This window comes from Bacillus sp. 17RED48, from assembly GCF_019837545.1.
Classification (GTDB): Bacteria; Bacillota; Bacilli; order Bacillales; family Bacillaceae_G; genus Bacillus_A; species Bacillus_A wiedmannii.
In genome coordinates this window covers 1-57,671 of record NZ_JADAXG010000007.1, presented here as the reverse complement: position 1 = coordinate 57,671, position 57,671 = coordinate 1, and the positions used below count along the sequence as shown (strand labels likewise).

General features: G+C 32.3%; 54 protein-coding genes and 6 pseudogenes (1 of these 60 running past the window's edge). 15 read left to right on the top strand and 45 right to left on the bottom strand.

Features of this window, described 5'->3' with window-relative positions:
* Positions 1-57 carry the 3' portion of an SDR family oxidoreductase gene (locus tag ILT06_RS23375; protein ID WP_222655585.1) on the top strand. The gene continues 660 nt to the left of window position 1, outside the view, so the window shows 57 of its 717 coding nt (coding positions 661-717); the start codon falls outside the window, past its left edge; the stop codon is at positions 55-57.
* Positions 58-99: 42 nt separating this feature from the next.
* On the opposite strand, the gene ILT06_RS23370 is transcribed toward ILT06_RS23375, so the two are convergent.
* Both ILT06_RS23370 and ILT06_RS23365 read right to left on the bottom strand, forming a co-directional pair.
* A complete protein-coding gene (locus ILT06_RS23370) occupies positions 100-675 on the bottom strand; it encodes an NUDIX hydrolase (protein WP_103655353.1) in 576 nt (191 codons plus the stop codon).
* 49 nt (positions 676-724) lie between these two features.
* Complete coding sequence (locus ILT06_RS23365) at positions 725-853, bottom strand: hypothetical protein (protein ID WP_255449769.1); 129 nt, start codon at positions 851-853, stop codon at positions 725-727.
* Positions 854-1,017: 164 nt separating this feature from the next.
* Here ILT06_RS23365 and ILT06_RS23360 point away from each other — a divergent pair.
* Positions 1,018-1,269: pseudogene (locus ILT06_RS23360) on the top strand (MFS transporter); the annotation flags it as partial.
* Positions 1,270-1,538: 269 nt separating this feature from the next.
* On the opposite strand, the gene ILT06_RS23355 reads toward ILT06_RS23360, so the two are convergent.
* From ILT06_RS23355 to ILT06_RS23305, 11 genes and pseudogenes are all read right to left on the bottom strand, one after another.
* On the bottom strand, positions 1,539-2,171 hold the full coding sequence (locus ILT06_RS23355; RefSeq protein ID WP_222655584.1) for a type 1 glutamine amidotransferase family protein: 633 nt from the start codon (positions 2,169-2,171) through the stop codon (positions 1,539-1,541).
* A gap of 71 nt (positions 2,172-2,242) precedes the next feature.
* Positions 2,243-3,208 carry a helix-turn-helix transcriptional regulator gene (locus ILT06_RS23350; RefSeq protein WP_064475312.1) on the bottom strand — a complete coding sequence of 322 codons (966 nt, stop codon included), beginning with the start codon at positions 3,206-3,208 and terminating at the stop codon, positions 2,243-2,245.
* Between the two features lie 64 nt (positions 3,209-3,272).
* Positions 3,273-3,509: pseudogene (locus tag ILT06_RS23345) on the bottom strand (helix-turn-helix domain-containing protein); the annotation flags it as partial.
* A 226-nt stretch (positions 3,510-3,735) separates the two neighbouring features.
* A complete protein-coding gene (locus ILT06_RS23340) occupies positions 3,736-4,545 on the bottom strand; it encodes a MerR family transcriptional regulator (RefSeq protein ID WP_098111713.1) in 810 nt (269 codons plus the stop codon).
* 183 nt (positions 4,546-4,728) lie between these two features.
* Entirely contained in the window at positions 4,729-7,899 is a 3,171-nt protein-coding gene (locus tag ILT06_RS23335) for an ATP-binding cassette domain-containing protein (RefSeq protein ID WP_222655583.1), read from the bottom strand.
* 79 nt (positions 7,900-7,978) lie between these two features.
* Complete coding sequence (locus tag ILT06_RS23330) at positions 7,979-8,458, bottom strand: SRPBCC family protein (RefSeq protein WP_064475309.1); 480 nt, start codon at positions 8,456-8,458, stop codon at positions 7,979-7,981.
* Between the two features lie 97 nt (positions 8,459-8,555).
* On the bottom strand, positions 8,556-9,293 hold the full coding sequence (locus ILT06_RS23325; protein WP_222655582.1) for a hypothetical protein: 738 nt from the start codon (positions 9,291-9,293) through the stop codon (positions 8,556-8,558).
* 79 nt (positions 9,294-9,372) lie between these two features.
* Positions 9,373-9,930, bottom strand: a complete 558-nt coding sequence (locus ILT06_RS23320) for a class I SAM-dependent methyltransferase (protein WP_000985677.1) — start codon at positions 9,928-9,930, stop codon at positions 9,373-9,375.
* Positions 9,931-10,048: 118 nt separating this feature from the next.
* Positions 10,049-11,725 (bottom strand): SpaA isopeptide-forming pilin-related protein, encoded by a 1,677-nt coding sequence (locus tag ILT06_RS23315; protein ID WP_222655581.1) that lies wholly within the window; start codon positions 11,723-11,725, stop codon positions 10,049-10,051.
* Between the two features lie 153 nt (positions 11,726-11,878).
* Complete coding sequence (locus ILT06_RS23310; RefSeq protein WP_222655580.1) at positions 11,879-12,682, bottom strand: class C sortase; 804 nt, start codon at positions 12,680-12,682, stop codon at positions 11,879-11,881.
* A gap of 92 nt (positions 12,683-12,774) precedes the next feature.
* Complete coding sequence (locus tag ILT06_RS23305; protein ID WP_222655579.1) at positions 12,775-14,478, bottom strand: SpaA isopeptide-forming pilin-related protein; 1,704 nt, start codon at positions 14,476-14,478, stop codon at positions 12,775-12,777.
* Between the two features lie 572 nt (positions 14,479-15,050).
* Here ILT06_RS23305 and ILT06_RS23300 point away from each other — a divergent pair.
* A complete protein-coding gene (locus ILT06_RS23300) occupies positions 15,051-16,277 on the top strand; it encodes an AraC family transcriptional regulator (protein WP_064475303.1) in 1,227 nt (408 codons plus the stop codon).
* 298 nt (positions 16,278-16,575) lie between these two features.
* On the opposite strand, the gene ILT06_RS23295 is transcribed toward ILT06_RS23300, so the two are convergent.
* From ILT06_RS23295 to yqeK, 7 genes and pseudogenes are all read right to left on the bottom strand, one after another.
* Positions 16,576-19,242: a M4 family metallopeptidase gene (locus tag ILT06_RS23295; protein ID WP_064475302.1), complete on the bottom strand. Its 2,667-nt coding sequence runs from the start codon at positions 19,240-19,242 to the stop codon at positions 16,576-16,578.
* 208 nt (positions 19,243-19,450) lie between these two features.
* Positions 19,451-19,825, bottom strand: a complete 375-nt coding sequence (locus ILT06_RS23290) for a hypothetical protein (RefSeq protein ID WP_001059012.1) — start codon at positions 19,823-19,825, stop codon at positions 19,451-19,453.
* 108 nt (positions 19,826-19,933) lie between these two features.
* Positions 19,934-20,782 carry a GNAT family N-acetyltransferase gene (locus tag ILT06_RS23285; RefSeq protein ID WP_000617082.1) on the bottom strand — a complete coding sequence of 283 codons (849 nt, stop codon included), beginning with the start codon at positions 20,780-20,782 and terminating at the stop codon, positions 19,934-19,936.
* 102 nt (positions 20,783-20,884) lie between these two features.
* Positions 20,885-21,520: an SDR family oxidoreductase gene (locus tag ILT06_RS23280; protein ID WP_064475300.1), complete on the bottom strand. Its 636-nt coding sequence runs from the start codon at positions 21,518-21,520 to the stop codon at positions 20,885-20,887.
* A 15-nt stretch (positions 21,521-21,535) separates the two neighbouring features.
* Positions 21,536-22,276, bottom strand: a complete 741-nt coding sequence (mtnN, locus tag ILT06_RS23275) for a 5'-methylthioadenosine/S-adenosylhomocysteine nucleosidase (RefSeq protein WP_098102356.1) — start codon at positions 22,274-22,276, stop codon at positions 21,536-21,538.
* Positions 22,273-22,955: pseudogene (locus ILT06_RS23270) on the bottom strand (DUF3885 domain-containing protein). The gene mtnN and the pseudogene ILT06_RS23270 overlap by 4 nt, the downstream one beginning before the upstream one ends.
* 13 nt (positions 22,956-22,968) lie before the next feature.
* Positions 22,969-23,577, bottom strand: coding sequence for a bis(5'-nucleosyl)-tetraphosphatase (symmetrical) YqeK (yqeK, locus tag ILT06_RS23265; RefSeq protein WP_064475299.1), 609 nt, complete (start codon positions 23,575-23,577; stop codon positions 22,969-22,971).
* A gap of 192 nt (positions 23,578-23,769) precedes the next feature.
* Between yqeK and ILT06_RS23260 the strand changes: the two genes are divergently transcribed.
* The 3 genes from ILT06_RS23260 to ILT06_RS23250 all read left to right on the top strand — a co-directional run bounded on the left by ILT06_RS23260 (position 23,770) and on the right by ILT06_RS23250 (position 26,810).
* Positions 23,770-24,465 (top strand): response regulator transcription factor, encoded by a 696-nt coding sequence (locus ILT06_RS23260; RefSeq protein ID WP_064475298.1) that lies wholly within the window; start codon positions 23,770-23,772, stop codon positions 24,463-24,465.
* On the top strand, positions 24,455-25,612 hold the full coding sequence (locus ILT06_RS23255) for a sensor histidine kinase (RefSeq protein WP_064475297.1): 1,158 nt from the start codon (positions 24,455-24,457) through the stop codon (positions 25,610-25,612). Before ILT06_RS23260 ends, ILT06_RS23255 begins: the two co-directional genes overlap by 11 nt.
* 181 nt (positions 25,613-25,793) lie before the next feature.
* Entirely contained in the window at positions 25,794-26,810 is a 1,017-nt protein-coding gene (locus tag ILT06_RS23250; protein WP_064475296.1) for a D-alanyl-D-alanine carboxypeptidase family protein, read from the top strand.
* Positions 26,811-26,868: 58 nt separating this feature from the next.
* Here ILT06_RS23250 and ILT06_RS23245 read toward each other — a convergent pair whose 3' ends face one another.
* From ILT06_RS23245 to ILT06_RS23220, 6 genes are all read right to left on the bottom strand, one after another.
* On the bottom strand, positions 26,869-27,327 hold the full coding sequence (locus tag ILT06_RS23245) for a DinB family protein (RefSeq protein WP_064475295.1): 459 nt from the start codon (positions 27,325-27,327) through the stop codon (positions 26,869-26,871).
* Positions 27,328-27,329: 2 nt separating this feature from the next.
* On the bottom strand, positions 27,330-28,070 hold the full coding sequence (locus tag ILT06_RS23240) for an alpha/beta fold hydrolase (RefSeq protein ID WP_064475294.1): 741 nt from the start codon (positions 28,068-28,070) through the stop codon (positions 27,330-27,332).
* Complete coding sequence (locus tag ILT06_RS23235; RefSeq protein ID WP_064475965.1) at positions 28,063-28,623, bottom strand: nucleoside/nucleotide kinase family protein; 561 nt, start codon at positions 28,621-28,623, stop codon at positions 28,063-28,065. Before ILT06_RS23235 ends, ILT06_RS23240 begins: the two co-directional genes overlap by 8 nt.
* Positions 28,624-28,674: 51 nt before the next feature.
* Entirely contained in the window at positions 28,675-29,196 is a 522-nt protein-coding gene (locus tag ILT06_RS23230; protein ID WP_081257245.1) for a GNAT family N-acetyltransferase, read from the bottom strand.
* Positions 29,197-29,314: 118 nt separating this feature from the next.
* A complete protein-coding gene (locus ILT06_RS23225; protein WP_064475292.1) occupies positions 29,315-29,671 on the bottom strand; it encodes a hypothetical protein in 357 nt (118 codons plus the stop codon).
* 353 nt (positions 29,672-30,024) lie between these two features.
* Positions 30,025-30,240: a hypothetical protein gene (locus tag ILT06_RS23220; protein WP_142315109.1), complete on the bottom strand. Its 216-nt coding sequence runs from the start codon at positions 30,238-30,240 to the stop codon at positions 30,025-30,027.
* Between the two features lie 144 nt (positions 30,241-30,384).
* On the opposite strand from ILT06_RS23220, the gene ILT06_RS23215 reads away from it, so the two are divergent.
* Positions 30,385-30,714, top strand: coding sequence for a hypothetical protein (locus ILT06_RS23215; RefSeq protein WP_064475291.1), 330 nt, complete (start codon positions 30,385-30,387; stop codon positions 30,712-30,714).
* Positions 30,715-30,821: 107 nt separating this feature from the next.
* Here the strand turns inward: ILT06_RS23215 and ILT06_RS32685 are convergent.
* The 4 genes and pseudogenes from ILT06_RS32685 to ILT06_RS23205 form a co-directional block, all read right to left on the bottom strand.
* Positions 30,822-31,101: pseudogene (locus ILT06_RS32685) on the bottom strand (N-acetylmuramoyl-L-alanine amidase); the annotation flags it as partial.
* A gap of 1 nt (position 31,102) precedes the next feature.
* Positions 31,103-31,271 (bottom strand): annotated as a pseudogene (locus ILT06_RS32680) (terminase large subunit); the annotation flags it as partial.
* Between the two features lie 57 nt (positions 31,272-31,328).
* Positions 31,329-31,709 carry a hypothetical protein gene (locus ILT06_RS23210; protein WP_064475290.1) on the bottom strand — a complete coding sequence of 127 codons (381 nt, stop codon included), beginning with the start codon at positions 31,707-31,709 and terminating at the stop codon, positions 31,329-31,331.
* 166 nt (positions 31,710-31,875) lie between these two features.
* The gene (locus ILT06_RS23205) at positions 31,876-32,046 is read right to left on the bottom strand and encodes a hypothetical protein (protein WP_000284253.1); all 171 of its coding nucleotides are present in this window, start codon (positions 32,044-32,046) and stop codon (positions 31,876-31,878) included.
* A 328-nt stretch (positions 32,047-32,374) separates the two neighbouring features.
* On the opposite strand from ILT06_RS23205, the gene ILT06_RS23200 reads away from it, so the two are divergent.
* Both ILT06_RS23200 and ILT06_RS33160 read left to right on the top strand, forming a co-directional pair.
* Positions 32,375-32,743, top strand: a complete 369-nt coding sequence (locus tag ILT06_RS23200; RefSeq protein ID WP_064475289.1) for an FtsB family cell division protein — start codon at positions 32,375-32,377, stop codon at positions 32,741-32,743.
* Positions 32,744-32,940: 197 nt separating this feature from the next.
* Positions 32,941-32,997: pseudogene (locus tag ILT06_RS33160) on the top strand (exosporium leader peptide-containing protein); the annotation flags it as partial.
* 239 nt (positions 32,998-33,236) lie between these two features.
* Here the strand turns inward: ILT06_RS33160 and ILT06_RS32670 are convergent.
* A complete protein-coding gene (locus tag ILT06_RS32670) occupies positions 33,237-33,452 on the bottom strand; it encodes a hypothetical protein (protein ID WP_000237380.1) in 216 nt (71 codons plus the stop codon).
* Between the two features lie 316 nt (positions 33,453-33,768).
* Between ILT06_RS32670 and ILT06_RS23190 the strand changes: the two genes are divergently transcribed.
* Positions 33,769-33,966, top strand: coding sequence for a hypothetical protein (locus ILT06_RS23190; protein WP_000358738.1), 198 nt, complete (start codon positions 33,769-33,771; stop codon positions 33,964-33,966).
* A gap of 443 nt (positions 33,967-34,409) precedes the next feature.
* Here the strand turns inward: ILT06_RS23190 and ILT06_RS23185 are convergent, their stop codons facing one another.
* The 13 genes from ILT06_RS23185 to ILT06_RS23125 form a co-directional block, all read right to left on the bottom strand.
* Positions 34,410-36,350: an AMP-binding protein gene (locus tag ILT06_RS23185; protein ID WP_222655577.1), complete on the bottom strand. Its 1,941-nt coding sequence runs from the start codon at positions 36,348-36,350 to the stop codon at positions 34,410-34,412.
* 49 nt (positions 36,351-36,399) lie between these two features.
* On the bottom strand, positions 36,400-37,941 hold the full coding sequence (locus ILT06_RS23180) for an acyl-CoA carboxylase subunit beta (RefSeq protein WP_064475286.1): 1,542 nt from the start codon (positions 37,939-37,941) through the stop codon (positions 36,400-36,402).
* Positions 37,942-37,943: 2 nt separating this feature from the next.
* The gene (locus tag ILT06_RS23175) at positions 37,944-38,732 is read right to left on the bottom strand and encodes an enoyl-CoA hydratase (RefSeq protein WP_048546966.1); all 789 of its coding nucleotides are present in this window, start codon (positions 38,730-38,732) and stop codon (positions 37,944-37,946) included.
* 4 nt (positions 38,733-38,736) lie between these two features.
* On the bottom strand, positions 38,737-39,648 hold the full coding sequence (gene mvaB, locus ILT06_RS23170; protein ID WP_000775428.1) for a hydroxymethylglutaryl-CoA lyase: 912 nt from the start codon (positions 39,646-39,648) through the stop codon (positions 38,737-38,739).
* A 21-nt stretch (positions 39,649-39,669) separates the two neighbouring features.
* Positions 39,670-39,885: an acetyl-CoA carboxylase biotin carboxyl carrier protein subunit gene (locus ILT06_RS23165; protein ID WP_001987345.1), complete on the bottom strand. Its 216-nt coding sequence runs from the start codon at positions 39,883-39,885 to the stop codon at positions 39,670-39,672.
* A 26-nt stretch (positions 39,886-39,911) separates the two neighbouring features.
* Positions 39,912-41,249, bottom strand: a complete 1,338-nt coding sequence (locus tag ILT06_RS23160) for an acetyl-CoA carboxylase biotin carboxylase subunit (protein WP_000486754.1) — start codon at positions 41,247-41,249, stop codon at positions 39,912-39,914.
* Between the two features lie 15 nt (positions 41,250-41,264).
* A complete protein-coding gene (locus ILT06_RS23155) occupies positions 41,265-42,410 on the bottom strand; it encodes an acyl-CoA dehydrogenase (protein ID WP_000397276.1) in 1,146 nt (381 codons plus the stop codon).
* A gap of 216 nt (positions 42,411-42,626) precedes the next feature.
* Positions 42,627-43,595, bottom strand: a complete 969-nt coding sequence (locus ILT06_RS23150; protein ID WP_064475285.1) for a YbgA family protein — start codon at positions 43,593-43,595, stop codon at positions 42,627-42,629.
* Between the two features lie 4 nt (positions 43,596-43,599).
* A complete protein-coding gene (locus ILT06_RS23145) occupies positions 43,600-44,253 on the bottom strand; it encodes a TetR/AcrR family transcriptional regulator (protein WP_064475284.1) in 654 nt (217 codons plus the stop codon).
* Between the two features lie 24 nt (positions 44,254-44,277).
* Positions 44,278-45,297 (bottom strand): ABC transporter permease, encoded by a 1,020-nt coding sequence (locus tag ILT06_RS23140; RefSeq protein WP_064475283.1) that lies wholly within the window; start codon positions 45,295-45,297, stop codon positions 44,278-44,280.
* Positions 45,294-46,019: an ABC transporter ATP-binding protein gene (locus ILT06_RS23135; protein WP_064475282.1), complete on the bottom strand. Its 726-nt coding sequence runs from the start codon at positions 46,017-46,019 to the stop codon at positions 45,294-45,296. The genes ILT06_RS23140 and ILT06_RS23135 overlap by 4 nt, the downstream gene beginning before the upstream one ends.
* A gap of 178 nt (positions 46,020-46,197) precedes the next feature.
* A complete protein-coding gene (locus tag ILT06_RS23130; protein WP_000548621.1) occupies positions 46,198-46,449 on the bottom strand; it encodes a hypothetical protein in 252 nt (83 codons plus the stop codon).
* 207 nt (positions 46,450-46,656) lie between these two features.
* Positions 46,657-47,499, bottom strand: coding sequence for a metallophosphoesterase (locus tag ILT06_RS23125; RefSeq protein WP_064475281.1), 843 nt, complete (start codon positions 47,497-47,499; stop codon positions 46,657-46,659).
* Between the two features lie 644 nt (positions 47,500-48,143).
* On the opposite strand from ILT06_RS23125, the gene ILT06_RS23120 reads away from it, so the two are divergent.
* Positions 48,144-48,713 (top strand): hypothetical protein, encoded by a 570-nt coding sequence (locus ILT06_RS23120; RefSeq protein ID WP_064475280.1) that lies wholly within the window; start codon positions 48,144-48,146, stop codon positions 48,711-48,713.
* A gap of 418 nt (positions 48,714-49,131) precedes the next feature.
* Complete coding sequence (locus ILT06_RS23115; RefSeq protein ID WP_154131482.1) at positions 49,132-50,541, top strand: phosphatidylinositol-specific phospholipase C; 1,410 nt, start codon at positions 49,132-49,134, stop codon at positions 50,539-50,541.
* A gap of 194 nt (positions 50,542-50,735) precedes the next feature.
* Here the strand turns inward: ILT06_RS23115 and ILT06_RS23110 are convergent, their stop codons facing one another.
* Positions 50,736-52,112 carry a lytic polysaccharide monooxygenase gene (locus tag ILT06_RS23110; protein ID WP_064475278.1) on the bottom strand — a complete coding sequence of 459 codons (1,377 nt, stop codon included), beginning with the start codon at positions 52,110-52,112 and terminating at the stop codon, positions 50,736-50,738.
* A 603-nt stretch (positions 52,113-52,715) separates the two neighbouring features.
* Here ILT06_RS23110 and ILT06_RS23105 point away from each other — a divergent pair.
* The 3 genes from ILT06_RS23105 to ILT06_RS23095 form a co-directional block, all read left to right on the top strand.
* Positions 52,716-53,039, top strand: a complete 324-nt coding sequence (locus ILT06_RS23105; RefSeq protein ID WP_064475277.1) for a hypothetical protein — start codon at positions 52,716-52,718, stop codon at positions 53,037-53,039.
* A 1,689-nt stretch (positions 53,040-54,728) separates the two neighbouring features.
* Complete coding sequence (locus ILT06_RS23100) at positions 54,729-55,772, top strand: Fic family protein (protein ID WP_064475276.1); 1,044 nt, start codon at positions 54,729-54,731, stop codon at positions 55,770-55,772.
* An 843-nt stretch (positions 55,773-56,615) separates the two neighbouring features.
* A partial coding sequence (locus ILT06_RS23095) for a spore germination protein (protein ID WP_222655576.1) occupies positions 56,616-57,671 on the top strand: 1,056 nt, incomplete at its 3' end.

The following is a 57,671-nucleotide window of genomic DNA, read 5'->3' as shown; positions in this document are numbered from 1 at the left end:
AATAGTTTTACTACAGGCAATGTATTGTTTCCTGATGGAGGATACACATACCATTAAATTATTTAAAACAAAAGCCCCTTATTAAGGTGGCTTTTGTTGCTAATTTAGAAACTGCTGCAGTAATAAAGGATCCTCTTTTAAAATTCCTGCTAAAAACATAAGTTGTGGAAAAGGTTGTAAGATTAACTCTTTATTCATTTTTTCTTTCAATACAGCTATTCCATCTTGCTTAATATAATCGTTTAGTGTTATTTTTTTACTACAAATTAGCCTAATATCACTTACTGAAAGTAATAAGAGCCCGTTCGTTTCAGAGGATGGAGTTGGTTCATTTTCTGCATGTGCCATATACATAATAGATAAAGTTTCATCTGGACTATCAATAATTAAAATTGGATTGACTTCATTTTCTACTTTTACTTTCTTTGATTTTGCATTCCAATTCTCTTTATAATATGTAATTGGTGAACTCAATATAGCAATATCGATAGTAGCTTCTTCTTTCACTTCTCTTTTAGCTGTTTCTACTGCTGTTTCATCCCCTTCTTTATGTCCTCCGAGCCTTACTACACCTAATGTATCACCTTTATTCGTTGGACCAACTTGAAAAACAAATAAATTCTTATATATTACATACGCACCAGCTGTTCGCACATTCTTATCTATATGTATCAATATTTTCCCTCCTAACGACCTTTGAATAAAATAGTTTACTATAATTTTATTATGTATTTAAATTATCTTCAATCCAACACACAGCATCAAGTAGGTTTTGCGCTATATACTCAGGTACTGTTTCTTTCCACGAATGTCTATACTTTGTTAATGAATTTTCTCCCCATCCTGTTCGCAATTAAATCTTTTTCATAATACTGCCCTCATTTTTATTTCCTCCTTTAGATTTTAAAAATACCTATAAAAAGTAGGATTCATCTAAAAATTACAGAATTCTATATATAACAAGTATTGGACGGATGATTTTCAAATTCCTCTATAATAAAGGTGGTTCAAACAGTTGTGAAATTTATACTAGAACGCAGGCTTACCATTAAGACAACTTTCTCAAAAGAATACAAGATTTTCATTTTTGGTTTACTCATTTCACGAATTGGAGATTCACTATATACTTTTGCATTGCCTTGGATTGCCTATCAATTAACCGGTTCAGCTGTAATTATGAGTTCTTTATTTACTATTAATTTGCCAATTGTTTTATTCGGCCCTTTAGTTGGTGTAATGATTGATCAATACGATCGAAAAAAGTTACTATGGATGGAAAGATAATTATGTATGATTGGTTAATTGAAATTGAAGAACGAAAATATCCATTACACTCCGCTCATTTTGTACATTTTTAAATAAAATTTTGACAGTAGTTGACGAATCGAATCAAGAAGTAATTTCTCTTGATATTTACGGATAAGTTGATAAAAGGGTAGCGTCAGGAAAATACGAATTTACAACGATAAGAAAATTCCAAATTAAAAAGCCCAACTTCTCTACAAATCAAAATAGAGAAATTGAGCTTTTCAGTTACTTCATTTATTTATTGAATTCATTAACTTGAAGAAGTATTCAGGTTTATGAGTCTTATTTAGGTTATACCATGAATGTAATGCATCTGGTGTAAATACATCTATTTTTTTCAGTACCTCCATTGCAAATTCCAGAGGAGCTATTCCTGATGCAGTAACTAAATTCGTATCAGATACCGCAGATTCCGACTCATAGAACTTTTCTCCTTTATAGTTAGGACATACCATTTTAGTATATTCTAAGTTATTACTTGTATGCTTTCTAGTATCTAAGTATCCCATATTCGCGAGGCCCTCAGTTGCACCACAAATTGCAGCAACAATAGTACCAAGCTTTAAAGCTTGGCCAATTGTTTCCAAGATCGGTTGATGAATTTCTTCACTCCAAGTAGTCCCTCCTGGTAAAATTAAAAGATCTTTACTCTCAAGAGTACATTCATCAAGGGAAATATCTGGTTTTATACTCAGTCCTCCCATAGTAGTAATCATTTCTTTATTAGCTCCTACTGTAATTACTTTTAAAGGTGCTAAATCTTTTTTAAAATATCTTCCTGAGTTTAATTCTGCAATTAAATATCCAAATTCCCAGTCCGACATTGTGTTAAATACATATAGAAATACTTTTTTTGTTTGCATCCAATAACACTCCAATCACAATTTATATAGCTATTATAATATAACTTCCCTGACAGTTAACGTCAGGGAAGTTATATTACTTGATGAAATTTTATTAATTCTGAAAGAACTTCAATAAGTCTTTTCTTAAGACTTATTGGCTCAATAACTTTAATAGATTTATTGTACGGCAAAAGTAAATAAGGTACATATGTATGTATTATATCTTTTTCAAGAAGAAAAACTGCTTGATTTGAAGTCCGTTCTTGTAAATAATGTCCTAAAAACCAATGTTGGCAAATATCAGCCAATACACTTTTATCCCCATTAATAACCAAAGAAATAGTCCCTTCCTTATCTTCTATAGTTGGAAGAAGACCTTTTATAAAAAAGTCACGTGCTGAAAAATTTTCTGGTCGGTTAAACTTATTTTCTGTTAGCATTAGACTTTCAATTCGATCTACTCTGAAACTACGGATATCATTCCTAAGATGACAAAATCCAATCACATACCACTTATTATTCCAATAGATAATTTTGTACGGATCGACCAATCTATAATTTAATTGCTTTTCACCACTTTTATGGTAAATAATTTTTACTGAGTACCCGTCAGCTACCGCCTGCTCCAACTCCTTCAAAAAAGGTTCCATAGAGAGCGAACTTAATCGACTTATTACTTCAAGACTAGCTAAATGTTGGTTTATCTTTGTTTCCTGCTCTTGATTTGAGTATTTACTTAGTTTTGAAATGGCCCTATTTAGTGCTTCACCTCCATAATATCCCGCTTCTTCTGCAAAAACAGCAGCGTGAAATAGTGCAGTTTGCTCCTCAAAATCAAAAAAAAGAGGAGCCTCAATAAAATTGTTCAATAAAGTGTATCCACCGTTATGTCCTGGTTCTGAAATGATAGGTACGCCACTTGTTGAAATTGTATCAATATAACGATACACAGTCCTTATATTCATCTCTAACTTTTCTGAAATTTGTTTTGCAGTAATTTTTTCACCTGAACGAAGCATCCATAGAATTGCTAACATATTGTCAATTTTAGGCATATAATTCCACCTCTATATGAAATTTATTTTCTATTGTAATATTTCCTATTTTTAGTATAACTCATCAACTGTTCCTTTCCGATAGCTTTCTATATAATGAGAACCTAGACACATTTGTAATTTCACAAATTTGATTTACAGTCATATCTCCCTCTTTATTAAGCTTTACTGCATGATGTTTATGGTACTTCTTTAACCGACCTTTAAACTTTCCTTCTTTCTTAGCCAGTTCAATTCCTTCACGCTACCGCATACGGATAAGATCACGTTCTGGTTGGTTTACACCCGCCATAACCGTAATCTTGCACCATATGTCACCTTTTTGCTGGGAACATATTAATTTGCTAGGAGAATACCATTTTAATTCAGAGAAAGTGATCTCATTAGATTCTTTAAGGCCACTGAAACTTTCTTAACATTATTAAAAACGGGAGAATCGTCAGAAAAAAAGGTTTAGCATTGTAACATTTCCCTGACGGTACCCATAAAGAAAAAAGGCATTAATTATATGCCTTTTTTCTTTATCATCATTTAACTGGATAACAAACTTCTGTAACCCACTTATTAGGATCCGATTCCATCGCTGGGCTCACATGATAAATATTATACATTGGACCTGCTAATTCGTAACCTTCTGTCTCAATCCATTTTGCTGCAGCCTCATTTACAGCTGTCATTTGTTCATAACTTCCATTAACCGTTATGGAAGCTACATTAGTTGATTCAATATTTTTAAATGTAACGTCTTTTGTCTTTTCGTGCTTCCCTAAAATACTTAGCTGTATTTCTACATCTACATCATTTTCTTTGTATTCACGATCATGGAAAACTGCAATACTATAACTCGGATGGGCAATGCTAATATTTTTCATTTGTATTTCTTGCATTAATATACCCCATAAATCCCCTTCGCGATTATAAGATGGAATAACCTTTCTAACACTAGCTACATTTCTTTCTGGAATTTCTTTTATTGAAACATGATAGTTCATCTCAACAACATCCTCTCTCATCGTTTTCATTGAGGCTTCGAGAAGACGTAATTGTTTTTGGAGGTCATCCATTTCATCCTTTATTTGAGCACTACGATTTTCAAATTGTAATTTTATTACTTCCATATTATCGCTCTCTACTATTTCTTTAATAGTAGCAATATTAAACCCCATATCTTTTAATGTTTGAATTTGATTTACTTTCTTTAATTGGGCTGCTGAATAATATCGATATCCACTTTGTTCATCGACTTTTACTGGCTGTAATAATTCCACTTTATCGTAGTGTCTCAACATACGTATACTAATGGAAGATAGTTTTGAAAAATCCCCTATTTTAAACATGTTTTCCTCCTATGAATTACATCTACTTCGAAGCTCAACTTCATCTTAAACAATGACATTGTGTGAGAGTCAACTACTTTTAATGATTTAAATAATAATTAAATGCGTTATATTTATATAATTAAAATTGCATATTTTCGTTTTTATAATCAATTATGCTAATCAACATATTAGTTGTTTCGCTTAATTATTTATCTCCAGACATTCATAAACCGCCATCATATCTTGTTTATCCAATTCACGAATGCGATTAAAAATTGGTATTTGCGAAACATCTTCTGTTAATAAGCTTTCATCCACAACATCACAAACTTTTCCAGTTAACCATGTTTGTACATCCACGCTCTCAACAACTTCTTTTAGTCCTTCGTCATTAATACCAGTTGCAGTACAAGTTACACATGGAATTGTTAGTTTAAATACACCATCATGTAGATTATCTTCCGTTATAACTTTCTTTCCTTTACAGAATGGACATGGATTACTTTTTTTAATTTTATTAATTTGGGTAACTAACTTTTTGTATCCAAACGCTTCGTATACATACGTAAGTTTTTTATATTTACCATTTGTGAAATACTTATCTATAATGTTTTCTCTCGTTTCATAAACATTAGGGAAATCACAAACAGTTACTTGATTATTAACACTAATGGATTCGATATTTCCTTTTATTTCGTCCCAGAATGGTAAGACATTTTGTAACACCATTTCGTAGTTTGAAAAGCTTGCCTGTTCTAATTCAAACATTTTCAGTGCAACTTGTGCTTTTCTTGGCAATAAAGAAACATCTTCTGTCAATCTCATATCGCCACCAACAATAGATTTCAATTTTTGAAGTGCAGGTAAATCACCGACTATCTTCAACACTTCATCAATAGGTTGATTGATAATTTCACGAATATCGAAGTTAGCAAATTTAAGCGGTTTTTGATGATTTAATACCGTTCCCTCACAAATTGGACATGTTATCAATTCTTTAGAAGTCTTAATTTCCTCTTTAATAGCTGCTTTTGAAATAACAATATATCCACCAATAATCGTATTAAATCCTACCCATGTTCTGCGTGTCTTTCCTTTTTTATCATAAAATGATTTTTCAAAATATCCGTACCAAAACGTATGCTTTTCTTCTTCTGACATATCATTATAGCTCTTTGATAAATCTTGACCAAGCTCATTTTTAATTTCTTCAAATAAAAATTCTATTTTTTCATATTGATAAAATTTTAATACTTTCATGATTTCCGGATCAAATAAACCATCCCAAAATGGAACGTTTTTATCTTGAATTGCAATATCTTTATCAAAAACTTCAATTTGAAGGCGTCCAGAACAAGATGGACAATGATTGTCCTGTGAATAGAAATCAAAACTTCTCGTATCTTTATTAGTTGGATGAGCAGCTACAATATGATTAATTAGTCCACCAATTTCATATAAGAAACTATATTGACTATATAAATGTCTTTCAAGATCAATAGCAACAACAGGTGCAATTGTATCAGATTCATATTCACTATAAATTAAACGGGCCATTGATGATAAACTTTTTAAAATACCACCCTTATAAATATTTTCGGCATTTTTAAAATAGTGAATATGATTTTCTTCTAAATAGTGAACGCCTTCTTTATGCTTAAGTGCTGAAGAAATATGTATTTGCTCTGCATTATTCACACTGCTTTTTTGACGATAATAATCTTCATGACTTACTACATCAAGATGCTTTATAGATTCAAGCTGTCTTTTCCCGAAATCTACAATATAATCAGAGCTTTCTAACATATAACTATTATGTTCAATCATGATGATAGAGACTGATTCATCTTGTAATATCCCTCTAACACTATCTATAAATTGGTTTAAAATATTTTGTGATAAACCTTTTGAAGGCTCATCAAAAATAAATAATGTATGTGGATTTCTTGTGTTTGCAAATAACTCCGAAACTAAATGAACACATTGGAACTCACCTGTTGATAATGTTTGTGTTTTTCGTTCTAACGTTAAATAACCTAGTCCTAATTTAATTAATAAACTCAAGCGTTTATACGCAATATCTTCATTTGGGAGTTCATCTATAATATCCTCAATCGAACGCTCAAAAATATCATCAATTTCTTCGCTATACTTTGTGAGTTTCTTTTTAATATCTAGGAAAGTGGCTACAGTTGATCGACTTGTAATGGATTGATTTCGATCTTGTCCTACCATAACTAATTTATCTTTTGGATATCGTTTCAAGAAATCTGTAGCTAAACATTCATTGACAAGTGTAGATTTCCCGCATCCAGATTCTCCAGTAACCGTCACAAGCCTATTTTTAGGGATTTGAAACTCCGCCATTTGGATATTACGGCAATTTAATTCATGGAATGTATAATATTCTGTTGGTACTTCTTTATTTAGATCCGACAGTATTGGTTTTGGTCTTGGCGATTCTTTCACAATTTGTCCACCATATTTTCCGCTACCAGGTCCAAAGAACAATTGCTCATCTGTTGTATCCAGTACAGTATCTGAATGATCAATGAGCCAAATTTGATTTTTACACCCTAACTGCTTAATCTCTTCTAATATTTGTAATAATGTTTCATGATCAAGTCCAACTGAAATCTCATCAATAATAATTACAGCATTTTCGCTTACTGCCATAAATTCAGCCAAATATAGTCTTGTTAACTCTCCACCTGACAACGTACCCATAATTCGATTTAATGTTAAATAACCAATGTTCATATTAATTATATTTTTCAGTATATGTTGCTTTGCTTCACTAATATTTAACTCTTCCGCTAACGAAAGAATAGACTCAACACTTAAATCATTAATATTTGAAATTGTATGTGGTTTAGCAAATAAATCTATCGTATGTTGTTCGATTTCTTCGCTATAACGTTTTCCCATACATTTTTTACACTCAATATTTTTAGTAGTACCTCGGCCTTTACAGCCAGTACACCAGCCTAACTGGTTATTGAATGAAAAAACCTCAGGTGAAAGATGAAATACATCAGCAAGTTTTTCACGTACCTCTGTGAAAACACCAGTATGTGTACCGATTGTTGAACGTGGATTGGAAGAAATCGATGATTTTCCTAGAAAAAGAACTAAAGGCATATCTTCTATCTTAATAGCACTAAAATTCGTTTCCATAATGTTAGGAAATAAATATTGATATTCAGCCTTTGGCAATAAAGAAACTAATCGTTTTTTTGATTCTTCACCAATCGTTTGACAAAAGGTTGTTTTACCTGATCCTGATAAACCAGCAATTCCAAACGACTTATTAAATGGAATAGCTGTATCTAATTTATTTATGTTATTAGCAATTAATTGATTTACTTTCATATTAACCTCTATTCTTATTTTTCATGAAAACCATTTTTACAATATAATAATTACATAATAAATATATTATCTTACGTAATTATCCTCTCACTTCAAGAACCTTATCCTTATATATTTCAAACCATTGTTGCCATTCATCTTTAGAAAATTCTTTTTCTTTCCCTTCTAGTACGGAAGAAAAAAGATCTAAGCAAATATGCCAACCAGCTATATCTTTCGGTGTATGATCAGTTAATACATGAATGTACTCTTTAAGAAGTAAAAGAGTCCCACTTTCTTCTTTATGTATTTCAAATCGGACACGATCTTTATCCCAAGTAAATTCAAGTACTGAATTTACTTGACACTCTAAAATATCAATATTTATAAATGAACCGTCCATCATGTCGAACTTTATTATTCCACCCGTTTTAAGACTTTCAATTTGTAAATTAGACATCCATTTTTTAAGCTTACTGTTTTCTGTTAAAACAGACCAAACTTCCTCTATCGAATATGAAAAATAACGCTCAAATTGTACTACATATTCATTACCTTGTTTATCTATTACAGCTAACATTATAAATTAACCTCCTTTTCGCCTAAACGAATGTACGTTCTATTTTTATTTTACATGATTTCAATAAAAAAGGAAATCACTATTACATCCCATTAATTTAAGAGGTTTTTGTTAACTCCAAAATTGATCGACTTATTATATATGAGAGCTCTAATCTAATTGACCATGCTTTTATCGGGTCAATAATATTATCTTGGTTAAGGTTGTTCACGTATTTTAAACCTTCTACCGCAATGTAACCAATATTAAAATCTGTAAAAGTATTTATAATCATTGGCCATTCTCCATCAGTCATTCTGCATTTAGAATATTTTATTATGTAATCAATTGCTTGTTTTGATAACGCACATGAACCAGCTGTAATATCTACTTGTTTCCCTAATTGTAATGACATAATTTTATTCGATACTGTTTCTGTAATTTTCCATTCTTCAGGATGTGTCTGAAAAGCTTTCTCCGTTCTGCCAATGATTAAGTAATCTACATCAACTATATTCTGAATGAACAAATTAAGCTCAGCTGGATATTCTTTAATCCAAGTTAGCAAACGATCAAAATCACAATAGTGATAGTAATCATGATTATAGTTACTAACAAACTTCAAAGAATCCCTACGTGCGTTCCCTACTCCTAATTTTTCTACTATATTTATATGGAAGTTACATTCTGCTAGTTCTTTTACAACCTCTTTAGGTGTTACATTACTAATTGTTATATATTTTTTATCATAATTTAAATTTAACAATTCCTCTTTTAGTTCTTTTATTGTAGATAATAAGCTCCCTGTTGGATCATGAGTAATGCATGTTAATGCCACTTGTTTTATAGGTTGCATAGTATATTCATCCCCTTTGCAAAATAAAAAGCAGAAAGAACACTTTCTGCTTTTTATAATTACTTGCTTGAAAAATTTATCATTTAATCGCATCAACAATTAAAGATGGAAAACCAAGTTTATCACCTTTATTTCTAGAATCATACCTTTTCGAACGGAAAATAACACCGTCATTTGCATCCCATTCGTTGTAATAAAACTGACCATTTTCATCACAATATTCAAGTAAAACTACCTCAAATCCAGCAGTTTCAAACATTTTCGTTAATGTTTTATAATTATGAACAATTTTATGACTTGCTGCTGGATGATCTTTCGGACCAGGTCCGCCTATTTGAACTATATTTTGGTATGCTTCGTCTCGGAAAAATGCATCAGGAACACCGCACCGAATGTGCCCTGCTGGCTTTAAAAATTCATAACAAATTTCTGCTGCCCTTACACCTTCTTCAAACGTAAGGTGTTCCCATACATGCTCAGCTAAAATAGCTGAAATAGAATTGTATTCAAATCTTTCTTCCCACGTAACTTTATCTAGTAAATTAAGTTCATCTTCTTGCGTTTGTATCCAACCTGGATTATTATTAAACACCCCAGCTCCGACTACTACTTTAATTTCGTCTTGTTTTATTGCCATCACTTTCACCTCGTAAACATTTTAATTATTAATATATTCTATGTTTACTATTATCCTTCCTTCTTCAACAAATTTAGTAGCATGAATCTAGTACAATGCCGAACTCATCCCCTAAAAACTATCTAATGTAACGATTTTTCTTACAGAAATATAGCACACCAAACATTAGCACAAAACCAGTCACGTAAAAACTTGTTGTTCCGCTGCCACCAGTATTAGGAATTACCCAATTATTTTTCACATTTTTCACTGTTAGTTTTTGTGTCCTTACCGCTTCTGTAATTTCTATTTCTATTGGATCTCTAAGTAACATATATCCGTTTGGCGCTTTTATTTCTTTAACCGTATACTTTCCAATTACTAACTGGTTGGAAATCACCTTTCCTTTTTCATCCGTTGTTAATCTAGTAACTTCTTTACCTTCTTTATCTAACACTTGAAATACAGCACCTTTTAGTTTTAAATTAATATCCTTATCATCAACTTTCTCAATTTCAAATTGCCCAGTCGGGTCAGGTAATTTCTTATTCCCTATTTTAATTTCTACTACTGTATCTTTTTCTATTTTTACAGCTATTTTATCTTTTAATAATTCATAACCTTTAGGTGCTTCTACTTCCACTAGGGTATAGTTACCTATTGGCAATTCTTTTGATATCGCTTCTCCTTTTTCATCTGTTACTAACTCACCAACTACTTTTTTATTTGAATCTTCAATATGAAACTTTGCCCCCATCAATTCTTTATTATCATTATTACTATCTACTTTTTTTATCTTTACTTTTCCTGTACTAGGCTTGTACCAATGTTGCCAATTAAATTTGAAATTGTGAAATTCAAATCCACCAGTTTGTTGTACTGCACCGACAAATGCTTGTCCATTAATCGAACCGCCTTTTGTTTCTAATACAGCATTTGGAGCAAACACACTCCCAACGACACCATATCCCTCTGTTGTGATTTTTTTTGCATTAGGAAAAACCCAAATCACCTTCCCGTATAACTCAGTGAACGGTGAATTAGGAGAATAGGGTTGTGATGTAGGAATTATATCTGTAGCCCTACCAATATTGTTCGTGTCATATAAGATAGCACCATTTTTAAATGTAACCTCTATTGCATCTGAATACATAACGATAAAATCTTTTCCTTTAGCATTAGGTAAAAAGACATCTCTTATATCTAAATTGATTTTCCCTACCAATTCTGATGAAACATAAATATTAGGATTGTTTATATCTTTTCCGATTCCATAACTCATATTTGGAATTGGGGTATTCGTTTTATATTGACCTGCATTTTTACTGACTTGGTTCACTATGTTGTGAAATTCATTAAATTTCGCGTTAATTTCTAGTTTTTCTTTATAAACGATACGATCATAAGAAGATTGTATGATACGATCTGGATCACTCTCTTTTGTCATTACGACTATTCCGTTTTGAATGATAAAAGATTCCTCTCTTGACTTTTTAAATTTTCCAGACAATAACAAGGATGGATATCCCTCGTCATCCCATTTTCCCCCAACTATATTAGATGTTCCCGCTGCTGCACCTACAATTGTATAACCAGATGCATCCATATCACCTTGAACTGCAATTGCTCCTTCAATGTCGCCACCTACTGCTATATGGTTACCAAAGACAACAGCATTATAACGCGATATATCCCCTAGACCTTCTAAGTTAGTCGTGGATCCATATGCTTCTTTTGGTGCATATACGACAAAACTTACACATAACATTAACAAAACCATAAAATGAATACTTACCAACTTTAATCGTAACCTCAATTCCTTTGTCCCCACCTTTACCGTATTTTTTCTACAGTCGAATAAAGTGAAACTTTTTTCAGTGAGGATTTACTTCATCCCCTATATACCTTCTTTGCTTATCTCTGGATTTTCGGTCCCACTGCCCATTAATACAGGATAAATAAATTCATTCTATCGAGTTAATTTTTTCTTATAAATTGCGACTAGTAACACACATAATAATAGGATTAAGACTACTACGGTCCACTTATTAAACATAAATATCTCTTTACGCATTTTTTGTTTTTCTTTCTCGTTAAACTCCACACGCTCACCTCGAACCAGTAATCTATTTGTGTTTACTCCATAAGGCGTACATGTAATTAATGTTATATAATCTTTATTTTCCACAATTTTCAAATCGTCCGTTTCGTGTGGTAACACTACTTTAATTTGATCTACTTTATAAGCAAGAATTTTGTCTAAAGAATGAATATAAAAAAGATCTCCTTCACTCAATTTATCTAAATCTGTAAATAATTTTGCTGATGGTAAACCACGATGCCCTGTTAAAATAGTGTGCGTATTTTCTCCACCTACCGGAAGTGAAGAATAATCTAAATGACCTACCCCGCGACTCAAAACTTCCTCAGAGGTCCCTTGATAGATTGGCAGTTTTATATTAATTTTCGATATTTCAATATACCCCATTACATCACCTAAATTTAACGCATCGACATACGCTTGATGATTATTTTTTTCTTCAGAAAATGGATCTGCAAATGTTTTCATGGAAGTTTGAACTTGTTTATTATATTCGGTTGCTTCTTTTTCCCTACGTTCAACTTCTTTCTTTTGTAGTGCTTTGATTTTCTTATCGTAGGAGCTAATCTCAGAATAATGTGCACGAGTCGCCAACCAATTACTAATAGTAGGATATAAAAAAATAGCTAATCCAAATAAAAAAATACCTCCTAAAACAAGATTTCGTTTCATATTTCCACCTCTGCATATACTAAAATATTGAAAAGAGGGGAGCATTTTGCTTCTCCCCTTTTCACATCACTTGGTTACATGTTCCTAAAACCTTAATTATTAGCAAACTTTTTTCTAAAGAAAACAAATGCCGCTGTAGCCATTAACGCAAGGCCTAGTACAGTAAATAGAGTCGTTCCGATACCACCCGTTACAGGAAGAACCCATCCACTTTTATTATTTTCAATCGATAATTTAACCGTTTGATTATTTTCGCTAATCTTTACAACAATAGGGTCCTTTAATAATTGATATGAAGCTGTTGTACCATCTTCTTTTGTATAAGTTGGTGCTTTCGTTTCAAAAATTTGATAGTCTCCATACGGAATGTTAGTCCATTTAATAACACCATTTTCATCTGATACACCTGTGACTTCTTTACCTGCCACAACAACTATTTTTCCATTTTTATCTTTAAGTACAAACTCCGCACCTTTTAATTTCTTCTTATCAGCACCATCAACTTTTGTTAACTCGATAATTCCAGTTGTCGGAACAACAACTACAGGTTTAGATTCCTTTTCTCCAATTACATCATTTTTATTTATAAAATCAATTTTTGCTGTATTTAAAATTTCCGAACCAGATAGTACTCCTTCTTTTACTTGTGATTTAATTTGTAAATGAAATTCTTTTTTACCATCTAACTTTGTGAAATCTTTTACTGTAGCTGTTACTTTTTGGCCTTCTACAGCTACCTCTACAATACTTGCATTTACTTCCGTTCCATCAATTTTCACGACTGGTTTTCCTTGAATCATTAAACGATTGTCTAAAGTATCTGTTACTACATATTTTTTGTATTCTTTAATGTCTTCTGGAATTAATGTTTTGATATCATAATTGTAATTAGTTAACGGATTAATTGGTAACGCTTCCAAATCCCCGTTAATCTTTTTATCAATATTTGGTTCTTCATAGTTTTGCACTTCTACTTTAACTACTGTACCAGAAGTAATTGTTCCATCTTCGTTAATAGTTCCGGAGTTCTTTATAAAAAACTCGTGTTTAGTCGGATCTAGTACATACCCTTTCGGCGCTTTTGTCTCTTGGAAATAGTATTCCCCATACTCTAATCCTTGCACGCGAATATGCCCATTACCATCTGTTGCTAACTCTTTTTTCACTTCTGTACCATCTTTTTTAAATAAAGAGAATACTGCACCTGCTAATGCTTTTTCATTTGCACCAGTCTTTACTAAATCAACTGCACCACGTTTAATCTCATTTTTCGGATACATATGAACATCATAGTTTAGCACTTTACCCTCTTTATTCGTTAATGGAATATCCACTGTATACGTATTTGGATTTAGGTTAACATTCGGAGGTCCTGCCACTTCTTTCACTTCATAACGTCCTAGCGGAAGATCTTTTAATACAGCTTGTCCGTTATTATCTGTTACTACTTGAGTTGGAGTTGCTCCCATTATAGGCTTCACATCTTCTTTCACGATTTTCCCATCGTTTGAAATTTTTTCAAACGATGCAACCCTTTTCACTTCAAACGTTACACCTTTTAACGGTTTCGCATTTGTTGGTACCTCTTGATTTGCAGAGCCATCACCTTCTAGCCCCGGTGCGCCATCTTTTTCTTTTTCTTTTTCTTTTTCTTTTTCTTTTTCTTTTTCTTTTTCTTGTTCATATTTATGAATCGTTAAAGTACCTTTGGATGGTGAAGCTGCCTTTACTAATACACTAGACCATGTAGAAAATGTTAAGAAAAATACTAAAAGCACACTAAATATTTTTTTCATTTCTCTTATCCCCTTTACTACTTCTATCATTTTAAAAATCTCTTTATTACTATTACCCTCTTAAAAGCAATAGTGTGCCAAGTACCAGATTTAAACGAGTAACCTAAAACATAGTCGTCCAACAATCCATTGTTTACAATCACTTATTCACTCTTCTTATTTTCTATTATTACGTTGTCTCTCCGTATGATATATGTAGTTTTCCCCCTGAATTACACTTATATCTCTACTTCGAAAATCGTTACATATTAACTTCTATCGAAAATTCACATTAATTACTTAACTTCAATTCATTAATCTCTCCCTTCCTATCCCTATTTAAAATCCAATCTTAATCATTTTTGATACATATAAGCAATGAACAACGAATAAGTGTGACAATTCATATTTTACGTTCCCCCCTAAAACTATTACCTGTATATTCAAATAATATGTGCTAACCATGTTAAATTATGGTATTATTCTTAGAAGTTTATAATTTTTATAAATAAAGTTTTTCCGTTTCTACTTATTATGAAAAAAGGGAATATATAAACATTCAACTATTACACACAACTGTAAGGAGGAATAATATGACTAAAAAGCTCAGTCTAGTTGAGATAGAGTACATTTGTAATATGTTTTTCCAATCTTTTGAAATTCCAGTTTGTTTTTTAGATTGTAACAAAAATATTCTTTTAGAATTTACATCAAAAGATGATTCACATTCGTTCTATAAATCAAAAATAGAACAGTTACATGTGCTTTTTCAAAAAAATGATTCATTTAATTCGCCTATCTTCAGAATTCACCAATATTTAGGGCACTTCATTTTAATTCACATAAAGAGCCATTATATAGTGAACGGTACTGTTATTATTGGGCCCTTGACACATGTAAATTTTTCTACAAGTAAAACGGATAGTAACCTTAATTTTATTTCGAATTATAAAAGAACAAGAGACCATTATTTTTCATTGTCAGTCAAAGATCAAAATTTCTTTGTAAATATAGCAATATTGTTCTATAACATTCTCTATAAAAAAAATTCAGATGTAAGTACCTTTTCAAATAACAGTGACTCATTTCATGTAAGTCATAGCAGTATCTTAAACGAGGATGTATATATTTCAATGCAAAAAAACGAATCTATCTGTCATAATTTGTATATAGAGAACCAACTACTTGGAGCTATAGAAAACGGGGATAAAGAAAGCGCACTCAAATATTATTACGAATTCCAACAAGAGACTCTTTCATCCTTATCTTCATTTCATCAATTAAGACGTCATAAAAACATTTGTATTTCATCCATCACACTTGCTACTAGATATGCTATAAAAGGAGGACTTCCTTCCGGGATCGCTTACAAGATTTACGATCTACACATTCAAAAGACAGAGGATTTAAAAGACACACAATCTGTTTGGGATTTATTAAGAAATGTTTTCTGTACTTTTGCAGACTGTGTAAAAGCACAAAAAGTACAGAAGCACTCAAAGACAATCGCTATTTGCAAAAACTATATTTTTGAAAATATTTACAATCAAATATCTGTTAAACAACTTGCTAAATTTGCAAACGTAAATTCAGATTATTTATCTATATTATTCAAAAAAGAAGTCGGTATTTCATTAATTGAGTACATTCAACGTGAACGAATCGAAGAAGCAAAAAAGTTATTAACTTTCACAACCTATCCCTTATCAGACATATGTGCTTCGCTCAACTTTAGTGATCAAAGCTATTTTACTAAAATTTTTAAAAAATTCACTAACGAAACACCTGGTAAATACCGAAAATCTCATGTTGTCATATAGAGTTAAACTTTCATTAAAACAAAGTGTTTTTAGTAACTTATCAATGGCAGATTAGAATTACTTCCACACTCATGGCCTTTTGAATTTAGGCTATTTTTAAATCAAAAAAACACGTTACTATTCTTTTATTTGAATGAGAATAGTAACGTGTTTTATATGTAATGTAGGTCTGTAGGCAAAACAGTGTCCAGGCACAAAGTTTTATAGAAGCCAAATACACTACTTAAATACTAAAATCTTATTAAGTAAAAAATTCATCTAATAATTATTGTGTGAGAAATAATCCCTACTATTATTTTTATATCTTTCTAAATTTGCGAACCAAAGTGAGTACTGTACTGACAATAATCATCCATATGCCCATTGCTGTACTGTTCGTTTCACTTGCACCCGTGTTGGGAAGCTCTTTATATGTAGATTCTTTTTTATCAGAATTAATGCTGTTCGGGATATTACTGTTATTAGTAAGACCTTTAGCTTTGCTAGTATCTTTATCCTTCACTAATACTTTTTGTATTGCATGTATCTCATTACCTACAGAATCTGTGACACTATATATTATTTTAAAAGTACCAGCTTTAGAGGGATCTACATCTCCTTCATAAACTACTTTAGAAGTAAGGTCACCGTTTTCCTTATCAGTAGCTGATACTCCTACCATTGGATCGAATTGATCCCCCTCAGTAATTGTAGTTGTAGCAGGTACTTTTAGTATTGGTATTTCATTTTTAACTTCATCTCTAACTTTGACCGTTACAGTTTGTTCCGCAGTTACTTTATGACCTTTAGAATCTGTAACTATGTACGTTAATACGTAAGTACCGGCTTTAGTGCTATCTACTTCACCATTAACTTTTACTTTAGAAGTAAGGTCGCCGTCTTCTTTATCAATAGCTAATACCTTTGCCATTGGATCGAATGAATCTCCTACATGAATTGTCGCTGCAGTAGGCACTGTTAATGTAGGGTTTAAATCTAATGTTTCTCCATTTCCCTCTACAATTACAGTCTGTGTAGCCGCTGTATGTCCCCCTTGAGAGTCAACGACCGAGTAGTCCACAATGTATGTACCTGGTTTAGAAGTATCTACATCGCCTTTATGTTTTACTTTATTTGTTAAATCACCATCTTCTTTATCAACAGCTTTTACGTTACTCATCGGGTCAAACGTATCACCTATACGCAGTGTAATTGTAAACGGTACAGTTAGCTCTGGGATTTCGTTTTCTGCGTTTTTTTCGTTTTCTTTCACTGTTCCTTTAATTTTTGCTGCATCAAAAGCTTTTTGAACCGCTTCAATCTCAATTGAGTTCGCTCCATATTTGTTTGTTGCAACTTTAAGACACGCTAATCTTAATTCAGAGAAATTAGAAGTCATGTTCAATTCATCAGTATTTGCATAATAGAAAATATCAAACATTTTATCTTCACCAATACCATTTACAGTTACACCGTTATGAGTGCCACCTTGTGCAATTAAATACGCGACTTTATTAATAATACTTGAGTTGAAATGAACGCCCTCATTATCTTCTCCGTTTAAATCACTGTATTTGCTATAATCATCTGGATACGGTACTCCATTAAAAAATTTGACTGCAGATGGATTTTTCATATTACGAAGAGCTGATCCAGTTTGTTCTCCTATTGTCCAATTAAATTCTCCATTATTTATATATTTCTCAATAGCCGTTCCCATAATATCAGATAATGCCTCGTTAATTGCTCCAGATTCTCCGAAAAATTCAAGATTAGATTCGCTAGATGTAACCGCATGTGTAAATTCATGGCCCGCTATATCAAACGCTCTAACCATTGGATCACCATATATAAGCATACTAACATTGTTAACATTAGCACTAAATGCATTTCCCCAATTTTTAGGATCATCTATTTCTCCAGAATCCCATGCATGTACAACTGAAACTACTTTTTTCCCCTTATTATCAAAACTATTACGCTTATATTTGTCTTTATAAAAATCATATACGTTTGTTGCTAAGAAATGAGCACTTACCGCTTTTGGATCATTAAATGTTGTTGAAGTGCTAGTTGCTAATATACCAGGATAATATTTACCTTCTAAAGTAATATCTCTATAATTTACATCGTACGTCTCAATTCCTTGCCCCCTTGTGTAATCAGCAAGCGCATATTTCCCGTTACTTTGTTCAGAAATACCGAATGTACGAGTTATACCTAAATCATCTTTTCCAGTTCCGGTTAATGATTTAAAATTGCTTTTTTTACTCTCCTTAATAGCTTCAACATGCTCTTCACTTACTTTTAAATCTGACTCTTGCACCATATTTTTCAACATATCACCATTATGAGCATTCACTAAATAAGTTCCAGTTACATAGTTTGGTGTTGCAGCAGCAAATGTAACTTGATATGCATTGCTAGCCTGCCCATTATTTTCAGTAACAAAAATAACTTCCTTAACTTCTGGTTCAGAAATAAATTTAATATCGTTCCCGTATTTCGTATAAATATATTGTTTTGCTTCTTCTTTTGAGAAAGTACTAGTGTTCTTTAAATCTACCTGTGTTAAATTTTGTGCACTTTCTCCTGAAATACTTTTAATAATACCCTTTTTATCTACATGGGCAGTCAATTGGTGTCCATATACTTCTTTACCTTCATATATTTGTTGCATACGCACAAGTGTAGTCCCATCATAAGAAGCACGTTTTTGAACAACTTTGTAATCTACTCCTTTGTCCCCACTAACTTGTTTTGGAGACAAAGCATGCTCCGCCTTTTCCTTAAGTGCATCTTTCACTACGTTCTCAGGCATCTTTTGTGATGGTTGTGTAAGTGCACCTGTACGGAACGAATCCTCATGAATTTCAACTTGCATTTGACCCGTTTCTTCTGCATAAGCTATTCCATATGGTGTTACACTTGTTAAAACTAACCCTGTTGTTAATGCAACTATAGCTATTTCTTTTTTATTCTTCATTTTATTTTCCTCGTATAATTTCCTAAAATATGAAACTGCTTCAATGTATTCCTATCAAAAATAGAAAAAATAAAAAGTACATCACATTACGCAAAACTGTATTATAAAAAGATGACTTCTGTAATCAACAAAAGTCACCTCTTCAATATGTCATATCCCTAATATATTTTTAATACATACTTTCTATATGAAAAAGAAAAAGTATTCTTTAACGAGCATTTTGCAATACTTTTATTAGGTCATTTATATTTTCAACTTTTTGCTGAAACTGATCAAGCCTGTTATGTAGCAATGAAGGATTCTTATCTTCAGTTGAAATAACTTTTTTTAATTCTTGTTCTAATTTATCATATGTATCAAAGAAATTATCAAATTCTACACTTATAAGTTCTTCATTTTCACGATAAAATCTTTTTGCTTCTATATAAGTCATATATGATTTATTTAAAAACCCTAATGAAATTAAATATTTAGAAGTGTTTTCTTGATAAATGGCAATATCACATGCTATTTTAATATCAGAATAAGTCTTTTGAACGAAACAATGTAATTCAAAAATCTTAAACTTTAATCCATTATTCATTTCATCCCCTCCCATCCTATCTATTTTACATAAAAAAAGAATATTATACAAAATAAAATATCAATATAGCACAAAAATAAAAAGCGAAATAATGACTCCTTTCGCTTTTTATAACAATACATACATTTCATATTGTGCTAATGAATTCTTTTCAAATCCAGTTTTCTTTAAAAACCCTTCCAGTAAATTGTTGTTTGGAAACCCAATTGATAAACTTGATACATGTAAGTTTTCTCTTGCTACTTGTAATAATTTTGATCCAATACTACGATTTCTATAGTCTTTGTCTACGAATATAAAACTAATTTTACCTTGTTCATTCATACATATTGAACCCTTTAAATCATTATCGACATATGCACCGTAAAATGTATTATTTGTTTTTTCGATATAATCCATATCATTTTGCCAATTTATATGGAAGTGTAACCATTTCTGAATTTCAACTTTAAAAGCTGGAAATTCTAATTGTTTTACTTCAATTTCCTTACAATCTTTATTTATTATTTTAGTCATATCTTTTAAATTATAATAAGATAGATCGTACACTTTTTCATAGCCTAATTTCGTATAAAAATGAATCGCTCGGTCATTGCCTACAATGACTTCAAGAAAAAGTTGCTTACACTCATTTTGAAGCGCCTCTTCCTTATGCAGTTCAAATAATTTTTGACTCACACCAATACCGCGGTAATTAGGATGAACCGCTAATGTTCCACAACGCATTGTTTTTATGTTTTCATAATCCTTTATCCCGCCAAGTATTACACCAACAGATTTGTTACCGTCTAAAGCAAGAAAGGAATGTTTTAGTGAATTCCCTTCTGGTCCCAAAAACCTTTTTATAAAATCTTCTTTTGAAACTTCCATTTTAATAATGTAATCTGAAAATCCATCTTTAAAAGCTTCATACACTAAATCTATACTTACTTCACTGCATCTTTTGTATTGAATCATATAAAATTCTCCCCCACTTACTCGTGTTAAACTTAGCATTCAAATACGTAAAATGTACTAGTGCCAATCTACCCATCATTCTTTAACTTTTAATTAAACCATTTAATTTGAAATAAACGGGCACTTCCCTACATATCTCTCACTGTTAATTTGTTTTATCACAAATGGTGCAATATCACTATTTTGAATTTTGATTCCTGGCATATCTACTAAACTCTCCTTTATATTTCCAATGCTCTTCCCTTCCATAACAAATGGTAATCTAACAATTGTCCAATCTACATCACTACCTTGAATAGTTTGCAATTCTTTATATTTATCTTGCATCATCTTTGATAAAAATGCTTTAAACAAGGTAGCTCCTATTTTATTTACAATTCCCTTTTGATCTTCTGTAACATCTAAAGAACCACCAGAAATTAGAATATATCGTTTTATTTCAAACTCTTTCATTGCTTCTAAAATATGCTTTGTTACTGTGCTAAAAATATAAGATTCATTTTTTGGTTGACCTACCGCATTAATTACAGCTTGACACCCTTGAAGTAATTCACGTATTGAAGAAAAATCACGTGCATCTCCAATAATAGTCTCTAAATTTTCATTAGTTATCGTCATATTATTAGAATTTCTTGTTAATATTTTTACTTGATATCCCTTTTCTAATGCTTCGTTTACAAGGAATTTCCCAGCTTTCCCGTTTGCACCCAGAATAGCTATTTTATTTGTACTTTCCAATATTAATCCCTCTTACTATCTATTATTTACTACATTAATCTCATACACACGTAAAAAAGCAATTAAATGCTCGCACGCTCGTTCACACGCTAACATTTTAAAGATTTTTTGTTCCTCTTTCGTTTTATCATTTGCTTGATCTGAAGCAGCTTTTAAAATGAGAAAAGGTTTTTTATTGATTTGACACACATAAGCAAAAGCTGCCACTTCTTGATCAACCGCCAATGCTCCATATACAGTATGGAGTAAATATCTCATTTCTGAACTACGGATACGTTGATCTCCAGATAAAAATGTACCATAATGAATCGGATCATAAGATCGTATCTTTTTTATTCTTCTTACAAGTGACTTTGTTGTTTCAATAGGTGCTGTTCTACCATTATATAAATTAAAAACATCTTCCCCCGAACCAGCAGCAGTAACGTCGTGTTGTATTGCATTAAGGGCTACTACAATATGTCCATTTTTCACCTTATTTGATAGACTTCCACATATACCTGTCATAAACAACTCATCTGGCTGAAATTCACTAATTAATAATTGCGCACAACTAGCACAGCTTACTTTCCCAACTCCAGTTATAACAGAAATAATTTCCAGATCATTGATATAATGAAAATGAAATTCCCAAGCTGCTCTTTTTTCAATGCGTTCACTTGGATAATATTGATGCAAATACGTAAGTTCTGGTTCCCATGCGGCTACGATTGCAATACGTTTCATTACACGCTTCACTTCCCCCATTGTTGTCATGTAAATAAGTTATCTATACTTTCTCGTTCATAATCTGGAATCCACTCTTTATATTTCTCATATAAATTTCGTATTGTTTCTTTATTCTTCGCAATTACTTCACATCCTCTATCATCATAAACAAACATGATAATATCTTTCGTTGCATTTATGAGAAATACATCTGGATAAGAAATCTCTTCCTTACGTCCAAAACGAGGATTAAGACCTGGAAAATCTTCATGATTCGCAGCTTGAATAAGCGGTTTATACTTTATATCGCTAGCAAAACATTTTAACGAAAGTTGATATGTACAATATAAATTAGCTTCTTCATCTTCAAATAGAAAAGGTACTGTTTCTTGTCTTATTTGGAACTTTAAATCCCTCTTTTTAATAAATCGATTATATACATTTATTTTCTGCGAATTTTTCACGTTTTCCTTTTTAAATCGATAAACATTTATTACTAAAAACACTTCATCTTCTTTTGAAAATATATCTTCAAATAAGTATTTATTATATGTATATAGTTGAGTGAAGTATTCCATATTTACATCGTCGGTTCTTTCGACATTTCGACATTTGGACATTTCCCTTTCCCAAAATGAAAATGCAAATGATTTTTCCACTGAAAGTATATATGTGGTACTAATGTAACTCCAGGAAATGTTTGATTCATATATTCTTTTAATTGCATTCTTATACCCTTTCTACTCTACAATTTCTTTTAACTGCCAATATGCATCATCTAGCCACGGATGTAAAACTTTCAACGTGTCTCTTCTATCCCACAAATATGAAATATATGAAAAAGCACCATGTTCTAAAGATTTTTCTAATCCTTTTTTTACTTCTACTAAATAAGGTGGTGTCCCATTATGATCCCACTCTATTTTATCAGCAACAAATAACACTAAATCCATCTTCGTTGCATGCTTACGTAGTGTAGTATGACAATTAATTGCATTTAAAATTTCTTCATCTTCCACTTTAAATATCTCTTTTGCAATTATTTTCGACAATTTTTGATGAATAATCATCGGGAATTCTCGTTCTTCTAGTAATATCTCTATTCCAAATTGTTCAGCAACTGCAACCCGCTCTTCATTCGGAAAGATTGCACTAATATCATGTAAATATGCTGCCATTGCTGCCTTTTCCTCGTTTTCATGATACTTAATCACAATTTTCTGGGCTTCATTTGCTACCCGAATTGAATGCTTATATGTAAGTTCTTTATTGTATTTTAATAGAAAAACTTTTATATTATTTTCAATTTTTCCAGTCGGAGTAAATGAATAAATATCTTTATATAACATCATAAGTCCCCCTTCTTCCAAACATTCAATATAACGTTGTATTTAAATATCCTTTTTATTTGTATTCGTTATGAATGTTTTAATCCCTTTTTTATACGTTACATGAAATTTTATGTGGAATCATGGCTACAAAATACATAAATGTTTGATATTATAGTAATGTTAATGATTTGTTAGGAAAGGAACTACATAATGAAGAAAAACATATTAATTATTGATGATGATAAAGAAATTGTTGAGTTACTTGCTGTTTATTTGCGAAATGAAGGCTATAACATTTATAAAGCATACGATGGCGATGAGGCATTGCAAATGATTTCTACATATGAAGTTGACCTTATGGTTTTGGATATAATGATGCCAAAACGAAACGGATTAGAAGTTTGCCAGGAAGTTCGTGAGAATAATACTGTACCTATTCTTATGCTGAGTGCAAAAGCCGAAGATATGGATAAAATATTAGGTCTTATGACAGGTGCAGATGATTATATGATTAAGCCATTCAATCCATTAGAATTAGTAGCTAGAGTGAAAGCTTTGTTACGAAGATCATCTTTCCAAAATGCCACTTCCTCCAAAAATGAAGATGGTATTATTCGTATTCGTTCTGCTGAAATACACAAACATAATCATACTGTTAAAGTAAATGGAGAATATATTAAACTTACATCTATTGAATTTGATATTTTATATTTACTTGCGAGTAATACCGGAAGAGTATTTAGTTCCGAAGAAATTTTTGAACGCGTTTGGAATGAAGATGGTTATGGCTCAAATAAAACTGTAATGGTCCACATTAGTAATTTACGGGATAAACTTGAAACAGGAATGAATGGAGAGAAGTTTATTCATACTGTTTGGGGAGTAGGCTATAAAATTGAGAAATGAAGCATTTGATATATTAAAAGATATCCCAAAATGGAAGTTGATTTTTTGGTTTATGTTAGCCATCACACTTACTCCTATTACTGAATTAATAATATATCGTCTTGTTACAAGTGTAATTGAAAGTTCACTTACATTAAGCGAACTCGGCAAAGAATTCATTAGAATTTTTGGATATGAAAAATATAAAGGAATAAAAGAATCTCTCTGGATGATGATTGTATCTTATTTGTTTTTATTTTCTATTTTTTCATCCTACCTATACATTTTTTATCGTCATGAAAGAAAGCTTTACTATGAAACTTGTATTAAAAAAATGATAGAAGAGATTCGTTATATTGCAGATGGAAACTTCAATCATAAAATTTCTATCGTACATCATAATTATCTGGAAGAGTTAGCGACCGGTGTTAATCAAATTGTTGAACAATTGAAAGTCTCAATTGATGAAGAAAGACAGGCGGAACAAGCTAAAAGTGAACTTATTACAAATGTATCGCATGATTTACGTACTCCTCTTACCTCTATAGTTGGATACGTGAATTTAATCCACCATGATAATTATAGAGATGAAGTGGAATTACGCTATTACATACAAGTCATTTACGATAAAGTAACCCGTCTTAATGCATTAATGAATGATTTGTTTGAATATACACGTGTTCAAAATAAAGAGTTAAGTTTATTTTCTGCTCCTATTGATATTGTAGAGCTACTTGGACAATTAACTGTTCAATTCCGCATACAGGTTCAAGAAGCTAATATAGAATGTCGACCTTCTTTTCCATCTCAAAAACTCATGGTATTAGCTGATGGTGATAAATTAGTTCGCGTATTTGAAAATCTAATTATTAATGCTATCGCTTATGGTAGCGATGGTGAGTATATTGATATTACTGCTTACGAAAGTAATAATATGATTGCAATTGATATTACAAATTACGGCCAGCCTATTCCGAGTACCGATTTACCTCATATTTTTGAACGTTTTTATCGCGTGGAGAAATCGCGCTCGACAAACACTGGTGGATCTGGACTCGGATTGGCAATTGCAAAAAGTATTGTCGAATTGCATAAAGGAACAATTGAAGTATATAGTGATGAGAAAAGAACAACTTTCACTATAAAACTACAACCATATAAATGTTAATACAATTTAATTTTAGGTTCAATTTCTTATCATATAAGAAATTGAACCTTTTATTTTCCATCAATATCCAAAATTAAATAATCCTTTATAATTCTTTAGAAATTCTTTACCTTTTCTTTCTTCCTAATTAAGCATTCTTTTTTACAATACTATTATTGATGTCATAGTAGGAGGATCGCTTATGCAATTCTTGAAAAAATTCACAATTTTATTATTATCTTTTGTTATTACAGCACTTATCGTTTTATATTTTTACCTTTATGTAAATGGTCCAATTATTCAAGCTAAATCAGCTATTTTAATAGATGCTAATTCAGGTGAAGTTGTTTATAAAAAAAATGAAGAAATTCCTATACAATCAGCTACTTTATCTAAATTAATGACAGAGTATATCGCAATGGAGCAGCTGAATGAAGGGAAAATACAGTTAGATGAATTAGTAAAAATAAATAACGAAGTTTTCCGAGCAGAAACGAGCCCTATACAAGTAACTTCGAAAGATAAAACGACAGTTCGTGATTTACTTCATGCATTGTTTTTGACAGGGAATAATCGTTCCGCACTTGCCCTTGCAGAACAGATTGCTGGAAACGAAGATAACTTTACACTTGTAATGAATGAGAAAGCAAAACAACTAAAGTTATCACAACCATCCCCGTTTCTAAATGCTACTGGAATGAATAACGATACAAATAAACAATCAACTACAACAGCTATAGACGTAGCTAAACTAGCAACACAATTAGTAAAAGACTTTCCTAATGTATTGAACATTACGAAACTAACCTCTTACCAATTTACCTTCAAAGACTCAAAAGTTTTCAACACAAATAAAATGATTTATTCCCTTAATAAAAACATTAAACTCCAAGGTGTTGATGGCTTACAAACTAGTTTTTCAACTAATGGTAATTATAGTTTTGTCAGTACAGCAAAACGAGGAGATACTAGACTTATTTCAGTAATATTAGACGCCGACGATGAAAACAGTACTTTTATTGAAACAAAAAAATTACTACAGTATGGTTTTGATCCTTCCTCGTACTCTGCACTCCAAGCTTTTAAAGATACTGTTACATCGTGGACAGTTTTACTTCAGTTTAAAAATTTGATTATACAAACATTATTGATTTTCTTCATTATTACAATTTTAATGTTTTTACATATACGTCAGAAAAAATCCGAGGATTTCAACTAAGAAATCTTCTTATATATAAAAACCGGCTTGCATTCACAGTGCAAGCCGGTTTCTAAATCTATAGTCCTCTTCCAATTAAATTCGCTGAAACAGGCTGAAGATTTAATTCTCTCGCCCATATAGATAGCTGACCGATATGGTGAATTTCATGTACAATTACATGTCTTAAAACTTCACCGTATGTATATGTTTTATCTGTCCACGAAGCTTTTAATATCTTACATTCTAGGCTAAATGACCACAACTGTAAAAAATCTTCTAATTCTCGTATATATAAATTAGATAACGCTTTCACTTTTTGGATGGATTGATAATCTTTAAACTGCGGTTCATTATCTTCTTTTCCTTGAAGCGCACTAATCCAGCTGTACTCAACATCGACAATATGGAATAATGTTTCTAAAACACTCCCAACACCACCTACACGCTTGCGGAGTAATTCTTTCTCTGAAAGTTGTTCACACCACTTAAACCAATCATCTCTTACTTGCCAATTGTATTGAAATAACGTGTACATATTTATCTCTCCCCTACCTCAACAATCCACTTAACCGCATCTATTACATAATATGGTTCATCTTTTTGAATATAGTGACCGCTTTGTTCTGCAATTACAAATTTATGATTGTATGATAATCGTAATAATTCTTCTTGCAACTGTAACCACTTCAGTTGTGCAGCTTGCGAATAAAAAGTTTTTTTACCAGCAGCTAACACGACAAGTGGAATATCATTCATTGATTTACAATGTCTATCTACTTCACTTAAACTAAATGTAAACTCTTCATAAGAACTTTCATATACAAACTGTTTATAGTAAGCTTCTTGAAATTCTGGAGACATGATTGGCAGAAAATCTTCTTTATAATTTTCCGGTGTCGAATCAACCAAAACGATTCCCAACATATCTTCGGGATAAAAAGTCGCAAATAAACGTGCATTTATACCGCCAAAAGAATGTCCTACAAAAATATAAGGTGGTTTCAATTGTAATTGCGCCAAGCAACACCTTAAATCTTTTACCATTTCAGAACTAATACGTCTCTTGGAACTCTTCCCACTTTTTCCTACGCCCGCTCGATCATATGTAAGTACCGTCCCATATTCCGTCAACTCTTTAGCGATATGATCCCATGTCTTTGAATAATCGCCATAGCCTGCCTCCATTATAATAACAGGTTGCAACTGCTTTCCTTGGAATACTTTTGAATACATTTTAAAATCATCAACTTGTACATATTCCTCTATACATTTAACCATTGACGATTACTTCTCTCCGATTAAGTGACTCTAAAATTTGATTAATTATTTCATCGACAGATAAAGATCCATCCAAAACAATATCTGAATTTGGCTTTACGGTATGAAGTGCCTCTAAATATGCTTTTCTAGCATATGTTATATAGTGTTTTAAATTATTTTGTATTTCACTCATTGTATCTTCCTTAAAATCTCGCAAAATTCTTCTAGCCATCGCAATATCTAAAGGTGTGTCGATAAATATGGTTACATCAATGAATTGTCGCATTTCACTATTTAGGTATGCAAAAGGATAATCTACAATAATATAATCTAGATAACTATTTTGTAACAGATGCTGAATATCCTTAATTAATGGTGTAAGTACCCATTCATCATAATTTGCTCCATCATCAATCCATTTACAAATATCAGCAGGACAATTATCAAAGTCATAGCTATCAAAATATAGTGCTTTTGAATTCATTAACTTGTGAGTTAAACTTTCTGTAACAGTAGTTTTACCTCCTCCTGAAACAGCTGCAACTGAAATTACTTTAGTATTTTTATTCATAACTTCCCACCATACCCCTTTTAATTGACATAACATAATTATAAAAAACTATTATTTTTTATCACTCCATTCATATTCTAACATACTCATTTCCCATAAATTCCAATATGTTTCTCCTACTTTTTTGGATTCTCTTAATAAACCTTCTTTTACAAATCCTATTTTTTCATAACATGAGATGGCCGACGTATTAAAATCATAAACACCAAGAGTTACTCTATGTAGTTTTAATTCTTTAAATGCAATTTGTAATACTGCTTTTATCATATGTTTCCCTATAGAACGCCCTCGCATTTTCGTATCACCAACTAACACTTTTCCAATTCTTGCAGATTTATTTATATTGTCAATTTGCCCAAGTGAAATATGACCAATTACTTTTATAGTCTCTTCATCTATTACTTTAAATGCAAGCGTATTTTTGCATTCAATATATTTTTCTAATTGTTGTTCATGTAAAGGGTATGTAAATACATTTCCTGACCACTGTATTAAAAATTCTTCGCAATCAATCCAATTTATTAATTGTTTGAAATCAGTTCTTGTAAATTGTTTCAGCTTGATCACTCTCATTCTCCTTTCACACAACCTTTTATACACCTTCAAATTTATTTCTATATGAAAAATATATTCCCTTTTAAACAAAATAAAAAGCCATTCATAAGAATGGCTTAGCATCAATAAAGCATAATTACTCTTTATTTGCTACGTCAACACCGTTAAAATCAAACTCATCAACAACAGTTGTAGCAGGTGGTAAAATCGCTTCAATTTTACAAAGAGATATAATTGCTGCAACTGAACCAGGAATAGCAGCCAGCTTAACAACATCGCAAGTTACAGAAGAAACAGTACCTATATAAGTACGTCCTTCAGTGTTAATTCGCACTGTTTTATTAATTAATTTTTTAAGTTCGTCTCTAATTCCTTGTACACAAGAGCTGTCACATTTCTCATGCTGTTCTTTTTTACACTCTTCAAAAACATCCCAACAATCATCATGTTTACACGTACATTTTTTTCTACAATTATTAAATCGAGAACCCAAATCCTCACCCCCTAATCATTTCTATTAGTAAAGTATGTCCAATAGCTTAAAAGTGTACGAGACAAAAGCATAGAAACAAAAAAACAAACACTTGTACTAAACTTTTATATATATATATTAAAGACGAATATACTACTGTATGAATACTCAATTCAAATACTCCAAATATGTAGCATTATTAGTATAAACGTGCTTTCAACGACAATAACATTCTTTTCTTTATTAATAACAAAACGGACCTCTAACAATTAAAGGCCTGTTTAATGATTGGACTTGGATTTAATTCTGCTGAATTTAAAATTTAGACAACCTCTTTCTCAAACGAACCTGTTTTTTTTAATAAGCCGGCTCCTTTAAGAGGGACCAGCTTTTCCTATTACTTCACATATACATAGGCTTTGTTTGCAGTAATATAGTATGTTTTGCCTTTGCTGTTGTGAAATATACATTAAAAAAAGCGTACTCCAAAATAAGATATTATTTAAAATCAGAACGTTTTCTTCAACAAGTGTTTGTTGATTAATATCATAACCAGCAGTTCTCTCCACTACCTTTTGAAAATTAAGCATAGTTTGTATGAATTCTATATTTAGTAGAAAGCACTCTATCATATAAAGGTAAAATAATAGGTTAATAAACAAGCCATTTTTTTACTAAAACATAGAATAATATGAACCCTAATTGAAGGGAGGTATAAAAAATGTCCTGGAAAAATGATTGCTGGAGTTCTAAGAAAAAGCATTGTTGTGATGACTGGTGGAAATCTAAAGAACAGCACCATTGTGATGATGATTGGCGTTCTAAAGAAAAGCATTGCAATGATGATTGGTGGAAATCTAAAGAACAACACCATTGTGATGATGATTGGCGTTCTAAACGAAATAAGTGTCGCTGTAAATGTTTCTTTATTTGTTGTCATTGTAAAAGAAAACATTGGTAATATATTAAATGTCAAATTAAAGGAAAGAATATGTCTTTTGGGACCGATAAATACTAGAATATATAAAAAGCTGACTAAATATAGTCAGCTTTTTATATATTAACACGTAGAGATTTAAACTGGCATCTATAATTACTAGTTGAGTGGAGTATTGAAAAATAAGCTGACTCTTATAAATCGACTCTTTAATTACTTCACATACAAATAAGCTTATTTACAGCAGTATGTTTTTCCTTTGCTATTGTGCACCTTGTATTGTAGTGTTCCTTTAACACTTACTTTTGCATCAATAACAAACTCTAATCATACATTAACAGAACCAGCAACGTCTTTATCCTGCCAAGTTGGTGAATCATAGAAACATAAATTATTTCTTTTAGAAACACCACGTTTTCCTCCAATAGATGAATCTACTGTACTTTTTTATCGAACTTCACATAAAAGAATCGTATTTAATCTATTGCTCTTCGCCAAGATTCAACCAGCCGTCTATGAGTTTTAAAAATGTACGCACCATTTTGTCTAACTAAAAGACCACATACACCAAAATCCCGAATACTCGCAAATTCTAATGCTCCTATAAATTTTTGAGCATGTAAATTAGGGAATGGACGATTTGTAAGCAAGAATTTCTGACCATTTCGCAATGCAACATTCTAAAATTAGTATTATAATGGAATTTTCTCATATTTTATTAACTTCCTTATTAGAAAAAGATTATTTTATATAGATTACTATAAGCATCCATAAAGCCAAGACGCCAATGATAGCGAGCGCTATACGTGTAGATAGTACCCTTACTTCAAAGTCTGTTTTCTTGGAAGGTTCAGGATATACAATTATGTAGATTCCCTTTAATAATGCAAGCCATGCAATAAACGTTAGGAACCCCTGCCAGTTGAATACCCATACATTATGTAGGATTACACTACCTAACCCTAGGAAAATCGATAGAAAACCATACATAATACCAAATCCTCTGTCTTCAACCACTAATTTTTTCAATTCACGTAGTACCGATGGTCGTACGAAAAGTATTCCCGATACAATAACCGTTACCCATCCCCAAAACAATCCTAAAAAAGTACTAGTTTCCATTATTAGTTCACTCCCCTCAATTATTTATATTTCAGATATTCCCCCCTTTAGAACAATTCCAACATCTTTATATATAGGCTAAATTCTGCTCTTTTTTAATACAAGTATGGCATATTCTATGCCCATCCTTAATCACCTTATTTCTCTACGAAATGAAATTTTCACATCATTCTTCGTCATCATCTATCCGAATCAACCAAAGTCGCTTTGTACTATTACCGCACACTTTTTCATAGCTTGGAACTAACATGCACCGAAGCCAATATAATGATTTATTCGCCTTTTCACTAACCTCAAAAATTGTCCCCTCTGTAATAAAATGATCACCTTGATACAATGTATACTCGCTTGTCCCATGGCATCATCATTATTCCCCTCCCTATTAAAATAGCGTTTTTGTTTCAAATGATGCTCTCATTAATTCGGATGAATTTACCAGTGTTTTTACCAAAAAATTCATGATATCATTAATTAGTCGAGTACTTCATTATTTGACGATTTCCCTTAGGAGCCCGCGGACAATCGGGAGTTCTTTTATTTAAATAAAAATTTTGTTTAAACTTTACAAAACTCACCTATATTAAAATATCTTCTAAAATCCTTATTGAACATTTATAATACTTTTAAATAGTTTAAATTCTACAATCAGTAATGGAGGCCTTTTAATGGGAAACATCCCAAAAGTATCATCCCAACAATCAAATCCTAATATACCCTCACAGCAAGTGAACCCTAACACCCAACAAGGTAGTAATAAAAAAACAAGACGCCGTATTATAACTATTTTGGTTTTAATATTACCTATAATTTTTGTCCTTCAATATTCTCTTAATAACCAACAAGAAATGATTAAAGAAAAACAAATCACGCTTAATACGGAGCAACAAAAATTATCTTCTTTAAAGAAGGATGGTCATTCCCTTAAAAATGATGTTAAAACTTTAACAGATAGTGAAGAAGAAATTTTAAAATTCGCAAGGAAACTGTATGGATTTTCCAAACCGAATGAAACTATTTTTCAAATAACTGAATAAAATTACACTGCATTACCCAAAAGGCGATTTGAAAATACTCGCCTTTTTATATTTAATTTCTAAAGGAATCGTACTAATCTCTCTTTCTATCAAATAAAAATTTTGTTTAATTTATTAAAATACAACCGCTTGTCCATTTCACTTTGCTCTATCATTACATTTACTATTAGTAATACGATTTTTAGAGGTGATAAATAATGGACGAGTTTTTATCTTTTGCTGCACTTAATCCGGGTTCTATTGGACCTACACTTCCACCTGTTCAACCCTTTCAATTCCCTACTGGTCCCACCGGTTCTACAGGAGCTACGGGTTCAACCGGACCAACCGGACCAACTGGATCAACTGGATCAACTGGATCAACTGGACCAACTGGACCAACTGGACCAACTGGATTTAATCTTCCTGCTGGGCCTGCATCTATTACTTTGACTTCTAACGAAACCACGACATGTGTATCCACTCAAGGAAATAATACTTTATTTTTTTCGGGTCAAGTATTAGTAAACGGTAGTCCTACTCCAGGAGTAGTGGTCAGTTTTTCATTTAGTAATCCTTCTCTTGCTTTCATGGTTCCTCTTGCTGTCATTACAAATGCTTCAGGTAACTTTACCGCTGTATTTCTAGCCGCTAATGGGCCTGGAACAGTAACCGTTACTGCTTCACTTCTTGATTCTCCTGGAACAATGGCTAGCGTCACTATTACCATTGTGAATTGTCCGTAATGGTTTTATCTTTAAGTACTAAGCAATTTCTGATAAGATGAGCACTGATTTACAGTGCTCATCTTATCATTGGGATGTTCCTTTCAAATGAAATTTCGAAACACCCTACTAAAATAAAGCTTTTATTAAGAACTAATGATCTTTATATTTCTTAAACTTGTCATCACAAGTGATTTTTATAATTAGTTAAATTCTCAATATAGTTTATGTATATAATTCCATTCAAAGATACATAATACCCACGTAACTATTTAAAAACACTTCGTTTTTATATCTAAATTCAAAAAGGAGCTACATAACATGGATAAAAAAAATCTATTAAGTCAACAACTTGATTATGTGTCATCGGATGCGCTGAATACCCCTAGTAAAGCCCAAGAGCAAATGCAAGAAACATCTCAGGAGGCACATGATTCAAACAAAAAGGACAGTACTCAAGCTTTACATGGCGACGATTTACCAATCTCAGATGTATATAGAACAACGAACAAGCAGTAAATTTAAAAGGGAAAAATCTTAAGAACGAGTGAACTTAATTCTTTTCCCTTTTCCTATTTAATTAACACTTTTATATGGAACCCGTACACATTTTTGACACATCCACTATCACAATCTCCTGAAAATTCGTGATAATATTAATTTGTCGAATGCGCCAAATTTTGACATTGAACGACAATGATATCTCCTTTATTGAATCCCTGTCCCCCAGGGATTTCTCCTTTTATTCATTACTTTTTTCTTCACTAAATTTTCATTCTTAACAAAATTCAATTACTCCATTGGATAGATATGCAACAGTATCCTATTTTGATAAAAACTAAAAACAAACAGACATACTTAACACTAATAGTAGATTTTTTAACTTCAAATTTACTTTTTCTCTCTTATCTTTTTGTAAACATTAAAAATGAGCTCTATTTACATAGAGCTCATTCGTAATTTTATAGTTTACTAGACTGTAACCCCTGAATAAATGGAACTACTTCAGGATTTACAAGTGATGATAAATCCCCTAATTCTTTTCCTAAGTAAGCAGCTTTAATGACGCGTCGCATTACTTTAGAATTACGTGTTTTTGGTAAATCTTCTACAACGTGAATATCTTTTGGACACAATGCTTTTCCGATATGAGAGTTTACTAAACTCATTAATTCTTTCTTTAACTCTCCTGTGAATGTTACATTGTCCCTTAATACTACAAAACAATGACAAACTTCACCTTTTACATCATCAGGTACACCAATCGCGGCAGCTTCTATGACATCATTATGCTTAACAAGAATAGATTCATATTCTGCAGGTCCAATACGTTTTCCAGCAATGTTTAACGTATCATCTGAGCGTCCTGTAATAATATATTGCTCACCATCATAAATCACCCAGTCACCATGAACCCATTTATTTTCAAAACGTGACCAATACGTGTTCACATAACGCTCATCGTCTTCCCAGAAACTTTTCGTCATACCAACCCAAGGTTTCTCTAAACATAATTCTCCAACTTCATCACGAATTGGATTGCCTTGATCATTGAGCACAACCGCTGCCATTCCTGGTAAAGATGCGTTAAAACTAATCGGTGCAATCGGTTTAATAAGGACGTTTCCGAAAATCCCACCAGAAATTTCAGTTCCGCCTGAATAGTTACAAATTGGTACATTATTTTTTCCAACTGTTTCAAATAGCCACATCCAAGGATCTGGATTCCAAGGTTCACCTGTTGATGCGAATACTTCTAAACTCTTGAGCGAATGTTTATTTACATACTCATCACCCTTTGCCATTAACGCACGAATTAATGTTGGTGATATACCGAGATGTGTAATTTCATATTTATCAACGGTCTCCCATAAACGATCTGCTTCTGGGAAATCTGGAACACCTTCGTACATAACCATCGTTGCTCCATTAATGAGAGAGCCGAATAGTAAAAACGGTCCCATCATCCAGCCCATATCAGTTACCCATAATACGCGGTCACCTTGTTTGATGTTCATTCCAAATCCTGCATCACATGCAGATTTCAAAGGGAAACCAGCATGTGTATGTACTGTTCCTTTCGGTTTCCCAGTTGTACCTGATGTATAAATGAGCATTAACGGATCATCACTATTCATCTCTTCAGCATGTGTAAATGGTTTTTCTTTTTCTAGTGCACTCCATGGGAAATCATAATTATGTGGTGTAAAATCATTTCCTGCATGACGAACAATAACAATTTTTTCAACAGTTGGACAATGTTCGCAAGCTTTATCTACTTCGTCTTTTAATGAAACAACTTTACCTCGGCGTGAAAAACCATCTGCAGTAATGATCATTTTTGATCCTGCCGCTTGTACACGAGTCATGACTGCATCAGACGCAAATCCTGAGAATATTGGTGAAATAATTGCTCCGATTTTCATAACAGCTAACATTGCAACAACTGTTTCTGGAATCATCGGCATATAAATTGTTACACGGTCACCTTTTTCAATACCCGCATGTTTCAAACCGTTTGCAACGCGACTTACCCAGTTGTCAAGATCTTCATATGTAAATGATTTTGAAGTTCCATTTTCTCCCTCGTACTGTAGTGCTGGTTGCGTTCTTGTTTCATCATCTGCAAGCCAGCGTGATAAAACTGATTCTACAACGTTACATGTTCCGCCATTATACCACTGTGCAAACGGTGTACCATTTTCTAAATCTAGCACTTCTGTATAAGGCTTCATCCATTGGTAACCAACCGCTTTCTCAGCTTCTCCCCAAAACCAATCTGTTTCTTCAATAGATTTATTATAAAACGTTTCATAATCTTCATAGCCCAATGATTTCATCCAACCATATAAACGCGTTTTTTCTTTATACTCTTCTGTTGGAAACCAAACTGCTTGTTTCAATGTTTTCCCCTCCTTGACTTTTTGAGCAAGAAAGCCCTAAATAGGGCTTTTAAACTGGATAAACAGGATGTTTACGATCTGTAAATACTTGATATTTACTCATATACATTTCGAATCGTCCTTTTAACTCTTCTCTTAAATTGTTTGGATGAACAATACCATCAATGACCATCTCTGATGCCAAATGGTAAATATCAATATCTTTCTTATACTCTTCGCGTTTTTCAGCAATGAAGCTATTACGCTCTTCTTCTGGTAAAGCTGCAATCTTATTTGCATATACAGCATTGACTGCCGCTTCTGGACCCATTACTGCAATAGAAGCTGTCGGTAATGCTAGGCAGCAATCTGGTTCAAAGGCTGGACCTGCCATTGCATATAAACCAGCACCGTATGCTTTACGAACAACGATAGAAATTTTCGGTACAGTTGCTTCACTCATTGCAGAAATCATCTTTGCACCATGACGAATAATACCAGCACGCTCTACTTTTGTACCAATCATAAATCCAGGTACATCTGCAAGGAATAACAACGGAATATGATATGCATCACATAAATTAATAAACTTCGCTGCTTTATCCGCTGAATCGTGGAATAATACGCCGCCTTTCATACGCGGTTGATTTGCAATAATACCAACTGGCTTACCATCAATACGTGCCAAGCCTGTAATTAGTTCTTGAGCAAATAATTTTTTCACTTCATAGAAAGAACCTTCATCAATAACTCTATTAATGAGATCTTTCATATTGAAAGGAGCATTTTGATTTTCTGGAATGATTTGTTCTAACGTTTTTTCGAATTGTTTCGGTTCTTGAGGTGTAACCAATGGAGTCTTCTCTAAGTAGTTGTTTGGAAAATATGAAATGTATTGTCTTGCTTGTGTAATCGCATCTTCTTCTGTTTTACACAAAACATCTCCGCATCCTGATACAGAGCAATGCATACGAGCTCCGCCCATCTCCTCTAAAGTTACCTTCTCGCCGATAACCATCTCCGCCATACGAGGAGAACCTAAGTACATAGATGCATTTCCTTCTACCATCATAACAATGTCACAAAAAGCTGGAATATATGCGCCACCAGCTGCCGAAGGTCCAAATAATAAGCATACTTGAGGAACTTTACCTGATAATTTCACTTGATTGTAGAAGATTCTTCCTGCACCGCGGCGCCCTGGGAACATTTCTACTTGATCTGTAATACGCGCTCCAGCAGAGTCAACTAAATAAAATAACGGAACACGTAATTTTTCTGCCGTTTCTTGAATACGTAAAATCTTTTCAACTGTACGTGCACCCCATGATCCAGCCTTTACGGTTGAATCATTTGCCATTACGCATGCAGTACGACCATGTATTTTACCCGTTGCCGTTATAACACCATCAGCAGGTAATCCTGTTTGTTCACAATTTGCAAATAATGCATCTTCTACATATTCACCATTATCAAATAAAAGAGCTAAGCGATCTCGAACGAATAGTTTTCCTTTTTCTTTGTTTTGTTCGTGATACTTTGGTGCGCCGCCTTGTTTAATCGTTTCAACTCTTTCTTCAAATGTATTCGATTGTTGTTTTTGGTCTAACATATTTACTCCCCCTTATACATTGGTGTGCGTTTTTCCTTGAATGCTTGTAATCCTTCTAATCTATCTTTCGTATGGATTACACCTTCATACGCTTGTTTTTCCATTTGTAATCCGGTATGTAAATCAACTTGAATACCGTTTGAAATTGCTTCTTTTGCTAATCGAACAGCAATAGGACCATTACTAGCAATTTTCTCTGCTATTTCAATCGCTTTCTCTTCAAGTAAATGAGCTGGTACAACAAATTCTACTAAACCATATTCTTTTGCTTCTTGCGCTGAAATACGTCTGCCTGTATAAATTAATTCTTTCGCCCTACCAACACCAATTAATCTTGGTAAACGCTGCGTACCACCTGCTCCTGGTATAATTGCAAGTGTAGTTTCAGTAAGTCCAAGACTTGCAGATTCAGCCGCAATTCTAAAATCACAAGCTAAACTTAATTCCGTACCGCCACCAAGGGCGATTCCGTTTATAGCAGCAATAACTGGCTGTGGTAATTGTTCAACCATCTCCATAGTAGTGCGAATCATACTAACAGCATGGCGAACTTGTTCCTCATTCATACCAGCACGTTCCTTTAAATCAGCACCAGCACAAAACGCTTTTTCACCAGCACCTGTTAAAATAACTACACGAGTATTGGACTCTTCACTTATTTGAGTTAATATGTTTTGTAACTCTTCTAATAACGCTAAAGATAATGAGTTTGCTTGTCTCTCACGATATAACGAAATCTTTACAACGTGAGGTGTTACATAATTAACTGAAATGTTTTGTAGTTGTAGCATCTTCTCACCTACTTATCGTTTTATGTTGAAGCGCTCTATACACATGACTCGGTAATTGAATATTTAATTTACTTTGAATAAATTGACTTGCTCTCAATAACTTTTCTTCATCAATATTCGTCTGGACTCCTAACTTATGGAGCATATGAACTAAGTCATCGGTTGCAACATTGCCTGATGCTCCTGGTGCATATGGACAGCCCCCAAGACCACCACAAGAACTATCAAATGTTGTAATACCATATTCTAATGACTTAACTACATTGGCCAGAGCCATTCCATACGTATTATGGAAGTGCATTGCAAACTGCGAAGCATCATATTTCTTCAATAAATGTTCTAAAACTTGCTCTACTTGTAACGGATTCGCTACACCAATCGTGTCACCAAGAGATACTTCATAAATGCCGTATGAAAATAGTTGATTACATAATTCGTCAACTGCTGTGGCACTTATATCTCCTTCATAAGGACAGCCAAATACAGTAGAAACATAGCCTCTTACCTTTTTCCCTTCGAATAATGCCTGTTTTGTTATATCTTCAATTACAACTAATGCTTCTTTAATTGATTTATTAATATTACTTTTATTATGAGATTCACTTGCTGATAAAAAAACATTCACCTCATCTACATTTTGCAAAAAAGCTCGTTCCAAACCATTTTGATTTGGAACAAGCGCTGCATAAGTAACATTGGGATCCCTTTTCAGCTCAGAAAACACATCATTTGCATCTGCTAATGCAGGGACCCATTTAGGGTGAACGAATGAGGAAACTTCAACATACGATAATCCCGCCTCTGTAAGTAGTTGAATCCATTTTACTTTATCTTTTGTGCCAACAATCTTTTTTTCATTTTGTAAGCCATCACGTGGCCCGACTTCTTTAATGACAGCAAAATTAGGTAGTTTCAATTCGCTTCCCCCTATATCTCCCTATTCAATCTCTAGTAATACATCTCCTTCATTTACAAAATCGCCTTCTTGCACATTAATTTTCATAACTGTGCCAGCTTCTTCTGAAATGATTGGAATTTCCATTTTCATAGATTCCAAAATGACGACATCCTGCTCTTCCTCTACTGTATCTCCTACTCCTACAACAATCTTCCATACATTTCCTGCCATCGATGCATAAACCTTCGTCATCATTTTTTCCCCCTTAATATTGTTAAATCTTATTTTTTAACAAGTTGTTTCGTTACAAAACCCGTTGTATAAATACCACTTTTAAACACATCGTCTTCCAATACTTGAAGTAGCATTGGCGTGTTTGTTTTAATACCTTCTACTTTTAATTCTTCTAAAGCATCATGTAATTTTGAAATTGCTTCTTCACGAGTTTCACCATGAGCAATGACTTTCGCAATCATTGGATCGTAGAAAGGTGTAATCGTGACTTGATTCTCCAAAAAGTGATCAATACGTACATTTGATGGAAGCGTTAAATCTGTAATTTTCCCAGGTGATGGGAAGAAAGTTTTCGGATCCTCTGCATAAATACGTGCCTCAATGGCATGACCACTACGTTTTACATCATCTTGTGTAAATGATAGTTTCTCACCGTATGCAATTAAAAGTTGTTGTTCTACAAGATCTAAACCAGTAATTTCTTCTGTAACTGGATGCTCTACTTGTAATCTCGTATTCATCTCTAAGAAATAAAAGTTCTTCTGATCATCTACAAGAAACTCAACTGTACCTGCATTTGTATAGCCTAGAGCTTTAGCAGCTTGTACAGCAACTTCTCCCATCGCCTTTCGCGTACCTTCATCTAAAAATGGTGAAGGTGCTTCTTCAATTACTTTCTGATTTCGGCGCTGCACGGAACATTCACGCTCCCATAAATACACTGTGTTACCATGTGTATCTGCTAAAAGCTGAATTTCAATATGATGTGCATCTGCAATATAGCGCTCTAAATACATTTCTCCGTTACCGAAGAAGTTTTGTGCTCTTGTTTTGTTACTTTCAAATGCTTTGGTGAGCGTTTGCTCAGTTTCCATCAACTGCATTCCAATGCCTCCGCCGCCTGCGGATGCCTTCAGCATTAATGGATAACCAATTTGTTTTGCAATTTCAATTGCTTCTTCGGCAGTTTCAATATTTGTAGTAATACCTGGAACTACTGGGACATCTGCAGCTTGCATTGCAATACGAGATTCGATTTTGCTTCCCATCTTCGTAATAATTTCTTCAGATGGACCGATAAATACAATTCCTTCTTCTCTACAGCGAACCGGAAAGGATGGATTCTCTGATAATAATCCATATCCCGGATGGATTGCTTCAGCATTTGTCTTCTTAGCTATTTCAATAATTTTTTCAAGGTTTAAATAGCTTTCTTGGACACGCGGTCCACCTACTAAGTAAGCTTCATTTGCCATTTTTACATGTAGGGCATTTTCATCAGCCTCAGAATAAATAGCAACAGTGCGAATGCCAAGTTTTTGACAAGTTTTCATAATACGAACTGCGATTTCCCCGCGATTAGCAATTAATATTTTTTGAAACATAGTGATTCCTCCTTTTTATCTACATCCTAAATGTCTTGCAATTACGAGACGTTGAATTTCAGAAGTTCCTTCACCAATTTCTAATAGTTTTGCATCACGAATATGTCGTTCCACTTCATATTCACGCATATAGCCGTATCCACCATGAATTTGTACCGCTTGATTTGCAATACGACTAGCCGCCTCAGATGCAAATAACTTTGCCATAGCCGCTTCTTTACCGAAAGGTTTATCATTATCTTTTAACCAAGCCGCTTTATGTACTAAATTACGTGCAAGTTCTACTTCAGTCGCCATATCAGCTAATTTAAATTGAATCGCTTGGAAATTAGAGATTGACTTTCCAAATTGTTGACGTTCTTTCGCATATTGCAGCGCACGTTCAAATGCAGATTGTGCAATACCTACTGCTAATGCTGCGATTGAAATACGTCCTCCATCAAGTGTATATAAGAATTGTTTAAATCCTTTATTTACATCACCAAGAATATTTTCTTTCGGTACACGTACACCATCAAGTACGATTTCACATGTATTAGAAGCACGAACACCCATCTTATCGTAAGGACTTGAGATCGTTAATCCTTCACTTGTAGTCGGTACGATAAATGCCGAAATACGTTTTCTACCATTATCTTCAACACCATTGATAGCGGTTACAATAATTGTATTTGCATACTCTGCATTTGTAATCCAACACTTTTCACCACTAATAACATATTCATCTCCATCTAACACAGCTTTCGTTTGTGTGCCGCCTGCATCAGATCCAGCGTTCGGCTCAGTTAATCCGAAAGCACCTAATGTTTTACCTGACGCCATTGGAACTAAATATTTCTGTTTTTGTTCTTCTGTACCGAAATAATAAATTGGAGAAGCACCTAATGAAATTGTTGCAGCGTAACTTAATCCTGTCCCACCACAAGCACGACCAATTTCTTCAACTGCTAATGCGTACGATACAGTATCGCCACCTGAACCTCCATACTCTTCAGGGAATGGGATACCTAATAATCCTAGTTCGCCCATTTTTTGAAATGTTTCATATGGAAACTCCGCAGTTTTGTCATAATACACAGCTTTCGGTGCGATTTCCTTTTCAGCAAAGTCACGTACCATTTCTTTAATCATTTGTTTTTCGCGAGTTAGAGTAAATTCCATTCCGCTACACACCCCTTATCGAATATTGAGTTTCGACAGCGTGCGAGTTTCTACTACAAACATTGCTTCTTAAAAGACACGAATATTAGTTAGATAATTTCTATAATTCTGTCATAACTTAATTTTAAAACAGATTCTGTACCAATGCACAAAAAAATTCCTACATTGTTCTACAACAACATAGGAAGTTTTGTGTCGAATTATGTAATTTATTGTTTAATAATCTCTACCTTTTCCCGAATCCGAAATTTCTACTAAAGCTTCAGGGTATGGTTCAAAATATGTTTGTCTTAATAAATACTTATCGTCAAATCGAATGGCCCATGATTTTAAAATTGTAAGTAAGCTACTAAGCGGGACTTTCTTTTCTATATACTTTTGTATCAAATCTAAAAAATGATCTTTTTCTTGTTTTTTCAACTTTGTTTTAAAATATCCAAAAATATGCTCACATACATTTACATTCGATGTATAGCGGGGGGTGCGCATAAATAATTCATATAAAGTCTTCTCATACTTATCAAATACAACTTCAATCGTTTCATTTTTTTGATTTGCAATAATACGCCCTAATTCTTTTTGTTTCACTTGATTATATGCCATAAATAAATACTTATAGTCTGATTGAAATGATACGAGTTCTTTTATGTTTTTAGTATGTTTAATCATTTTGTAATGCGCGATTGTAAACAGTCTTGTAAAGAAATGTTCTCTAATAATAAAATTCGACAATCTACCCTCTTCTTCAATTGGAAGATGCGAAAATTTTTTTATTACTGCTCCGCCAAATAAGCCAGATCCCTTTCCTTTTACTGGCGCTTTTTCAAAACCAGAATAAATTTTCACATCGCGCGTACCACAACTTGGCGAACGATTCTTTAAAATAAAACCATCCACATCGGATATCGTTTGTAAAAAGTCATTTGAAAATTGCTCCATTTTTTCAGTTACATCTTCTCGTGTCGACGGTTGCACAAGTCTATTTACGCCATTTTCTTCTACCATTCGTATCGTTTCGCGAGGTACTCCTAAACCAATTTCTACTTCTGGACAAACCGGGATAAATGTAACAAATGGTTGCAAATTTCGTATTGTTACATCTGGAATCATCTCTGCATTATAACGACAGGCATCAAATTCTAAACATTTACTTACAATAATTTTCGGTTTAGCAAATTGGCGCATCACATTACCTCCGTGGTGTTAATCCGTACAATATAAATTGAATCGTATTTTCAATTTCCACTTCATCATCCCATTTTTCTTCAGGCAATAATAAAAACCTTGTTAATAGTAAACCTAATACAGCTGATAAAGTAAGACGTAATACAGAAGATGGCGGTATTTCAATAATCTCCCCTTCCTCTTGAAACTTTACAATTAACTTTTTAAAATGTGAAAGTAATTCTGTTTCTACTAAATGTTGTATTTCATTTTTTAATTCTGGCTGAAATGGCACTTCTTGAATTAATATTTTTATCATTGGAAAATGCTTTTTTGCAAATTCAAATCTATTATGAATAACAACTCTTAGAAGCCCTTCATATGATTCATACTCGGATTTAAATATTTCCTTTGCGAAGGCTTGTACGAAAAATGGCGCAGCAAACTTCGTTAATGTCGGCATGACGACCGCTAACAATAAATCTTTTTTCGTTTTATAGTAGCGGAAGATTGTTCCTTCCGCTACACCAGCACGCTTTGCAATTTCACTTGTAGAAGTTGATGCATATCCTTTTTCTCCAAACATATCAACAGCTGCCTCTAAAATACGCATTTGACGTTCATTTCGTTTATCCGTATTAGTTGCGGCAATTAATTCATCCAGCCAATCCTTCTTCATCTACAATGCCCCTTTGTATCATCATTATATTTTCCGATGTTTCTTTAATGCAAATACATTCCCTATTGCAAATAATAGAGAAAAAAGTAGTAATACAGTAAGATCTAATGCGATCTCTGTAAATCCTTGATTTCGAATCATCACTTGTCTCATTGCGTCAGCTCCATATGTGAGTGGAAATAATTTCCCTAACATTTGTAGCCACTTATTCATAGATTCGATTGGAAACAACCCAGAAAAGAAAATTTGTGGCACAATGACAAGCGGTATGAACTGGATCATTTGAAATTCATTATTTGCGTATGCTGATAAAAACGTCCCTAAAGTTAATGCCGTTAAAGAAAGCATGCATGTAATAAGTAGCGTTAGCCATATGGAGCCAGCTACATACAAGTCTAAAATATAAACTGAAAAATTCACGATTATAATTGATTGTATAAATGCAAAGATTCCAAAACCAATAATATATCCTACAACTATTTCCCATCTTCTCACTGGAGTGGACAATAACCTCTCTAATGTACCACTTAAACGTTCTCTAACAAAGGAAACTCCAGACAATATAAATACAAAGAAAAATGTAAAGAAACCAATCAATACGGGACCAAGCCCATCAAACATTGTAAAGTCTTTAGAGCCATGTAAGTAATTTACTTCAGGCTTCATAACTGATACATCATTCTTTTCTGAACTCTTTTGTAAAACTTGAAGTACAGCACGATTTTTTGATGAATCACTTCCTTCTAATAAAAGATTCATTTTCCCATTCTCTAAATAAATTACTGCATCTACCTTTTGCAGTTCTAACTCTGAAATTGCTGTCTCTTTGCCGTATTCATAAATTGAGGCTTCTTGAGTTTTCATTGTTTTTACAATAGGAGCAGGCACATCAACTACAGCGATATGCGGTACATAGTCTTTTTGTGTAAACACTAGAGACAATAACCAAAGTAATAATATGGGTGCCCCAAACATCATCGCTAACGAACGTTTATCTCGAAAAAATTGGCGAATAATACGAATGATTACACCAGTAACTCTCATGATAGGGCCACCTCTTCCAACAAAAAGACATCTTCAATCCGTCCTGATGATACCCGTTTTTTCAATTCTTCAGGTATTCCAGTCGCAACTAGCTTTCCTTCTCTAATCAACCCTAGACGCTCACAAAACTCAGCTTCATCCATAATGTGCGTCGTTACAATAATAGTTGTGCCTTTCTTTTTCAAATCATAAAATTTTTCCCAGATTGTTTTTCTAAGAAGTGGATCTATCCCCACTGTTGGCTCATCTAAAATTAATATTTCAGGTTCATGAAGGAGTGCTATCGCTAATGATAAACGCTTCTTCATCCCACCTGAAAAATGCTGCACTTGCTGTCTTATATGTTGTGATAATTGTACAAGGTCAAAAACCTCTTCGATTCTTTCTTTTTTATGTTTTCCCTTTAATCCATACATCGTTGCAATAAAATCTGCATTTTCATATGCTGATAGCTCTTCGTATAATGCATCAGCCTGAGCCATATAACCAATTCTTTTCATTTCATTTAAATTAGGCATGTTCGTGTTGTAAACAAGCACTTCACCTTCTGTTGCCTCATTAATACCTGCAATCAATTTAATAAGAGTCGTTTTCCCTGAACCTGAAGGCCCAACTAAACCAAATATCTCTGCTTTTTCAACTTGCAATGAAAGATTGTGTATTACTTCTTTTTTTCCAAAACTTTTTGATACAGTCCGTAAAATAATGGCAGGTTGCTGCACGTATTCTTCCTCCTTTTCAAAAATGAGTGAGTACTCACTTTCATTTTACTCTTGCGTAATTATATGTCAAAATTCATTGATTAGTATGTATTTTCAATCTTAAACAATGAAACAGAGTCGACATTAGAATATCATTTCTTAAAGTCGACTCTGTTTCATTTAAATTATATATTTCATTTTACGTTTTTAAATTCATATATTTTCTAATTCTAGCAACATCTAAAGAATATTCGATAACTAATTGCTGTAACGGTAATATAACTGTGTCGGGATATAAATGGGCATATTGTAATGTTTCTGCATATTTTTCTAACCTTTTTTCTAAATACTTTATAATTTGATCAGGATGACTTACTAATAAACATTTACAATAATAATGTATTTGTTCCTCAATCGCCGTATACTCTTCAATTTCATATTCTTTATGCATGTGTACACCCCTTTAAGTTTTTTCATGAATTACTTATCACACTTTTCACTCGACTAATTTTTAAGTTTTTTGATTATTTACACTATAACAAACTCTCTGGGTCAAATTTTGTTACTTTATGTAACGTAGAAAATTTTTAACAAAATTGTAATGTTAACTTGTATAAATTACATATGGCTTATTTTTCTATACAAAAAATCGTACAGTTCAATTTAACTGTACGACTACAAGTTCTGGTCTATTGAAAATCCTTTGCGGTATGATACTATTACCTAGTCCTCTATTTACTACCATAGACGTATTTTGTTTTTCATATAAACCGGCTGTATATGTAGGGAGAATCCCTTGATTTGGCGCAACTAAACCTCCGATAAATGGCAATCTAACTTGCCCTCCATGAGCATGCCCTGATAACACTAAATCTATTTGCTCATCAGCATACTCTGTTAAAAATTCAGGCCTATGGGATAGTAATACATTATATGTATCCGGCTGCATTTCAAATTTCGCTTTTATAATTTCATCTTTTACAACATTTCCTTCATCACGGTTTCCAGTAACAAATTCCGGATCATCAATACCAAGTATATGTATGTCTTGTCCCCCTATTTGAATACTTACATGTTCATTTCTTAAAACAGTAACATGATGTTGCTTCAACTCTTTCTCTAAATCATTATATTTTCCTGACCATTTTTCATGGTTTCCTGTCACAAAATATATAGGATACTCCTTTACAAGCCCTCGTATTAATTCCAGACTAACTTCTGCATCGTATGATTTACTGTCAATTAGATCACCCGTAATAGCAATAATATCTGGATTTATGCTTTTTACTTTTTGAATTAAAGTTTCTTGATTGTCGCCAAATTTTTTATTATGTAAATCTGAAATTTGTAGAATTTTAAAACCTTTAAAAGAAGAGGGGATTTTATTAGATGTTATATTAACTTCAGTTATACTTATTAAATTGTTTTGTGAATATAAAAAGATACTAAAACTTACTAAAATACTAATAAGTAATATGATTCTTTTAGTCTTTTTGTTCATATTTCCTCCTAAAATCTTGATCAGTACTACAGTTCACAATAAATATTACGTGCCCTTCGCATTCAGAATAACTGAAATTTTTTAATTGATTTGTAGTATTTGTTATAGTTTTATACGCCACTAATAAAATTTTTCAATCTCATTCGTATTAGCTCATTCGCTATAAAGTGGAGCTTTGATATCCTAGTTGTCGTGCATGAGTGTATGATGTCATGCTCATTTTTCAGTGAATTTATAGCGAATCACTGGAAGCTCTTCATCATATTATTATTTATCTTACTTAGTTTGATAACGATATAACGATAATTCCTATAGTTTTTTATAAAAAAATTGTGTACTTTTCTCAAATTATATACGACATTTGCTTGTAAATATATTATTACCACTCCGATTTTAATTTGTTTAAAACGTGCATAGAGAGAATTGAAACACTAAATTACCTTATGAAAAGTTATTATTGTGCCATTTGTTAGAAAATTGAAAAAACATGTGTAGATAGATATCATTGTAAATGAATATATAATTAATTTTGATTTTCTGACATAATTCTTAACCTAGTTTTTGCGTGCATTATGAAATAAAATATTGCCCCATGTCAGTCTTTAAAAAATTATATATCATTACTTTAAGGGAGGAAGAAAACTATGAAGATGAAAAGAAAAATCATGATGACGACAGCACTTGCAGCTACATTAGCTACAGGTGCACTACCGACTACATCGGTGTTTGCTGCAGAAAAAGAGGCTCCTATCCAACAAAAAGAGGTACAAATGAGTATTCAACCATTCGCACAAAATAATTTGGAAACAGCGGTTAAGGCTGCCTTAAATGGTCCAGAAGTTAAAAAAATTAAAGTATTTGAGCATGAATTTAATGTAAAACCAATTGAAGTAGTAAATTTAGGTGGCGGTAAAACATATGTTAAGGGACAAATTTCTCATCATTTAAGTTTTCGTCCAGATGATCAATTTTATTATGAGTTTACAGTGCAAGATGGAAAGGTAATAGATAAGCCTGTATTTAATATTGATAGAGGTGGTTGGACACCATTTGCTGCTCCACTTTTATCAATTCTTGCTGCTTATAATGGGATCCCAGTTAATCCAAATGATTTAAATGCACTTGGTCAGCAGATTGGGAAAGTTATAGATGGCAGCTGGGAACATGCAGCCCAATCTATCGCAACTGTAGTTAGTTTAAGTTTTAATGAATAGAATTTTTAAATTTTTATTAGCATTGTAGAGATCCACTTTTCCTAAGTAGCCTTGTTATAAGAAATTCTGAAACAGCTATTAATAGATTTTTACCACTCAGTCACATTATCTTGATTTGTTAACCAGCTTATCATTCATTATATGTCATAAAATAGAAGTCTTTTTTAAGGCTTCTGTTTTGTTTGTATACAATACGATAAAAGGTTGTTTTTTCGAGTCCATACTTCGATTCTTTAAGAATCCGTTTGGCTATTAGGTACAATTCATTACAACAAATTATTAAAGTCTCAAATAACTTACACCTCCTATTTTTTAATTTTTTTCAAATACAACAATTCATTATTTAAAGAATGACAACAATAAATATAGTAAAAAACCATCTTATTTTAACTATTGTTTAAAGGTCAGGAGAGATAAAATGAACAAAATGAACAACTTCTTTAAAATTAGCATCCTTACTTGTTTTACACTAGTAAGTTTAAGTACACCATCTACTATTTTTGCTGATAGTCATCCCGGTTATTCCTATGAATCCAATATAGGCTATCAAAATCCAGCTTGGATGTCGAAAGTAGCAAATTCAATAAAATTAAGTGAATTATCTATTCCAGGGACTCACGGTACAATGGCTTTACATGGCGCAAGTTTTCTTGATGAAAATTTGACAAGAAATCAAACTATGAGTCTACCCCAACAATTAAACTCTGGAATTCGATATGTAGATATGCGTGTTAAACGTGTAAAAGATTCTTTTGCAATGTACCATGGTATTGCAAATCAAAAAGCAGTGTTTGAAGATGTATTAAAAGAGGCAATTCAATTTTTAAAAGATTATCCGACAGAAACAATTTTAATGCGCTTAAAAGAAGAAACTACTCCTGAAAGTGGATCACTATCATTTGAGGAGATATTTTTAAAATATAAAAACGTTAATGCTTCATATTTTTGGGACCCTAATTCCGTACCAACTACAGATAGAAACAACCCTACTTTAGGAGATATCCGGGGTAAAATTGTAATCTTACAAAACTTTACATCCTCTCAATATTACGGTGTTGATTACGAAAGTTTGAATATACAAGATAAATTTGAAATTGGAAGCGGTCCAGACGAAATATATGGAAAATGGAATGCGGTAAAAACCCATCTACAAAATGCAAATACTAACTTTAATAATGGAAAAATATATCTCAACCATTTTAGCGGTACAGGTGGTGCAGCTGCATTTTTAAATAATGTATATCCATGGTTTGTTGCAAGTGGAAAAGAGAACAGAAATACTGATAGTAATCCTAAGTTGATTCAAACGAATTTCACTAATGCGTGGAGTGATTTCCCCCGCGATAAAAATGGACAAGTATATTATGGTGGTATGAATACACTTGGGACCGAACTCTTGCAACAAGGTGGAATTAAACATTCTGGTATCATCGCAGCTGATTTTCCTGGGCCAGGTTTAATTGATAGTATCATTAAATTAAATGGTATACATTCGAATGAAAAAGAAGTATTAATTTCGCAGATTTCATCCGAATCTAGTCCTTTATCCGGACAAAAAAACCGATCCAGTCAAAACTTTAAAATTGATAGTTTACCTGTAGGTACTAAGGAATTAAAATGGGTTATTGAACCTTCAGAAAAAGATTATCCTTCTTCTATTTCTTTCAATGTAATGATCGACGTTTCCCTAGGTACAGATTCTACTCTTTGGAAAAATATTTCACATGGATCTAGGACTGAAGCCTACACAAATACTAAATATTATATTGCAAGTCCAATTGGTGCCACTAACAAATTCACAGTGAAAATATACGCTATTACAAATTAAAAAAATAAAGAATCCCAATGGAATTCCTTTTTGATGGAATACCATTGGGGTTCTTTTTTGATTTCATTACGTAAACATTAAGATGGTGATTAAATTTACTCACATATCATTTAAACCATTAGATAATCTGTATTTGGAACGACCTTGAATTTTCAAAAAGAAATCCCAAAATGTTAACTACCTTTTCCAGCTTATCATTTATTCAAAACTGGCTTCCAAAGTGATAGGGCAAAAATCCAATTTGAGTCGCCGTTCCCTTGATAATCTTGAACCGCTTCATACACTTTTCCCTCATGTACTACTCTATCACCTTTAGTATATGCCTTTCTTGCATCCCATTTTTCATATGTGGAATCCCCTGACTTTGTTGTTACATTCAAAACATCACTTCTACTAGATTCATTTCCAGCTAAATCAACCGCCGTCACTACATACTTATACGATGTATTAGCCTTCAAATCTTTATCCATAAATGATGTATTATCAGCTGCCCCAATTTTATTCATAACCCCAGCGCTTTCTCTATATACAATATAATGGTCAACACCTACATTATCTTCAGACGGACTCCACATCAAATTAACAGTTGTCGCTGTTGTACTCATACTATGTAATCCTTTTGGTTGAGTCGGAGCCTCTTTATCTGGAATTTCATTTGTTGTCTTAGCCTTTAGTTTTTCACTTTCTTTTGATATGTTTCCAGCAGCGTCTAATGCCTTTATTGTATAGGTATATTCCGTATTTGCTTTTAGTTTTTTATCAGTAAAAGTTGTACCTGGTACCGTCCCAATTACTTCTCCATTACGTAACACTTGATATTCTTTTACGCCTATATTATCAGTAGAGGCCTTCCATGTTAGTTCAACACTATTGGCAGATACTTTAGACGCATTTAATCCCGTTGGTTGACTTGGAGCTACTGTGTCGGGAGTTTCATTATTTACTAAATTTACATCAATTACGTTATAAAACGCATTTGACGTATCTGCTACATCCCATACAGCTAAAATAACATGATAACCATTTCGATCAGTTGGTACATTAATTGTATGTGTTAAATTATTTGATGCGGCCGAACCGTCATGGTTCACAGTTCCAATTGGTTCTAATTCAGCACGTGTTAATGGTTTATTAGGATCCCATCCCTTTTTTGTAATGTAATAATGCCATTTACTTGTAGAATGTGCCGCTGTGTATTTCCATGTAAATGTATTTGCTCCCCCCTTTATTGTGTTTTTGAACCAGTGATTTGATGTTTGTTGGTCAAGAGTCCCTCCAAACAGTCCTCCTGCCGAAGCAATTTTCCCATCAATCGGTCCACCATCTGGGAATCCTTTAGGTGCTTCTAGACTTTGAGGTTCGTACATTACATTTCCACAATTTAAATTTAATGCTCCATAATTCTGACTACATAAAGCAGCACGACTACTCGGCTTTTCAACAAACCCATGTGCATATGCACTTTGAGGAATCATTGTAATTGCCGTCACTCCTGCAGCTAAAACACAAGCACCAATTCCTTTTTTACTTTTTCTTAATCTTTCTAACTTAGATGTTAATTTCAAATTCATACTTGTCCCCCCAATATATTGTTTACGCTAATATAATAGCAATATAGGGATAAACGAACAAATCACCTACTAATATATTAATAGTTCAATAACATAAACATATTTAGTTTATTTATTAACCTGATATGGGGCTAAATTAAGCAAATTAATTCTATTTTGTAACATTATGTAGTAAAGAGTTTATAAAAAACCAATAAAGATTCACAAAAAATCCAAATATCGATTACGGTTTAATATTCTTACTTTTTGGTATATTGAAGTTTATATTTTCAAAATAATATAATTCCAGAAACGCCTTACACATATATTGTACAATTCCAATATACGATTCATATTAACTTAATATACGGTTTAAATAAATCTCACTTCACTATGGTGAAACTGTTGAAACTTTACTTCATAATAACTCTGTAGGAAACTTATAAACAACTAAAAAAGGACACACCTATAGCATATGTATGCGTAGGTGTGTCCTTTTCTCAGATAAATTTTAGAGTATTAACTTCTTTTTATTCTATCGTATAAGATAACTATTTAAATTTAAAAATATTTAGTATAGAATAGGAACATTCGCTATATTTATGTATGAAAGGATTTTTGGAAATGGACTTGTTGCAAATCAAGAAAATGGAAAATTTAATTTGGACTATTGAACATAGTAGTGACCTCTCAAAAAGGTTTTACATAATAAAATTTTTTGATAGAGAAAATACAATTAAGCCAATTGAAACGTTAGAATTTGGAAATAGAAATATCGATAAATTTGAATGGGTGTTTATTAATATATTTCCAAGGATAGTAACAACTTATGTCCCTTCCACTGGAAGGAAGCCTGATGAATCATTAATAGATACAACTAGAGAAAACAGTAAAGAATCACTTATTTTACAAGGAATACGAACCTACACCCAGTTTTGGTCATGTTAACCCCCACCCTTCTATAGCAGCAAATATAATTTTGCATAAAATGTGGTTTTTAAGTTAAGGTGAATTCTATATATAAATTCTTCTAAGAGTTTCATTCACATTGTATTGTTTGTTATTTGAAGAACAATGAGTTTTTTATAATATACGATATATCAATTTTTAAAATGTATGCTTATACTTATTTTTTTAGACATTTTATTCTCTTAAGAGCATCCACGCAAATACATGCTCTTAAGAAAATAAAAGTAGTACGCATGAGATTGAATGAATATTAAATAAAACACTTTGGATCTGGAACTTACCTTACACTTTGTTTTATATACATAAAAGAAGAGTAGAATATCCTTTTTTATTTTTAGATTTTCCTACTAACACTTCAAACAATCTAACAGGACGTTAAGTAGTGAATAGTTCAATTTAAGGGGATTGTTTTAGTCTCTACTAATTTAGTAGAGACTTCAGTTCCACATTTAACCTTTCTAAATTCTAGATGATTAAATCCTTGATTAGCGCCTCATCGGTTGAATCAAAAAGGTATGCACTTTAATACACCTAGTCCAACAAACGTAAATATTACTCCTACCAAATCAAACAAAAAAATTTGAGTAGCCCCCTATTTATTGCACTAATTATAACTAGATCTAGCCCTTTCCTTTTCTTTAAATTCCTACTTTAACTAGACCATACGGACGTTAAGTGATATGAAAGGTTCTTTATAATGGGGGAATTTTTCACCTTTTCTAAATAACTTATTATATTATTTTTATCTAATAAGGCACAGAAACAAATTAAAAACCTTTAGTGCTCCTGAGAAAACCTCTTGAGGAAAAACGTTTTTAGGGTGAAACGTTTTTCAGGGTACTTTTATACTGACTCTTTTCCTTAAAATGTTTCTGTACCTAATATTTAAATTAACTTATGTCAAAATATTTCGCAATACAAGTACTAAATGCTACATGGATATATAGAAAATGACACTTTTTATGAGCATAACCCATCAAATACTTATATTAAATATAGAAAAGTTACCTTGCTATTATTAAATTTGTTAAATTAAATAATGAAAATGGAGAATACTAACTTTATAATTGTCACAATTTAATCTATATATCTACTCTTTTATTACTCGTAAAAATCATTTGATAATTCCTTCAATATTAATTTATGAAATGCAGAGACCATCTAAAGCAACAATTTTCTTACATTAGATTGTTTTTCTATCTAATTTATTTTGTCGAAAAAAGTCGATATTTTCATATTTTTTTCATTTAATTATTGTACATTTACACATTTAATGTTAGGATTATGCCTATTCAAATTAGATCCTATTGATTCCTCTTTAAGATTTCTTTATTTTATTTGTGAAAATTAGTTACTTTCTAGTAAATTCCCAGCAATCATACAGCAAACTACACTAATAATAATTCTAAAATTATATTTTCATCTCGTAAATTCATAAAAAGGAATTTACGTCAAACTATATTTTCTATCTGTGTATATTCATTCTTTATTCAAACATGATTAATCATAAGTTCTAACTCGTTAATCAAATTTAAATAACAATTTTGATTCTAAAATAAGTTCAAAATCAAAATAAATATATTGTTATTTCAAAATAATGTTGTAAACTATCTTTAGAATGGAAAGATTTATGTAACAGCATGTTAAGGGGTTACAGGGGGAATAAAAATGAGAAATTTTTTCGATGACAAGTATAAAAATATTGAATTAAAAAGGAGGCTATTAAATATAATCAGTGAAATTAGTGAATTAAAAGGAAAATTAGCTGCTTATCAGGAACAAAATCCTGATATATTTACTAGCTTAGAAAAAACCATACCACTTCATTACATAAAAAACTTTACTACTACCTATGAAGATATAAAAGTCCCAAATAAAAGATTAAAAGAACTTATTTTAGATGATATAGTACCTCAAAATATTTCGGAAGATGCTATCTTTTGTTTTTATCAAACACTTACTTTTGTACATAAGAATTCCTGTGATTTATTAATCAATCCAGAGACTATACAGGAATTACATTTTCAATTAATACATTACCTTACCTCTGACAGTGCCAAATGGCGCGAAAAACCGTTTACTATTCCAGGTATTCCTGAAAACGGAATGCACTTAAATAGTTACCGCATTCTTCCACATGAGCTTATTCCACAAGTAATGGAACAATTATGTGATCAATATAACTCATTAAATTCTAGTAAGGGCTATCATTCACTTTTATTAATAGCTCGTTTTATATTTAATTTTTATTGCATAGTTCCTTTTAATCAGGGTAACGGCAGATTGGCACTTATGTTAATGCAATTGCTATTAATTAAGAGTGGAAATACATTTGTAAAATATGTATGTCTGGATAAATACATTAAGAAAAATGAATCTGAATATTACAATTCGATTTATAAATCTTCGGTAAATTGGTACTGCGAGGAACATAATAGTAGCTTTTGGTTAAAAACGTTTTTAACTATTATATTAGAGGCGTACAAAGATCTTCATAATACAGTTCTAGATTCTATATGTAAGCATACTAAAGTGGAGAGAATTCAGGATTTTATACTTAAACAAAAACAACCCTTTACTAAGGAGTGTATTCGTAACACATATCCAGACATAGCAGAGAGTACAATCAGTAAGGCTTTAAATTCCTTGCAATTGTTTGGCCATATTAAGCTAGTGACAAAAGGAAGAAATGCTAGTTGGATTAAAGTTTAACTATGCTTGTAAAACACTTACAGTTCAAAAAAGAAAATTATAACTTTATCATTTAAATTCATGCCTTTGGACTCTTATTCATTGAATTTCACTTTAATATATTAAGCTATTATTACTAATTTAGTTATTTCTAATTCCTACAAAACGTTTTATAGGAATATTTGTCGAAAAAAGTCGTATTTTAATATTTTTTCTTTATTTTCTGGTTGTAAACGTTTCATTTTCGTGTTACCATCTTAATCAAACAATAGATGGTAATAAAAATGAAAATATTTCTTTCCCTTAGAAACATATAAACGTACGGTCATATCAAGAAAATAAGGCCAAAGGAATATTTGATACCTATCCAAATTACCAATAGGAATTTTGCCGCATTAACTTTCTGTTATTTCAGAATAAAACTTCACATTTTGTCCCTAAACAAAATTTGTTAGCGTGCAAAATTCAAATACACTAAAACACCCAAATAAATGAAATGTCCTTTTTTATTGAGCATTGAGGTATGAAAAAATAATTCTTCCTACAAAATTCAGCTGAATAACATAAAGACATCTAAATTACTACCTTTATCGCCATCTATTGTTGACAACATATTTACCAACTATTAAAAAGAACCTATCAAGGGTTCTTTTTTATTATAATCATTCAAATTTCACTTCTATCTTGATACTTAGATTTCTACACAAATTACATCTACTTTTTTACTCTCAATTATTGAATTTATAATATAGTAGTTCAATTTTAGTTATTCTTGATCTCAATCCGTTTAAATTAGTGAATAAAATTCAAACATATAAAAATAATAACTACAACTAATCGTTATATATTAAAGAGGTGTCAATTTTGTCCTTAAATGAAAAGACCCTAGAAACAAAGACAGATAAAACCATTGAAAAAATCCAAACAAGTAACTTAAAAGAACTTAAAAATACATTAGATAACATCTTTAATATTAGTGCAGATTTAATCGAACATCCTTTGCAATTAAAAACAAACACGAATATTTTACTATATTATTTTGAAGGCCTTACAGATGGTGTTGCATTAAAAGGAAATGTTGTTACACCATTATTACAAGAAGTGAATGAGGACAGCCAAATATTTAATTCTAATATTATTGCTACTCATACCAAAATAGTACATACGTGGAATGAAATTAAAGAAGGATTACTTGAGGGACAATGTGTACTGTTTATGGAAGGAGAAAAGAGGTCCCTTCTAATAAATACAAAAGGTTGGGCAGAGAGAGCGATTCAAGAACCAATTTCAGAAGTTACTATTAAAGGCTCACATGATGGGTTTATTGAGAATGCCACAAAAAACATAGGCTTAATTCGTCGATATATTCCTTCTACTGAATTGAAAATTAAAAAATTGACAATTGGAGAACGCGCCACTTCTTTAGTCTATTTAATTTACTTAGGGGATGTAGCAAACGAAGATGTGGTCCAAGAAATAGAAACTAGAATCTGTAAAATTAAAACGGATGCGATATTGAGCATTGGAGAACTATCTAATTTTACAAAGGATCAAAATTGGACTCCTTTTCCACAGGCTTATTTAAGTGAACGCCCTGATGCCATTTCTAATCATATACTTGATGGAAAAGTAGCAGTGTTAATTGATAGATCTCCTGGTGCGATGATTGTCCCAATGAATTTAATTGGATTTTTTCAGACTCCAGATGATTATAATATACATTGGCTCATTGCATCATTTTTTCGCTTATTACGATTTGCAGGATTTATTATAGCTATTTTTTTACCTGCAATTTATATTGCTATAGTCTCTTTTCATTTTGAAATCATTCCTTTAGATCTATACACTTCTATTGCAACGTCAAGAGTTAAAGTCCCTTTCTCTCCTTTATTGGAAGCTTTTATAATGGAAATCACACTA

Bases quoted from the DNA above. Each gene is read 5' to 3' on its own strand.
- ILT06_RS23245 (WP_064475295.1), bottom strand. From the start codon at position 27,327: ATGTACACGTTATTTCAATACAATTGGCAAGTAAGAGATGATTGGTTT.
- ILT06_RS23190 (WP_000358738.1), top strand. From the start codon at position 33,769: ATGGATAAAAAAAATCTATTAAGTCAACAACTTGATTATGTGTCATCG.
- ILT06_RS23160 (WP_000486754.1), bottom strand. From the start codon at position 41,249: ATGTTTCAAAAAATATTAATTGCTAATCGCGGGGAAATCGCAGTTCGT.
- ILT06_RS23150 (WP_064475285.1), bottom strand. From the start codon at position 43,595: ATGCGCCAATTTGCTAAACCGAAAATTATTGTAAGTAAATGTTTAGAA.
- ILT06_RS23125 (WP_064475281.1), bottom strand. From the start codon at position 47,499: ATGAACAAAAAGACTAAAAGAATCATATTACTTATTAGTATTTTAGTA.
- ILT06_RS23335 (WP_222655583.1), bottom strand. From the start codon at position 7,899: ATGAAAGTAAATCAATTAATTGCTAATAACATAAATAAATTAGATACA.
- ILT06_RS23305 (WP_222655579.1), bottom strand. From the start codon at position 14,478: ATGAAAAAAATATTTAGTGTGCTTTTAGTATTTTTCTTAACATTTTCT.
- ILT06_RS23200 (WP_064475289.1), top strand. From the start codon at position 32,375: ATGGGAAACATCCCAAAAGTATCATCCCAACAATCAAATCCTAATATA.
- ILT06_RS23100 (WP_064475276.1), top strand. From the start codon at position 54,729: ATGAGAAATTTTTTCGATGACAAGTATAAAAATATTGAATTAAAAAGG.
- ILT06_RS23140 (WP_064475283.1), bottom strand. From the start codon at position 45,297: ATGAGAGTTACTGGTGTAATCATTCGTATTATTCGCCAATTTTTTCGA.
- ILT06_RS23290 (WP_001059012.1), bottom strand. From the start codon at position 19,825: ATGAATAATGGATTAAAGTTTAAGATTTTTGAATTACATTGTTTCGTT.
- ILT06_RS23105 (WP_064475277.1), top strand. From the start codon at position 52,716: ATGGACTTGTTGCAAATCAAGAAAATGGAAAATTTAATTTGGACTATT.
- ILT06_RS32670 (WP_000237380.1), bottom strand. From the start codon at position 33,452: ATGGTAATAGTGACGCTAGCCATTGTTCCAGGAGAATCAAGAAGTGAA.
- ILT06_RS23230 (WP_081257245.1), bottom strand. From the start codon at position 29,196: ATGAGAGTGATCAAGCTGAAACAATTTACAAGAACTGATTTCAAACAA.
- ILT06_RS23350 (WP_064475312.1), bottom strand. From the start codon at position 3,208: ATGCCTAAAATTGACAATATGTTAGCAATTCTATGGATGCTTCGTTCA.
- ILT06_RS23235 (WP_064475965.1), bottom strand. From the start codon at position 28,623: ATGAATAAAAATACTAAAGTAATTTCAGTTGCAGCTGTTTCAGGAGGA.
- ILT06_RS23115 (WP_154131482.1), top strand. From the start codon at position 49,132: ATGAACAAAATGAACAACTTCTTTAAAATTAGCATCCTTACTTGTTTT.
- ILT06_RS23250 (WP_064475296.1), top strand. From the start codon at position 25,794: ATGCAATTCTTGAAAAAATTCACAATTTTATTATTATCTTTTGTTATT.
- ILT06_RS23325 (WP_222655582.1), bottom strand. From the start codon at position 9,293: ATGCAACCTATAAAACAAGTGGCATTAACATGCATTACTCATGATCCA.
- ILT06_RS23330 (WP_064475309.1), bottom strand. From the start codon at position 8,458: ATGTTAGCTGTAATAGATAAACAAGGTAATGAATATGTAGTACAATTT.
- ILT06_RS23165 (WP_001987345.1), bottom strand. From the start codon at position 39,885: ATGATGACGAAGGTTTATGCATCGATGGCAGGAAATGTATGGAAGATT.
- ILT06_RS23300 (WP_064475303.1), top strand. From the start codon at position 15,051: ATGACTAAAAAGCTCAGTCTAGTTGAGATAGAGTACATTTGTAATATG.
- ILT06_RS23295 (WP_064475302.1), bottom strand. From the start codon at position 19,242: ATGAAGAATAAAAAAGAAATAGCTATAGTTGCATTAACAACAGGGTTA.
- ILT06_RS23120 (WP_064475280.1), top strand. From the start codon at position 48,144: ATGAAGATGAAAAGAAAAATCATGATGACGACAGCACTTGCAGCTACA.
- ILT06_RS23310 (WP_222655580.1), bottom strand. From the start codon at position 12,682: ATGAAACGAAATCTTGTTTTAGGAGGTATTTTTTTATTTGGATTAGCT.
- ILT06_RS23155 (WP_000397276.1), bottom strand. From the start codon at position 42,410: ATGGAATTTACTCTAACTCGCGAAAAACAAATGATTAAAGAAATGGTA.
- ILT06_RS23260 (WP_064475298.1), top strand. From the start codon at position 23,770: ATGAAGAAAAACATATTAATTATTGATGATGATAAAGAAATTGTTGAG.
- ILT06_RS23355 (WP_222655584.1), bottom strand. From the start codon at position 2,171: ATGCAAACAAAAAAAGTATTTCTATATGTATTTAACACAATGTCGGAC.
- ILT06_RS23285 (WP_000617082.1), bottom strand. From the start codon at position 20,782: ATGATTCAATACAAAAGATGCAGTGAAGTAAGTATAGATTTAGTGTAT.
- mtnN (WP_098102356.1), bottom strand. From the start codon at position 22,276: ATGACAACAATGGGGGAAGTGAAGCGTGTAATGAAACGTATTGCAATC.
- ILT06_RS23175 (WP_048546966.1), bottom strand. From the start codon at position 38,732: ATGCTACAACTACAAAACATTTCAGTTAATTATGTAACACCTCACGTT.
- ILT06_RS23130 (WP_000548621.1), bottom strand. From the start codon at position 46,449: ATGCATAAAGAATATGAAATTGAAGAGTATACGGCGATTGAGGAACAA.
- ILT06_RS23320 (WP_000985677.1), bottom strand. From the start codon at position 9,930: ATGGCAATAAAACAAGACGAAATTAAAGTAGTAGTCGGAGCTGGGGTG.
- ILT06_RS23220 (WP_142315109.1), bottom strand. From the start codon at position 30,240: ATGCTTAATTTTCAAAAGGTAGTGGAGAGAACTGCTGGTTATGATATT.
- yqeK (WP_064475299.1), bottom strand. From the start codon at position 23,577: ATGTTATATAAAGATATTTATTCATTTACTCCGACTGGAAAAATTGAA.
- ILT06_RS23180 (WP_064475286.1), bottom strand. From the start codon at position 37,941: ATGTTAGACCAAAAACAACAATCGAATACATTTGAAGAAAGAGTTGAA.
- ILT06_RS23340 (WP_098111713.1), bottom strand. From the start codon at position 4,545: ATGTTTAAAATAGGGGATTTTTCAAAACTATCTTCCATTAGTATACGT.
- ILT06_RS23110 (WP_064475278.1), bottom strand. From the start codon at position 52,112: ATGAATTTGAAATTAACATCTAAGTTAGAAAGATTAAGAAAAAGTAAA.
- ILT06_RS23215 (WP_064475291.1), top strand. From the start codon at position 30,385: ATGATTGCTGGAGTTCTAAGAAAAAGCATTGTTGTGATGACTGGTGGA.
- ILT06_RS23210 (WP_064475290.1), bottom strand. From the start codon at position 31,709: ATGGAAACTAGTACTTTTTTAGGATTGTTTTGGGGATGGGTAACGGTT.
- ILT06_RS23145 (WP_064475284.1), bottom strand. From the start codon at position 44,253: ATGAAGAAGGATTGGCTGGATGAATTAATTGCCGCAACTAATACGGAT.
- ILT06_RS23240 (WP_064475294.1), bottom strand. From the start codon at position 28,070: ATGGTTAAATGTATAGAGGAATATGTACAAGTTGATGATTTTAAAATG.